The sequence below is a fragment of the Methanosphaera cuniculi genome, from assembly GCF_003149675.1.
GTDB classification, from domain to species: domain Archaea; phylum Methanobacteriota; class Methanobacteria; order Methanobacteriales; family Methanobacteriaceae; genus Methanosphaera; species Methanosphaera cuniculi.
In genome coordinates this window covers 57,672-115,342 of record NZ_LWMS01000031.1, presented here as the reverse complement: position 1 = coordinate 115,342, position 57,671 = coordinate 57,672, and the positions used below count along the sequence as shown (strand labels likewise).

Below are 57,671 nucleotides of genomic sequence, written 5' to 3'. Positions count from 1 at the left end.
AAATTTTCTTATTATAACTTATCATAATATAATCAACTTTATATATAATTTTTATACATAGAACAAAAAAAGTAGAATTTATAAACCTTAATTTATAAAATAAAACTAAAAAAAATTAATTTTTATTTTAAAAGTTCTATGAAATACATAATAATTATTTTTGTAAAAAAATAAATATAAAATTTTATAAAAAAAAAGAAAATAATTAAAAAAAAACAAGTTTTTTTTTATCTAATAAGAAAATATTATTCTTCTAATACCCCAAAAAAAAGATTACTAAAAAAAATGATATTCTAATTTTAAAAAAAAAAGTATTTGGTGGTGAAGGTTAAATTTATCAACCTATACTATCATAAGAGTAGTATTTAATGTACTTTTGTTATATAAGTTGTTTTCTCCTGAAATTATTGTTATTATATATTTTCCCTTATTTAGTTTGCTTGTGTTAATTTTTGTGTTTATTTGTCCATTTGTTATCTTTTGGTTTTCATATGTTACTCCATTGATTTTTATTGCTATTTTTGTATTTCCCATTAGTGTTTTTCCATTTGCATCTTTGATTGTTGTTTTTAGTGTTAAGTTTGTATTTTTTTGTGTTTTATATGTTTTATTTTCTATTTTTGTGTTCATCTTATTTAGTGTGAGTGTGGTTGTTTTTTCAATTCTTAGATTTTCATATGAATATACTACTGTTAGATTGTATTTTTTTGCACTTAGTGTGGCTGGTAGTTGGTAGTTTATTGTTGCTTGTCCATTTTTTAGTTGTATTTTTATTGTTTGTCCATTTTTATCTTTAATTGTTTTTCCATTGATTTTAAAGATTATTACTCCATTATTTTGTGCATTATCTATTTTTATTGTTGTTTTTAGGAGAGTTGTTGTGGTGGTTGTTATTGGTTGTAAGTTTATTTTTGGTTGTTTAACAGATAGTATGGTTTCATATCTGTATGTGTTATATTGACTGTTTTCACCTACTACTATTGTGAGTGTGTAGTTTTTTGCTCCTAGTTTTCTGGTGTCTAGTGCTGTGTCTAGTTTTCCATTTGTTATTGTTAATGTTTTATATGTTACTCCATTAATTTTTATTGATACTTTAGTATTTCCAGTTAGTGTTTTTCCTGTAGTGTCTTTTATTGTTGTGTTTATTTTAAATGTGGAGTTTTTAATAATTTCATAATTAATTTTAGGCATTGTCACATCACGTTTTTGTAGTATGAGTATGTTTGTGCTTTCTTCTCGTATCCGTCCTTTTGAATATACTACTGTTAGGTTGTATTCTGAGTTTTTGTATGTTGTTGGTAGTTGATAGTTTAATGTTACTATTCCATCTTTTGGATGTGTTTTTATTTGTACTCCATTTTTGTCTTTTAGTGTATTTCCGTTGATTTTAAATATTACTGTTGCTGTATCTTCACAATTTTGTATGATTATTTGTTCATTTAATAAATCCATATGTGTAGATATTATTGGATTTAGTATTATAGCTATATCTGGTGGTGTTATTGTTAGTGTTGTAGTTACTGTGTTTATGTTGTATTCTAGATTTTCTGCTATTATTGTTAGTGTGTGTTGTGTTGGTGTTAGGTTGTATGTATCAAGGATTATGGATTTAGTTGTAATGTTTTGTTGGTAGATTTTATCATCTATTTTAATTGTAACTGTGAAGTTTTCATTTACTGTTTTATTATCAGATGTGTGTATGTTTAATGGTATGTTTATCTTATCATACTTTTTAGCTTCTATTGGATTTATTTGATCTACTGTTATGTTTTCTTTTTGTATTTCAACAGTTACTGTTATGTTATTATCTGAAAATTTAGGATATGTTACTGGTATTTGTTTATTTTGTGGGTATGTATTAAAGGTATGATTTATTTGTAGTTGATCATTATTTATTGTTGGTGTGTATGTTTTATTATCAATTTTTAATGTTACATTACTACTATTTTCATCCATTATTGGTAGTGTTAGTGTTTTTTCTACATCTTTTTTAATTTGTGTAATTGTTGTTATGTTATTTTCATTTAGTATTGCTATACTATCATGTGAAATGTAGAGGTTTTGTTTGTTTTGTGATATTAGTTGTGATTGAGTTAATGTTAGGTTAGTATTATTTAGTTGTATGGTGTTTGTTGTCTTATTTATTGCTATGTTTTCATTAAAGATTGATTGTATTATTGTTAGATTAGTTTTATATGCATTTATTGCACCTGCATTTGTTGCATTGTTATTTGTGAAGTTAGAGTTTGTTATGTTTATGTTTGAATTTGTTGCATTTATTACTCCACCATAATAGCCTGCTGTATTTTCTTTAAAGTTTGAATTTATAATTGTTAGATTTCCACTTTTTATACAGATTGCTCCTCCCCATGCTGGTGCTTGGTTTTGGTTAAATCTTGAATTGGTTATTGTTACATTTCCATTTTTAATGTAGCATACGCCTGCAACATCATAGAGTGCTTTGTTTTCGTTAAATGTTGAATTATTTATTATAAGTTTTGCTGTTGCATTATTACAAATTACTCCACCTGAAAATTCTGCCGTGTTTTGTGTAAATATTGAATTTTCTAGTGTAAGTGTTGCATTTTGGTTGTTATATACTGTTCCGAAGTGTTGTGCATTGTTTGATGTGAATTTGGAGTTTGTTATTTTCATATTTGCATTTTGTGTATTGTAACTTACAGCTCCTAGTACTCCCATATTTTCTGTGAAATCTGAGTTATCTATAGTAATGTTTCCTGTGTTATATATTACTCCTCCATATCCACCTTCATTTTCAATGAAGTTTGAATCTTGTATATGTATAGTTCCATTGTTATTTATTACACTTCCATTAAGATTCATACAATAACGTACGTTTATATTTTCAAGATTTAATGTGTAATTATTTGATACTGTTATAAACTGATGAGTTTCTCCTCCATCAAGTATGATATCATCACATTTAATGTTGAGTATATGTGTTTTATGTGTGGTATTTCCCCAGTTTATAGTATTTGTTATTTCATAGTTTCCTGATGTTAATGTTATTGTTTCATTAATATTTGTTGAGTTTGCCTTAATATCTTCTATTGTATTATATAGTTGTTGATAATTACTTACCTTGTATTGTTTTTTCGCATTTTTATGGGTTGTATTTATTGATGATTTAGCAGTATTGGTGGTAGGTTGTAGTGTATTTTGTGTGTTTAAATCTGAGTTTTGTGATAGAGTATCATCTATGTTTTCATTGGTAGTGTCTTGGTTTGTTGTATTTTGTGCATTAATTGTGGTTAGTGATATTATTATGGAAAAAACAGCAATTAGAATTATTATATTTTGTTTTTTCATTTTAGATCAATTTCCTAAAAAAAATAGTAGTGTTACTTATTTTTCTCCACGTTTTATTAGGTTTTTTTTATTTAAAAATCTGTGCCCTTTTTTTTATTTATTTAATAAAATTAAAATTAAAATAATTTTTAAAAATTATAAAAAATAAAAGACAAGTTTTATCAATATAGTTTATATTTTTATGAAAAATGGTATAAATAAATAATATGAAAAATTAATTAATAATTTAGGAAAAAATAAGATTGTTAAAAAAAAGAGTAATAGATTAAGGGGTGTTTATTAAGGTAAAAAAGAAAAGTATAAAATAACTTGAGTATTTAACTTATCCTTTTTTTTCTTACTTTGTTATTTCTTTATCTACTACATTTCTATGATAGTTTGGTGCACTTCCAAGAGTATATCCAAGTGTGAAGTAGAAGCTTGTTTCATCATCTGTTATATTCCAGTTTTTATCTGATTTTAGCAGACTTATTGATGCTTCCTCTTCAAGTTCTTTAAATATTGCATCATACTTTCGTATTTCATTTATCATCACAGGATAAAGTGATCTTATCTTATCATGACTTAAGTTCATCTCATAGATTTTAGTTAGAAATGGTGTTTCTTTAAGTTCTTTATACTCCATATGTGTAAGTTTACGTAATAAAAAGCCTAGTAGAAATGCTGCTTTTTTATCATCATCTACTAGTATTTCATCAAGTACATATCTGTGTTCTATTACTAGATTTTCATTCATTATATCATATCCAATGTTTTTTTTAAAATACTTTATCTATTACACTTGTTACTTTTAGTATTTCTGTATCTGTTTTTCCTAGTCTTTTCATTGCTTTTGCTGCTGCTTCTACTGGTGTATCATGTTGTTCCATCATACTTTGACTAATATATGCCATGAACATTCTAAATTCATCACGTGTTTTAAATGTTTTTCTAAGTAGTTTATCTACATCTTTTTCTTCATCAGGATCTAGTAGTTCTTCTTCAGGTAATTGTTCATCATTTAATATTGCATTAATGTAGTCTATGTCATGATATTTTAGTAGTTCATTTAGGAATGCTTCATTCATTCTTGCTCTGTTATCCTGGCTTTTTCTTAGTACTTTTGTGTTTTGTATTGTTTCAAGAAATCCATCATAGAATGCTGTGACTTCTGATTCTCTTTTAAATATTATTGGTACTATTTTTAGTAGTTTTGAATCTACATTTAATCCTATGAATTCTTCATCTTCATCTTCTTGTTCCATTTTTATTATGGCTTCAGGTTTCATAATTAGTTACCTCATCTTTTTTTCTATATTAATTTTTTTTTAATCTTTTTTTGTTGTATTTTTTGTTGTTTTATCATCAGATTTAGTATTTTGTGTTATATCAGACTTATCTTGTGCTTTGTTAGCTGTTTGTGTATTTGTATTATCATCTGATTTTACATTATCATCTGTGGTTTTATCTTCTGTTTTATTTGTGTTTTTATCAGATGTTTCTTCGTTATTTTTTAGTATTTCATCGACTATTTCTTGTTTTTTATGGTTTTTAACTATTTTATCTGCTGTTGTTATTATTTCATCAAGTTTTTTATCTTCCCATTTTTGCATGGTATTTGAGTTTTTCTTAAGTTCTTGTTGTAGTTGTTCGATTTGTTGTTGCCAGTCTTTCATTGATGTTGTGTTGTCTTCTAGTTGTTGTTTTAGTTGTTTGATTTGTTGTTTTTGTTTTTCTTCATGTTCTTTTATGATTCTATCTTGTCTGTTAATGATTGTATTTTGTTCTCCTATTAGATTTATTAGATGTTGCATGTGTTCATCTACTCGTTTTACATCAAGTTCAAGTGAGTGTATTTTTGCACGGCGAATGTGTCTGTCTTTTTTTAGTAATTGTATGTTTTTTTCTAGCATACTTTTTGTTTCTTCTTCTGATTGTCTCATGTATAATGCTGACATTGCTGCTGTGAAGATACTTATGAAAAAAACTCCAATAAGTATTGACATTATTGCTATGATTTTTCCTGATATTGTTGATGGTGTTACATCTCCATATCCTACTCCAGTTAGTGTAGCTATGTTAAACCAGAATGCTTGAAATATTGTATTTAATGCTGGATCCATGTAATTTAGTACTATTGTTGATATAACTACATAAAATATCATAATTACTGTTAATATTTTAAGTAATCTATTTTGTACAAAGTAGCTTATTGATCCTATTGTAAATATTTTTAAATCATGAATTTTTAGTAGTTGGAATATTTGTAGCAATTGTATTATTCTATATAGTCTTATTACAGCAAGATATCTTAGGAATATGAAGTTTAGTGGTATAATCGATAGTATATCTATAATATGTGATTTTAGAAATTGTTTTGGTGTTTGACGTGATTCATGATATGCTAATAATAAGTTTAAAAATAACATGAAACATACAAATAAGTCAAAATCTGCCATAAATGAGAATAATGCTGGTGATACAACATCAATACTAATTACAAAGATCATTATAAAATCTATTAGTATAAGTATTACCAGAAGTACATTTTTAAGTTCTTTTAAAACTAATTTATTTGTTTCTGATAAGAGTCTTAGTTTTCTAAAATTCATAAGTCTTCAATTTTCCTTAATTCCATTTATTTGGTTATTTAATATTTTTTTTATATTAGAATATTTAATTTTAATATTATAAAAATTATTAGCACTTAAAAAGGAGCATGAAAAAAGAAGTTTCTATTTTAAAGATGAATTTTTGGGTATAAATAAAAGTTTTTTAAAAAAAGATAATGTTATTTAGAAAAAGAATATAAAAAAAAAGTTAAAAAGGTGGTGATAAGTTAAAATAAAACATTCTATAAGTTTGATGCTATTTCTTTTACTTGTTTTATGTAATCTGCAAGTTCTTCTTTATCTCCACGATCTTGTGTTCCCATTGCAGTTACATTTCCAATTACTTCCATTCCCATGTATCCAAATGGCATTTTATCAAGTGATCTTATGTAGTCACCAAATACATCTTCAGGTTGTGCTTGTGTCATGATTGTTACTACTTTTTTACCTTCAAGTGATTTTTCAGGTCCTCTTGATATTTGGTAGAATCTGTCTATGAATGTTTTTGCTTGTGCTGATATTCCACCATAGTAAATTGGTGATGCTAGTACTAATACATCAGCTTCTAGTAGTTTTTCAATGATTTCATTTCCATCATCATCTATTACACAATCTCCGTGTTCACATGCCATACATGCATTACATCCTAGTAATTTTTTGTGGTTTAAGAAGATGTATTCTGTATCTGCTTCTGTTGCATCTAAGAATTCTTTTACTAATACATCACAGTTTCCATTTTTTCTTGGACTTCCTACTACTCCTAATACTTTCATTTTTCTTTATCCTCCTAGTTATTAATTAGATAGTTTTTTCTTTTTAAGTATGTATATATATGTTATTTATATATTATAAATATATATAAAAACTAAAACCAAGACGTAGTTTAATAGTTTAAATAATGGGTTATTTTAGTTATAAAATAAAAAAAAATAGGGGTTTTAAAAAGTGTTAAAATAAAAGGGTGGTTATTTAATTTATAGAAGAATACTTTTTTTAGATTAGATGTTATCATTTTATTTAATTTAGATATTTTTCTGGATTTTTTATGTTAAAGTTTCGTATTATTCCATCTCTTAGATCTGGTGTTACTTTTTGTAGCATGAATTTTATGTTTTCATCACTTATATGATATTCATTTTCATGTGGTTTTCCTTTTTGTATTATTTCACCATTTTTTATCATGTAGAGTGTGTTTATTGGTAGTTGTTTCCATTCTGGGTTTTTATCTAGTTTTTGTGTTGAAAATATTATTCCTTTATCTGTTTTTAGGTAGTTTAGTCCTTTAGAGCAGTTTGTATGTACATACATTATGTTTTTATTACATAGTATAATGTTTAATTTATTTCCTTTAGATAATTGTGGTATTATTGTATTTAGTATTTGGAAGTACTCATCTTCTTTATGAGTGTTTATATTATCAATTATGTAAAGTAGTATTCTTTCTGAATCTGTTACTCCTTTTTGTTGTGTTTTGTATTTGTTAAGTTTAGGATAGTTAAATATTGTTCCATTATGTATTAGTGTCCATGTTGTATTTTTCTCATCTAATGCTTTGAAGGGATGACAGTTACAATTTGATTTGTTTCCAAGTGTTGCAAGTCTTATATGTGCAGCTGCACATTTTGTTTTGATAGGATGGGACAATATTTCTTTTAGTTGTTGGCTTTCTGTTGCTTTTATTGGTTGTTTTTTGATTGTTACACTATGATCTTCATGCATTATTGCAAGTCCCCAACCGTGCGGGTGTAGTTCACAGTGTTTGTAGAATTCTTTTAGATATTGGTTTATTTGTATTTTTTTATTGCAGCTTATACTAAATAGTTCACACATTTTATTTTTTCCCTCCATTTGTATTTTTTTTATTATTTAATTGTAGATGTTATTATGTTTGTTTGTTGGTTATAATAAAAAAGGCTAAGTATAACATTGTTAAATTTCTTATTTGATATAAATTTATTCATAAAAAATTGTATAAAAAATATGTTATATTCACAAAAAAAGGATAAAAATAAAAAAAAGAAAGAATGTTTTAATCTCACTTAAAATTTGATGCAAATATGCGTGCATTTTTTAAATCATCCTCATTTGGATGATCTGCATTTATACCAGCAAATTCACCAAGTGTATGAAATTCATCAGGATACATTTTAATTCCATAACTTTCAGCAAGAGCTTTAATTTCATCATAACTAGATCGTCCCATACCTGATGTTGAAAAATTAACAATACGATTTACACGACCTCCAAGCTTAGAGAAAAAATCAACTAAACGTGGATCAATACTATTTCCATAAATACTAGAACCTAAAAATAGTGTGTCAATATCATCATTTACATCCTCATTAATACTATGAGCTTCAACATCTAATTCATCAGCTATAACATCAGCTAATTTCTTAGTATGTCCAGTTTTTGAATAGTAATAAACTGCATTTTTAACCATTAATATCACCTAAAAAAGGATTAAAAAAAAAGAAAAAATAGGTATAAAAAATTAGATATTCATTTTTTTTTTATAAACCAAAAGTTTTTTTTCTTTTTCTTTCTTTATAAAATATAAAGTTTAATATTCATTTAATATGATTGATTCTTTTTAGTAACATAATAAAAAGAACACTATCTTATTGATAACCAGTTTTCTATGACTTCATCATTTTCATCAAGTAATGTTCTTACTTTTTTAAAGTATGTATTATCTATTAAATCTGCATCATTTTTACGTTTTTGGATACATCCATATTTTACATCATCAATACGTAATGGAAGACTTATGATATTATAATCATTCATATTTGTATCTTCAGCATCAGGATCAACTTCTTTAACATAGTCATTTTCCTCTGTATCTGATGCAAGTCCTACTACAGCACAAAGATCTAGATCATATATTAATGATAATTTTCTATATATTTTTTCACCATATGGATATGCTTCACTATATACTCCATCAATTGCTTCCATTACAGGTACTATTGGTACTACAAATGGTATTTTTGATATTACAAATCTATCATCAAATACACGTGCTAGTTTATGTTTTATGAGTGATGAAACCATATCATGTGATGGGTATTGTATTAGTATGCTTGATTCAAATAATGCTGTTGCTTCATCAAGTTCTTCTTCTAATAATCCACGGTTTTTAAACTCATCAAGTACATAGAAGTATTGCATGATAAGTGAATTTTCATCAATTGTACTTGGACGATATGTTGCAAATCCTACAACTTCTCCATCTGCTACAATTTCTTTAAAAAAGAAGCATGAATCTTGTGGTATAAGATAGTATTCATCCTCTTTCATTGCACGATAAAGATATACATAGTTATCTTCTATTGTTTTTTCAATAGGTAATGTTAATATTTTCTCATTACCTTCTTCATCTACAACACTTTTATATTTATATAATCTTCCTAGTCTATCTGGTCTTTTAAGTCTTCTATTTGGTTTTGCCATATTTTCTACACTCCTTTTATTAAATAATTTATTTTTTTTATTAATCTAAATTCATCTTTTATTTGATTTCATTTTTCCTTACAATTATTATATTATATCTACTAATCTAATATAATATCTTTTATAATATTTTAATTTCATCTTAAACTTTTTACCTATACAATTAAATATCTTTTAATTTAAAAACCTTAATTTTTTTATAACCTTTTTTTAAAACTTTTATACAAAAAATGAATTCTAAAAATAAAAATAAAACTATTTAATCTGGTTTTATTTTTTAATTCAATTATTTTTTTTTAACCATCCGAATAAAATATTTTATAAAAAAAAGAATATTAAACTTACTATTTTTTAAATAAAAGAATTTGCTTTAATAATATAATTCTTAAGATATTAAAAATTTAAATTACTTATTTTTTTTTTAAATACTTGATAAAAAAAACTAGAAAATATTACTATAAAATAGTAATTTTAGATATTAATCACACCTTTTTTTTAAATTAAAAGAAAATAAAAATGCTATTTTTTAAAAAAAAGTTAAAAAAAAAGAAAAGAAGGTGGTTAGGTGTTTGTTTGTTTTTATCACTACTTTATCAATTTTTTTGCAGGAAGCTTTCTTTTTAGTCTAAGAAGTTGTATGTTTGTTCAATTTGCATCATTTTATGGAATTCTGCTGTTGCTTTGGTTATGTGGAATATTTGTGCTTCTCCAGTTTCTTCGTTCATTAATTCTTCAAGTTGTGGCATTACTTTTAATGCTTCTTTGTATAGTGTTTTATCTACATCTTCATCAAATTCTACACGTCCATAGTATCGTAAGAATTCAGGACCTACACAACATGCAATTTCAACATTACTGTTTCTTAGCATTTGAGCTGAGAAGTCTTTGTTTTTTCCTGTTACAAAGTAGATTTGTTCATCTACCATCATTTTAAATCCGATTGGTCTTACTTTTGGTTTTTTACCGTCTTCGGTTGCTATGAATAATGTTCCTGCTTCTTGCATAAAATCAAATACTTTTTGTCTGCTTGTCATTTTTAATTATCTCCCATATTTTAATATATTTTATTTTTTTCAAAATAACAATTATTTTATTAATTTTAGATACTTATTTGATATTCTTAAGTTAGTAAAATAATTACTACCTGATATAATTTAATTATATAAATTACTATTATATAAAATTTTTTGATAATATACACTTAAAAATCTTTTAATAAATGGTAAATAAACATGAAAAATATAATAAACTATTAAACAAACAATTTTTAAATAGTTATATAATAATAGAATGAAAAATATTTATATTAATATAAAAAAAATTTTTTTTTAAATATAAAAGACGAAGGGGAGAAGTTAGGATACTATGCAAAGATGCCGATATTGTGGTCAGCTAAATGATGATGATGATGTGGATCAATGTATTTATTGTGGTGAACCTTTATTTATTCAGGTTGATCATGGTAATGATTTATCACGTAGTGAAATATCTCATCAATATGCTGCTAAAGTAGCACAGGAATTACTAGAAGATGAAAGAAGAAAACAACAACAAAAACAGCCTAACTTATTTGATGAACTGGATGATTTTGCAAAAGAACTACTAAAACCAGAAGATTCATCTTCATTTAATGATAATGAAAATAAAGATGATAATATATTCTTCACAGATGATGATTATGAAAAAATAAGACAAGAACATAGAAATAATGATATATATCCTGATGCACAATATGAAGATAATAATATATATACACCACAACAACGTAGTGATGATGAGATGAGTGATATATATGATCCATATGATCAGTTTATGGATGAAGATGAGGATGAAGAAAATTATGTGGATGTATATGAAGTAGAAGAAGATACAAGACATATTATCTTTGAAGATGAAGATGAAGATATAACAGTAGAACATGATGTGCTTGATGAGCTTGAAGATTCATACTATGATGATGATGAAGAAATACAACAATATCCACAAGATTTCTATGAGGATGAAATAGAAGATGACAATATACCAGATGAAGAGAGTATAGATGAAAATGCAGATCTTGAAAAATTAAGACATATTGAAGATACTCTTAAATCTAAGATTAAAAGAAATAAAAAACTTGAAAATCATTATGGAATTAATATAAAAGATATAACATTAGATCTTGATAATCTTACAGGATCATTTCATATAACAGGTAATGTTTCACTTAATAAACGAACAAATAAGAATGCTGTTAAAATAACAGTTAAATGCTTCAATAAAGATAAAAAACAGATAGATGAAGATTCAGCAATAATGGCTGTACGTGGATTAGATCATATATTTAATGTAACACTAAAACCTAATCTTAATGATGTTGCAATAATAATTATAGTACCAGAACTCATAAATATAAGTCAAAAACAACTAAAACAACTAAAAGAAAATAGACCTATAAAAACAGTGAAATCTGTAAAATCACCTGAATCTACAAATATAAAACAACAACAGAAACGTAAATATATAAAACAACCAACAAAAGATGATATAAAAAGAGAATATCAAAAACAAAAAGATGATAATGATACAAAAAAGGAGAGTTTTAAAGATAAGATAATACCACATCGAAAAAATAAGAAGAAACAATTACAATATACTGATGAGAAACTTGTTAATAACATATATCTTGAACAAATTAAGGGTATTGAGCGTAAGGTTGGTATGAATATTGATAATACATCAATTCTTATTAAAAATGGTAAAGTTGAAGTTGTAGGTGAAATACATATTAAAAATCCTGAAAAATGTCAGGAAATTAAGATTGCAACTACATGTTATGATAAGGATAATAAGATCATTGCAACAGATACTTTAAAGATTAATACTAAGATGTTTTTAGGCTTTGATACATTACATATTGTTATTGATGATGTAGATATTAATGAAATTAAAAGAATAAGATTATATCCAACATTTCTATAAAAAAAGGAAAGAATAATCTTTTTTTTAGAAAATATTTTTAACCACCTTTTATTTTTTTTCTACTTTCTTTTTTTTTAGGATTGTTTAATTTTTTATGTTTTAAATATATTTTATGAAAATTCATATTATCATATATTGATAATTTTATCAGATAAATAAAAAGTTTTCATTAGATGTATCTTATATTAGTTACTATTTTTTCTATTTATCATGATATAATACAATATTTTAAATAATACCAAATGTATATATAATTGTAAGTTTGACATAAAAATAGGCTAACTTATGACACAAAAAAAGTGTGTGAAAAAATAAGTATATTATATTGAAATTTTTAGATTATTTTAAATAAAATATAAAAAATTCAAATAGTGGAGATATAAGAAAAGAAATTAATAAATTAAAGAATATTTTTTAAATAATTAAGAAGTTAAAGAGGTTATTCTTTTTATTATTTATAGGATAAATAAGAAAGATCTACATCTCTTTTTTAATTATTCCTAGAATCTTAATTTTATTCTTTTTTTTTAATTAATTCTTTTTTTATTTTTTTTTTAGAAGAAAAATAATAATAATAATAATAATGTTAAATCATTCTATATGTGGAATAATAAAAAAAAAATAATAATGAATAATAGAAAAGATTAGTATTCTATTTTGGTAAAATATTATTTTTTATTATAATACAAATTTAGATTCTTTTGTATTGGAGATTTTAAGATAAAAAAACAGATTTTATTTAAAATAATAAAATGACATTTGAAAGTAAAATAACCCCATTTAATATGAAAAATTTATTTTTTTTTATAAAAAATGAAGAAAAGGTAATAAGAGAAAGGAATTTTAATTGAAAGTTTAAAAAAATTAATCAAAAAAGTAAATACTCTTAAATTTTTTATAAATATCTTCTTTAATAGAAAAGGAAAAAAATAGGGATAAAAAGAATAATAACTTTGCTCTTTAAATTGAATAAAGTTTTAAAGTAATGATTTAAATTCTTTTCATAGTTTGGTTAACTAAGAATATATAATAATCCACATAATATACTTGTAAAATACATAAAATTTTAAAAAAAGGGAAACTTATTTAGGCTAAAAAAAAGAAGATGCTAAGAAAATGGTATTTTCTAAGTTATTATCTACCAAAAAAAAATAATAAAATATTTTCATGCTAATTTAAATTCTCCTTTTTTTTTACTAACATATATTTCAAAAATAAATGGTTTTTTTATCTTTTCTTATTTTTTTATTTTTTAATCTTTTTTTTAACTAATTTTCACTGATTTTAGTAATATTTTTTTTTCATTGTAATTGTTGATTATTTTTTTTTTATTGTAGTTAGTTTTATATACCTCATAGTAAAAATATAACATTGTTAATAATTATAACATTGTTAATTTTTTTAATAATCAAATAAAAAAGGAAAAAATAAAAATGAGTCAAAAACAGATATATGTAGATAATTCAGCAACATCACCACTTAACCCCCAAGTACTAGATGCAATGATACCATATCTAAAAGAAGAATATGGAAATGCATCAACACTATATTTTCTTGGAATAAAAGCAAAAAGAGCACTTCAAAAAGCACGTCATCAAGTAGCACAACTAATAAATGCAGAAGATGATGAAATAATATTCACAAGTGGAGGAACAGAATCAGATAACACAGCAATAAAATCAATAGTACTAAAACAACTAAAACACAAAACACCTGAAAATCCAAAAAATCACATAATCACAACACAAATAGAACATCCAGCAGTACTAAATACATGCAAATTCCTAGAAGAATATGGATATGAAATAACATACCTGCCAGTAGATAAAGATGGACTAATAAACTTAAAACAATTAGAAAATGCAATAAATGAACAAACCATACTAATTACCATAATGCATTCAAACAATGAAATAGGAACAATCCAGCCAACAAAACAAATAGGAGAAATAGCACATAAATACAACATACCATTCCACTCTGATGCTGTACAAAGTGTTGGAAAAATACCAGTAGATGTAAAAGAACAAAACATTGACATACTATCACTTTCAGCTCATAAAATAAATGGACCTAAAGGAATAGGAGCATTATATGTTAAAAAAGGACTAACACTACCACCACTAATACATGGAGGAGGACAAGAAAACTCTAAAAGATCAGGAACAGAAAACATACCAGCAATAGTAGGACTAGGAAAAGCAGCAGAAATAGCACATGAAAATCTTGAAAAAACAATGAAACATAACCAACAAATAAGAGATGCATTAATTGAAAAAATAACAACACAAATACCAGATTCATACATTAATGGAAGCTTAAAACATCGCTTACCAAATAATGTACATATCAGATTTTCAGGAATTGAAGGAGAATCTTTAATATTAAAACTAGCACAAAAAGGAGTATATGCAGCAACAGGATCAGCATGTTCAACACATAACCTGCAAGGATCACATGTACTAGCAGCATTACAAATAAAACCAGCATTATCACATGGATCATTAAGACTTTCAATAGGTCCTGAAAATCGTCTAGAAGATGTAGATTACATAGTAGATGCAATAGTTGAAACCGTAGAATATCTAAGAGAAATATCACCCCTATGGGATAATAAAACAAATACATACATTGGAGATAAATTTGAACAACCTGTAATAAACTCTACACACTAAAAAAAATTAGAAAGGAGATTAAACTAATGGATTATACACAAAAAGTAATAGAAAACTATACAAATCCACAAAATACTGGAGTAATTGAAGATGCAGATGGAGAAGGAACTGTGGGAAATCCTGTATGTGGAGATATAATGACAATATATATAAAAGTTGATGAAAATGAAAATATAGAAGATATTAAATTCAGTACATTTGGATGTGGAGCAGCAATAGCAACAAGTAGTATGATTACACAAATGGCAAAAGGAATAAATATTGATGAAGCTTATGAAATAACAAGAAATGACGTTGCAGAAGAACTTGGAGGACTTCCAGCTGTAAAACTTCATTGTTCAAATCTTGCTGCAGATGCATTACAAAAAGCTATTGAAAATTATAAAAAAGAGAGAAACTAATTTATAATATTTATCCTCCCTTTTTCTTATTTTAATTAAATATTCTACTTTTTATTTTTTTTTATTGGATTAAATTTCTTTTTTTCTATTTTTATTATTTTAGATAAAACTTTTTTTTCATTAAGAAATTGTATGGTGTTTCTCTAAAATTTTATATCTTATTTTTGTTAATTGATTTTTTTTCTAAAAACTATTGATTTATCATCAAATAGAATATTTAATGATTCATTAATTGCCTTGAGTTATATGATAATATGGTGTAAATTTATGAAGATATACTATAAATTGATTGCTATTATTATTTTTTTTGTAGAAAGATGTGATTAGAGTAATTAGAGTTAACTTTATATAGTATGTAATATAATTTTTACATATGTAAAAAATAATTTACATTTGTAAGTTATATATTACATATTTTAAATACAAAATTTAACAAAAAAAAAAATAAAACCTTAAAAAAAAATCAATACCCCACCTTTTATACAAAAATTATCTAAAAAGAAAAATAATGGAGGTAAAAAAAATAATGGATGACTACATACTACAAACAGAAAATCTAACAAAAAAATACGACAACAAAACAATAATAAACAACCTAAATTTAAAAATAAAAAAAGGAGAAATCTACGCACTACTAGGAAAAAACGGAGCAGGAAAAACAACAACAATGTGCATGATGACAAAACTCATAAAAAAAGACAAAGGCGAAATAAAAATCTTTAATAAAAACATAGAAAACAACAATGAAATATTCAAAAAAATAGGAACACTAATTGAATACCCGGGATTCTATGAAAACCTAACAGGACTAGAAAACCTCAAATACTTTCAAGAAATACAAACAAAACCTGATAAAAGCCAACTTGAAAAAATTCTAAAAATAGTAGGACTACATGAAAGCAAAGATAAACTAGTAAAAAAATATTCAATGGGAATGAAACAAAGATTAGCAATAGCAACCGCAATAATAAACACGCCAGATCTATTAATTCTTGATGAACCAATTAATGGGCTAGATCCAAAAGGAATAATAGACATGAGAATGTTTCTAAAAAGTTTGTCAAAAGAATATGGAATGACAATACTAATATCAAGTCATATTTTATCTGAAATAGAACAAATAGCAGATAGAATAGGAATCATAAATCATGGAGAAATAATTGAGGAAATAAAAATAGAAGATATAAAAGAAAAACTCTACAAATACACAGAAATTCAAGTAGATCAAATAGAAAAAGCACAAGAAATACTAACAGAAAACCAGAAAATAGAAATAAAAAATAACACAATATATGTAGAAGAAAAAAAAGAAGTACCAACAATAATACAAAACTTAACACTACATGGAATAAACATTTACTCAGCAATACCAATAATAGAAAACTTAGAGGAATACTTCATCAATAAAACAAACGACATAGAACAAACAACTCCAATGGAGGATGAATACATATGTTTAACTTAGTAAAAGGTGAATTTTTAAAACTAAAAAGATCATCAGTATTTAGAATATCTCTACTTGGAAGTTGTATAATACCACTTCTAATATTAATGGTTCTCATAAAATTTGCATTAGTAGACAATGTGAGTACATGGGATTTTGCCGAGTTATTTGGACAAAACATAACATATCTATGTATATTCTTCGGATTACTTCTAAATATGCTAATAGCATCATATATTTTCAACAGAGAATATAAAGAACATACAATAAAAGCAATACTAACAACACAGATAACAAAAAGTGAATATTTCACATCAAAAATCATAGTATACATAATATGGAGTTTATTATTAACTTTAATTTCATTAATACTAGTACTTCTAATAGGATTAGTATTTCATGCACCAGGTTTAAGTGCAAAATTACTAGCTCAATCATTTATGAGTGTTATGCTAGCAGATTTTATGTTATGTTTAGTATCATTACTTGCAGTATTTATAACATTACTATTTAAAAGTATAATTCCTCCTATAATTATAGGTATGGGAATTTCACTAGGAAGTATGATGATTTTAAATGATAAGTTTTCCATATATTATCCAACAACAAGTATTCTGTATTTATTTACGTCTGAAAAAGCATTAATACCAACTGGATTTAGTCCATCAATAACAGTAGCAATAGTAGGATCTATAGCAATAATAAGCATACTACTTTCATGGATATACTTCAAAAAAACAAGTGTTCCATTATAAAAAAATTTCTTAATTATCAATATATTTTTTTCCCTCCTTTGTATCGTGCTTTTATAAAAAAGATAGAAAAAGTTAAATAGGAAATTTTTATAATAATCAAAAAGAAAAAGAAGAAAAAAAAATTATTGCTAAGATAAAAAAAAAGGATATTTAATCCAAAATATAAATAAATTTAGTTAAACATAAATTAGAAATATAAATACTAAAGAAAAAATAAGACAAAGGCCATAGATAAATGAAGACAAAAATACGTTATTTAAGACAAGAGATGGGAATAAGTCAACAAGAACTAGCAAAATTAGCTGATGTAACCAGGCAAACAATAAATGCTCTTGAAAATGGGAGATATAACCCTTCCTTAGTACTTGCTTATAAAATAACAAAAATTTTAAAACAAAAATACATAGAAGATGTATTTATTTTAGATTTAGAAGGTAATTCAGAATGATTTTTGACATTTTAAAAGATGCAACAGAATATACAAATAATAATAAAAAGTCAATTATAATACTTAGTGTATTATACATAATAAGTATCCTAATACCAGTATATATGACTCATAAACTATTCATAAATGGTATCATGCTAAGTATTCCACTACTAACATGTTTATTTTGTATATTTATCATACCATTACTTTTTATTGAAGGATACTCATATCATATAATAAAAGAAAGTTTAAATGGAACAATAAATATTTCAGAGAAAATACCGCCAATAAAACTTAATCTAAAATTTCTTATAAATGGGATAAAACTATTAATTGTAACTTTCATATATTTTCTGCCAGCTATAATAGCATTAATATGTGAATTACCATTATATGAAACATTGACATTTCAACTATTCTTAATTGAGTTAATGTTACTTTTAATTGGAATATTCCTATGCAATATTGGTTCTGTAAATATGATAAAAAATAATTCAATAATTAAGGCATTTGATTTTAAAGAAATCTTTTTAATAATTAAAGAAATAGGATTAAGTATATACTTTAAGTTATTTATGGTAATATTAATAGTAATGCTTGGATCATACATGCTAATAATTTTCACTGTTGCTTTAATAACTCTGATATTTACATATGGCTTCCCAATAGAATTTTCAATTTTAACAAAAATTCTAATTTTAATAGCTCTATTTGTATTACTTGGAATATATACAATATTCAAAGACAGAGCAATAGCTTCCATATATAACCTAAAATAAAAAAAAGTAGTCCAATATAAAAAAAAATTAGAAGAAAAAAAACTAATTAAGAAAAGAAAAAAAAAGGATGAGGGGAATTCTCTTTTTTCCATATCAAAAAAAAATTTAAGAGAAAAATATTATTATACTTTTCCTTTCCCTCTCTTTTTCCCATTTTTTTTTCTTATAATTTCACATCCAACTTTTATCTGAAAACTTTTTTTTAATTAATAAATTTAGTAAATAAATCTATATTAACTATTTGAGATATTATATTAAAATATTCTCCTATTATATTAAGCTTTTTATAAGAAAAAAATAGGCTTTGTCAAAAACTTTCTGGGTTTTTTTAAACTTTATTATGAGCGTCCCAATAATTTTGTTTTAAGCTAAATCTTGTTAAAACACCTTTTATTGTCTTCATCCTTTTTTTAATTTCTTTTGGAAATATTTTTTGAAACATATTTTCAATTTTATTGTTTGTAGATACTATATTTCTATTTTCAATTGCAAATGTTAAGTTTTTAAAATAAGGAACAATGAATTTCCATATTATATCTGAAATAACACTTTTTACGCTTTCAGCGTAACTAACAAGTTCATTTAGTTTTTTTATTGCTTGTTTTATATCTTTATAATATAGTATTTCAAATATTTATTTTTTAATTTTGATAATTTCTTTTTTTTCTTCTTTATCTACTTTTTTTTGGGTTATATATGTGTGTATATCTCTATTTAGTTTTTGTTTCGTGTGAAATATGCAAAATTGGTGTTTAAATTTTAAATCTGTTATTGGTTGTCTGTAATCTATTTTTAAATCTGTTGTTATTGATATTCTTTTCTGATTTTGTGTTGATTTTGTTAAAAACTCTTTAACATTCTTTTTTGACTCATCCGAGTATATTTCCCTCGCTACAATAGTATTCATTTTAGTGTCTGATAATGCAAAAAGATAGTTCCATCCTCCTTTAATTTTCACCCAAAGACTATCAAATGAATAATACCCTGAATACGTCCATGATTCTGCTTTATTTTTATATTCGTATGATAAAATAATGTTTTCTATAATTTGGTATGAAATATCTACGTTAAAGCTTTGTTTTAAGTTATTTTTTATTTTATAGATACTAGATCCGTAAATAGAGAATAATTTTAGTATTTCATTTATTACTGGAATTGTAATATTACAATTTGGTAAAACAAGTTCAGATAAATCTGTATTAAATGTTTTTTTACAGTTTTTACATTTATATCTTAATATTTTAATTTCTACTTCCCCATCTTCTAAAACTACTAATTTTTGTATATTCGTGTTTTGTATTGTTTTTACTTCCACAATGTGGATAAATCGATTTATTATTTTCTAAATAAACTGATTTTTTATATAAATCAATATTTTCTTCATTAAATAATTCATAATTATTTTTTTGAGTCTTAAAACCTATTTGAATATTTTTTGAAACATTTTTTAATAAAATCAAAAGTTTTATATGGAATTACATCTAATATATTATTGAGGAAAGTTATTTTTTTGTTTATCATATTAAAATTTAACTTCCTCAAATTATATTAATTTTACTAACTTATTTTTTAATTTAAATCCTTTTTTTACAAATAATTATTTTTACTATAAAATAATATGATTCCAAAACCAGAAAGTTTTTGACAAAGCCAAAAAATAATAAAAAAAAACTAAAAGTATAAAATTTAAAATATAAAAAAAAGATATAGGTATTAATAAAAAAAAATATTAGGTGGAAATTAAATATGAAAGTACTACTAGTAAATGGAAGTCCAAGAGCACGGGCAAACACATACGAGGCACTAAAAATAGTAGAAAAAACACTAAATGAAGAAAATATAGAAACAGAAATATTCCAAACAGGAGCAAAACCAATATCTGGATGTATATCATGTAGAAAATGTGGTGAACTAGGACACTGTATAATCACAGATGACTGTGTAAATGAATTTGTAGAAGAAATGAAAAACTATGATGGATTTATATTTGCAACACCAGTATACTATGCATCAATGGCAGGAAATTTTAAATCATTCATGGATCGAGTATTCTTCTCAGCATCAGCAGCAGGACACCAAGATTACTTCTCATTTAAACCTGTAGCATCAATCATAACTGCAAGACGGGCAGGAACAACAGCAACATATGATGAATTAAACAAATACTATGGAATAAACCAAATGCCAATCATATCAACTAGGTACTGGAATATGATACATACTGATGCTCAAAACCCAGATAAACTATATGAAGATGAAGAAGGGGTACAAATAATAAAAATGCTGGGAAAAAACATGGCATACTACCTTAAATGCATCCAAGCAGGAAAAGAAGTAGGAATCAATCCACCAGAGTTTCCAGAACAAATCAACTTTACAAACTTCATACGATAAAAAAAAATTATATACACCATTAATCCTTTTCTTCTTCTTTTTTTTTAATCTTATTTTTAATTAACAACTAAAGTTTTATCAAATTTTATTATATAAGAATTATTTAAAAAGAAGAGGCTTTGTAGAAAATATTTTTTCTCTATCTTAAGTAAAAATTGTTATTTGAAAGAAATAATTTAATCTAGTGATTAAAAAAATTGAAAGATGAAAAAAAAGTATATTTCCCATTTAAATTATAAAATCAAAATAAAGTATATGAAAAAGAAATAGGGATTATTATAGTTATATTTTTTTTTATTATGGGTTTATTTTTTTTTAGTTTAAAATTAATGATATTTATTTTTTTAATATGTATTTCAAAAAAAAGTAATACTCTTTCTATTGTTTGATTTTTAATTGATTTTATAATAATCTGGTATAGGGGTAGTTGTTATTTTTTAAGATTTATATACATTTTGTTTATAATTGTTTAAATCATTTATTTTATAGTTAAATTAATTTTTGTTTTTTTATTTTTATTTTAAAGTTAAAATATAATCTATTTTAGTATCTTATGTGATTTAATGTATTGTTTTATTTTTTAATGTATCCTTTTATATATTATTTTTTTATTTTTTTAGTTATTATGTATTGTTTTATTTTTTATAATATATGTATAGTTATTTTGTTATTTTATTCTTTTTATTGGCTTTTTATTTTTTTTTGTTTCTAATAGAAAAATATATATGCTGTATTACTAAAGACTATTATTGTAATAAGTAATAATCTTTTTTTAAATTGTAATACTAATCTTTTTTTATTAAATAATAAAAAAAAGTATTTTTTACAACTAAAAATCCTCCTTACCATTAAAAGAAGGAACATTACTTATTATTCCACATAAAAAGAATAAAGGAGGTTAAAAAGACTATGGATAATAAGAAAATAATGGGAGTATTTATACTTATTTTCTTTATCATGATAGCAACAGTATCAGCTGCAGACAACACAACAGACACTACAACTATTTCTACAAATACAGCAGACACACAAACTACATCAACAGATGACACTACTATTAATGATGAAATAAAACAAAATATAACATCAAAAGTAAATGTTAGTGTAAAATATCAATATGAAAATGATAATGGTAAAATCACACCATCTGTATCTGCAAAAATAAACAACAAAAATATTACAACATCACAGAAATATGATAAAAATCTAAATATTTACACAATAGCTGTAAACCATAGTGATGATGTAAAAACATTTAATTTAATATTATCTGCACCAGGTTATAAAAGTCAAACAAAAACTTTCAATGTAACACAAAATGAAGGTCTAGTATATAACCTTGAAGCAACACAAAGCTATCAATACGGAGATAAAATCGCAATTATTGCAGATAGTAAACTTAATTTTTCAAAAGCAGATGATATACTTGTAATAACTTCAGCTGGAGTTCCAACATACAAAAATGAAGCATCTGAATATATAATAGAAGCAATCATGAACTATTGTAATGGAACAGTATCAAATGGTAAAGGAAACATGCTCATGTTAAGACAAACCGAAAACGATCCAATAGACACATGTTTTGTGGTAAGAAATGGTCGTAACATGAATGCAATAGTATTTTTAAACTCATCAACAAAATATTCATATCTTGGAACCATATCCGAAAATATGACCCGTAAAGAATGGAATTCATATTATAAATCAGTAGGACAAGAAGATTCATACTCTTTTGCAAGTCTTGCAAATGGATGGTATCATAATGTTTCATACCTTGTACTTCAAGAAGCAGCATTCCACGGACACATCTGTGAAGGAACTCTTGGAGGATACACAATAACAGAAGCATTACTACAATACTACCCACCAATAACAGAAACTGCAACACTAGGATCACTACCTGCTGAAAAAACATCTTACAAAGTACTAGGTATGCCAGGAGATTCAGCAAGCGATGCTGTATTATACTTCCTAGATGCAACCTCAGGAAAAAGAAGTTATGTAGGATTTAACACCACAAAAAGTGGAGCAGAACCTAATATGATGGGATTCATAAGATGGAATGAAGGAACAATTGAATATAATCCTCAAACAAACTCATATGAATTTACAACACCATCTTACGGAACAGTTATAGTAATGAAATATAACACCGATGAAAATAAAAAATTATTTACAAAAGAAACTGGAATAGAACTTACCGGTACACTAGAGGAACTAAAATACAACTCATGGTGGATTAATAAAATAAACACCAACCCAGAAAGTTTAGTTTCAATAGTACTTGAAAAAGATAATTTAACTGAAGAACAATATTATTATCTAATAGGATTAGATGCAGATCTAACAAATCCTGTAACAGTTGCAAATGCAACAAATGCAGGAAGTGTACGTGTAAAAGCTATACATGCTCATGGACTTGATTATAATTATCTTAAATCTCTCGATCTTCCAAATGCTACACGTTCAAATTCAATAGCTGATCGTACAAATCGTACATATGATGATTTTAAAAATATTGGAGTTCGTGCATCTACACTAGCTAAAAACTACTTCAAAAATGAATTAGGAGTAGATCTTATAAAAGATATGCCAAATCTTGCAGTTATGACAACAGCAGGACACGTATATATGGAACAACAAACTACAGAAGCTGTATGGGATGGATTATTCCAAGAACTTGGATCAAGATTATACAGACAAACTCTTATGCCTGATCATAATGCTATATGGAAATCACTCTGGTTTGCATTTGTATTACATCAAGATAATGGCGATTTAATGTCACTTTATATGAGATATAATCCTAGTAATGATTCATTCTTAATTACAGATTATGAAGGATCACATATTATTAATATTAATATTGAATCACTTAATAATTCAAATCAAACAGCTATAGCAGGAAAAATTTTCCCTGATGGAAATTATAATAGTATTCAAAGTATAACAAATGCATGGTCTAATGGAATTACCTTTGGACAACTTTGTTCTTTCTTATTCCACAATCATGCATGTCCGGGTGTACAACCAGGATTCTTTATGTCAGATTATATACTTAATAATTATCCATTAAATGAAAATGAAAGTTACTTCTATATAGCAAATTCAATTTATTGTAAAGATGATTCATTAGAATATTTACTTGGTATTTCTCCTGGACTTGGAAGTTACATGTCACAGAAAATACCTGGTGAAAAAATTGATCATGAAGATGGATCAACAGATGAAGGAGTTCTTGTTATTTGGGATAATGAACTTAATGTTGGTCGTGCAGTAATCATGAACTTTAAATGGGCTACAATTGATACAAGTAAATATGCAACATCTGATGCAAAACGTGCAGCTCAAATACGTGCATATAACTCTATTTATCATGGACAACCTAATGAAGATGTTCTTGAAAACTATGCAGTTACACCCATGTCTGAAAAATGGATTACAGCAGATGAATATGCAAAACTTAAAGCTGGAACAAATGATAATCTTGATTCAATGTCATTTATACGAGGTATTGAAAATAGAACAAAACAACAAGCAATAAGTCTTACAAGTGGAGATAAACTTATTAATACAAATTATAATAGTAGTGAGTATACTAATACAAATACTAATAATAATTTAGTTAATAATGGTGGATCACAAAAATTCCCAAATAGTGGATCACATTCAAATAATAATAACTTTATTTCTACAAATTCAGCTGTTGCAAGTAGAACTTCATCAAGTTCAAATAATCTTGGACAAAGTAGTGGTAGTTCTGATAATGATGCAGTAGCACCTGGAATGTCTCTTGAAGCAACTGCAGATCTTGGAGTTGCAGAAGCATCAGAAGATTCAGCTCAAGGTGAAGAAGGTAATGCTAAAGCATATGAAGTTTCAGAATCACAAAATAAATCTGATAATGTTAATACTGTTGTATATGTAATTATTGCAATTGGTATTCTTGGAGCATTAGCAGGTTATGGATATGTAAGAAGTAGAAGATAAAAAGAGTAATCTTCTTATAAATCCTCACATCCCCCCCCTTTTTCATTTGAAAATTTAGTTTACTTTATAAAAAAAGGAATATTTTTTTTAATAATATAAGGAAAAAAATTGTTTATTTTTTTTGTTATTAAAAGTTTTTATATAACATGAAGAATATTAAATCCAAAAAAAAGTTTTAGCTCTCTTTTTTTGGAGGAGGTGAAACCTTTAAAAATGAAGCCTAAAAACAAAATTCTTATTTTTCTAATTACTTTATGTGTAATTTTATCAGCATCTTTATCATTAATTTCAGCACATCCAGGTCATGGAGCTGAGTATCCTGAAGAAATTACATCAAGTAGTAGTAGTTCAGGTGGTAGTTCACATTCAAGTAGTAGTAGTTCGTCATCTAAGAAGAGTTATACATCATCTAAGAAGAGTTATACATCATCTAAGAAGGTATCATCATCACAATCATATGCAACTAGAAGTAGTAGTAGTAGTGGTAGTGGATCTAGTAGTACACCTGAAGCTAGTAGTACTCATTCAAGTAGTAGTGGATCTCAAAAAGATAATGGTAATGTAAATTCACAAAATAGTAGTTTAGATAATGCAACAACACCTGAGGAAATAAATTCATCAACAAATAATACAACAACAAATGATACAAGTAATTTTACTAATTCTCTTTTTACATTTAAAAATATTTTATTTTCAGTACTTGCATTTCTTGTAGGATTTGTTGTAATTGCAATAATTGGAACAAAATATAAAGGTGGTAAATAGATGCATCTTCCAGATGGAATTATTCCCTTAGATCAAGCAATAGTGTACTGGATTATAACAGTATTAATATTATGTTTTTTCTTTTATAAATTTCGTGATGATAAAACTCAAACAAAAGACATGATAAAAATTGCTATATTTTCAGTATGTTGCTTTATACTTTCAGCTGTACAAGTACCATCACCTCTTGGAATACCAATTCATTTCTTTTTAATACCTGTAATAACACTTATAATTGGACCTGTTAAAACATTGATGGTTTCATTTATTAGTTTGCTTGCTCAGGCATTAATTCTTTCAATGGGTGGTATAACATCTCTTGGAGCTAATTTTATTGTAATGGGATTTATTATAACAATTACTACATATGTGTTCTATAAAATATTTATAGAATTAAATGAATCTGTTGCAATATTTCTAGCAACATTAATAAGTATAATGTTTGCAACATTTACACAAGTTGCTCAACTTATAATTGCAGGAGCTATGAATTTTGAAAGTCTTCTTGCATCATTAGTACCATTTTACTTATTTATCAGTATAATTGAGGGAATATTTAATATAATAATAATACGATTACTTAAAGATATGAAGCCAGAATTACTAAAAGAAGGTGGAATAATAAAATGAAATTAAAAAGTGTAACTTTACTTTTAATGCTATTATTATTAACTACAACAATACATGCACATGGTGTGGATGTAACTGCTGATAGAATGGTAATAGCAGATGAAAATAATGGAGTTGAAGTAAAAGATATAGCAGATAGTCTTGGTATAAATATATCAGTATATAAGTTTACCTCAGAAGGTGAAGTTGAACATCAACTAGAACATATGATAAATAATACAAATAAAACAATACTAATAACAGCATATCAAACTACTGCTGAAAACTTCATAAAACAACACCCAGAATGTGAAAATAGACTATTAATAGTAAATGATGTTAATAATCAGACAATAACAGATGCATTAGAACAACTAGAATCAATAAATACAACACAACTTAATGATGAAACAAATAATACAAATGATTCAAATTTTAGTATACCATTAATCGCAGGACTTATAATAGGATTTATAATAGGACTAGGTTGTGGTGTTGTATTAATGAAACGACGAGGATAAAAAACAATGAATATAATAAATATTCTATGTCAATTTAATCTTATTATATCCATACTTATATTTGGAGTAAATATAGCATTAGTATGTGCACTTGCAAAATTATCTAAAAAAATAACATTAACAATTGCACTATTATATGCACTTGGTGTATTTATAATATCAGTACTTACAACAACATTCACACAACAATTACTGCCAATAATAGGTGAAAATAATCAGATAATACTATTAATAGTTTCAGTATTTCTATTAGTTGTAGGTGTTGATACAATACATGAATGGAGAACACACTCAAAAAATACTATAAAGTCAATAAAACAGTCAATAATAGCACCAGCACCATGTTTTTTACTAATAATTATAGAAACAACATTAAGTATGAACACAACATTAAATGATGAAATTACAAAGTTCTACCTAGCTTGTAGCATAACACTACTTATCATAATAATAGTTGGATATTTTATAGTAAAACATACAAAAGCAAAACATAATCCATACCAGATAACACTAGGAAACTATATGACATATGCAGGAATATACTTTTTAATTGAAGCACTACTAATACCAGAACTTACAAACATAGGATCAAAACAATACCAGCAAATAACCATAATACCAGAATCACTAACAATAATGTGTATATTTACACTAATACTACTCATAATAGGAATAATAATAGGAAAAAAGAACAACATCCAAAAATAATAAAAAAAAATAAAAATTTTAGCAGGAGATGAAAAATATAATGGCAATAGATGTAGTTGGAGGAAGTATACTAACCGGAGCATTAGATGTAATTGCACAAAGTCTAACAATACCAGTACTAATAATACTACTTATAATCTTCATCCTCGCCGTAATAGATCTAGGATCACTAATAGCAGAGTATGGATCACGAAAAAAAATCACACTACCTGAAATTAAAAAACTAATATATCAGATAAATCAATCACAAACACCAACACAAATAAAAAATACAATAAATTCAAACACACAACTACCAGACTCAGATAAAAAAATACTAAACGAAATAGCAGATATAAAAGATCTAACACCAAAAACACGCGAAGCACTAGCATGTAAAATGATAGATAATGAAGAAGAAAAAATAGATAATAAACTCAGAAAAACAGATATAATCACAAAAATAGGACCAACACTAGGACTTATGGGAACACTCATACCACTAGGACCAGGACTAGCAGCACTAGGAACCGGAGATATAAATACACTAGCAAACTCATTAACTGTAGCATTTAACACAACAATAGTTGGAATAGGAGCAGGAGCACTAGCATACTTTGAAGGAAGAATAAGAAAAAATTGGTATATGAAATATATATCAGATCTAGACATACTATCTGATGCAATCCTAGATACACTAAATCATACAAAACAGGAGGAATATTAAAAATGGTAAGAAGTAAAAGACGACGAGCAATAAACACAGATGCAGATCCAATGTCTGGAACTTCAAACCTAGTAGATGCAATGCTAGTTTTAGCAGTAGGATTTCTAATATTTGTTGTGATGAGCTGGAATATGCAAAGTATCATATTCTCAGATGCATCACAAGATGAAAAAAACAACATGATGGAAAAAATGAAAAGTGCAACAAATCTAGATCAAGGAGAAGAACTAGCAGACACGCCAAATGTTACAGAAAGTTCAGGAAAAGGATATACAGAAATGGGAAAAGTATATAAAGACCCGAATACAGGAAAACTAATCATGGTTGAAGGATAAAAAAAATAATAGCTTTGTAGAAAAAAAATCTTTTCTATTTTTTTATAATAAAAAAATAAAATATTCATTATATTTTAAAAAAAAGTAGAGATTTCTACAAAGCCAAAAAAAAAGTAATATTTAATTTTACATAAAAGTACTTTAATTTTAACACTCACCCCCCCCCCACAATCCCCTCCTTTTTTTTATAACTATTATTTTAAAGAATATTTAGAAAAAAAATCAAAAAAAAAACATTTCTCTTTTTTTTATAACTAATATTTTATATTACTAAAAAACAAAAACAATAAATAATGAAACAAAAACTATACATCTTCGACTATGATGGAATGCTACAAGATACAATAGTAGATTCAATACATTGTGTAAATTTAGCATTGAAAAAACACAACAAAAAACCATACACAAAAAACCCAAAAAACATGATATACAGAGAATTTCGAGAATATCTCTATGAAAATGGTGGAGGAAAAGACTCACCACTATATAATACATACCTACAAATATATGAAAAATGCGAAAAACCCAACACAAAACCATACTCTGGAATAATCAAAGTACTAAAACAACTACAAAACCAAGAAAACACAACACTAGCAATATGCTCAAATAAAGACCAAAAAGAACTAGAAAGAAGTATAAAAAAACACTACTCTACAATAAACTTCAAATACATATCAGGACACATTAAAGGAATACCAGACAAACCAGATCCAACAAGACTTAATGAAATAATACAAAAAACCCAAACAAAACGTGAAAACGTAGTATACCTAGGAGATAAAGATAACGATATAAAAGTAGCACAAAATGCAAAAATTAAAATGATACTAAATACGTGGGGAGAAGGAAATCCTGAAGACTACAAACATCCATACCCAACACAAATAATAAACAAACCTGAAGAAATACTAAAAATAAAAATATAAAAAAAAAGAAGGAGAGAAAAAACACCATGCGAAAACTATACATATTCGACTTTGATGGAACATTAGCAAATACATTTTACCAATCAGCCCTAGCATACAACCAAGCACTAAAACAACACAACCAACCAATAAAACATGAAAACATAGAAGAAATAAACTTCGAAGAATTCATAGAAAACATGACACATGATGAAGAAATACTACAAACATACGCAGACATATACCAAAACCAAAACATGAAAAACACAAAAGCATACCCCAAAATACACCAAACACTAAAAAAACTACAAAACCAGGAAAACACAACACTAACCATATGTTCTAACAGACAACAACAACAACTAGAAGCACTAACACAACAAATATTTCCAGATATAAACTTCACACAAATAATAGGATACCAAGAAAACCAGCTATATAAACCAGACCCACAAATGATACAAAAAATACTAGACAAATACCCACAATACAATAAAAACGAGATAATCTACATAGGAGACCGCAACACAGACATACAAACCGCAAAAAATGCAAACCTAGATCTAGTATTAGTAATATGGGGACAAGGAAACACAGAAGCATACAATGATAAGTACCCCATAAAAATAGTAGAAAAACCAGAACAACTACTAGAACTATAAAAAAAAGAGTAATAAAAAAAGATAAATTCTTTTTTTTATTTTAAAGTATTTTACTTTTTTTCTAAAATTATATAATTCTATTTTTCATCCTCCTTTTTTTTAGAGTTTAATAGATATAATTAAATTTGAAGTTTCTAATTTAAGTTCATCTAATTTTTCTGAATAATCAGTAAGAGCATATTCTCTATATAATACATCATCACAAAGAAAAATATGAACACCTTCTGCTGGTAATAGTTTTGCTCTTTCCATAAGATCATTAATTGTTATTATGTTTATATAATATTTGAGATTTACTCCCTTTTTATTCTTATTAAATTATACTGATCTAATACCTGTAGTTATTATGTAAAACTTGAAGATATAAATATTTCAAAAAAAAAGATATCATAAAAAAAAAATATTCAAAATATGAGAACAACAAAAAAAAGATAGGAACAGGCAATTTAGGATGTCATCGAAATCTCGATTTTGATACTGATCTAAAAAAAAAATATTCTTTGAATTTCGTTTTCTAAAATTAAGATAAAAAATATTTAAAGATTTAAACTTTTTCCTAATAATTTTTATATTTATTTTTAGTCTTTTTCTAATTTATTTTCTTCTGTTTCTAAATAACTTGTTAATTCTCTCTTTATCTTCAATTTCTTTATTACCTTTATAATAAATTTCTGTAAAATAAAAAACCTCAGAATCAAGTAGTAAAAATACTATTCTGAATCCTGATTTCTTTCCCCGTTTAATTCCATGACAACGAAAATCTTTCACAATAAATGCAGGTACAGTAACACAAGAATCTAATCCTGCAATTCTATGATATTTTTTAGGTAATTTTCCTTCATCAAAATCATCTATTATATCTTTTTTAAATAATTCAAAATCTTCTTTTAATGATGGACATTTACGTTTTTTGATAATTTTATTAAATTCCTTACAAAATTGCTCATCATATCTAAATGAATAATTTTCAGTATTCTTCACCATAATCCCTCACTGAATAATTTTCGTTCCGGTAGAATACTGCTTCATAATTTATTTCTTCTTGATCATCACTAAGTCTCCATGGTTTATCCCCATGACTATATGCACTAATCTTTCTACTACTCATATTTGATAATTTTAATATATTTTCTTCAATTACATTAATCTCTTTATTGTTAAAATTAGTTTTTGGTTCTTTTAGAGGATTATAAATATACTTATTATAATTTATGATCTTTGTTTTTTTTTCTTGAATTCTTCCTTCAGCATTTAGTTCTTCTATAGCTTCATTAAATTTTATTGTATCTGGTATAGGTCCATTCTGTTTATGATAATATTTCATTCCTGTCATTGATATTTCATATAGTTCATAATAATTAAAATCACTGAAATATAATAATTTGTATAATACTGTTCTTCCTATTTCTTTATCTTTACATTTATAAACTATGTAATGTATTAAATCTTTGAATTTTTCTTTATCATATTTTTTTCCTTCGTTCATATTTTTTTTCTCCCTTAGAAAATATTTTTTTCAGCATTTCTTATGCAATTTAATTTTTATATTTCTTTTATAACTTATAAATAAATTTTGTTGAATATACTATTTTTTTTTCTAAAAGCGTTACACATAAGAATAAAGACAACCCCTTTTTTTTCATTATATAAAATGAAGATAATACAAAAGAAGGAACTACTAAAAAAAGAAGATGGTGGATCAAAAAAATATGCAACAAAAGATGATATAATAAAAATAAACAACCACATTAGATGAACTAGCAACAAAAAATAGATAAAATACAAAAAGAAAATAAAAAAAGATAAAATTGGGGGGGGGGATAAGTATAGGAAAGTTCATATTTTTTCCTATGCTTTTACTATGCTTAATGTTGTGTTTGACTCTGTTCTATCATATGTTTTTCCAGATGTTACTACTGTTATATTATATTTCTTATTTTGCATGTTTGCTGGTACTTGGTATTTAATTGTTGTTACACCGTTTGTTATGTTTATTCTTTCTACTGTTTTTCCATTAATTTTAAGTACTGCTTTACCACTTGTTTGAATGAGGTTTCCTTCATCATCACATAGTTTTACATCAAATACTGCAGTAGAGTTACGTTTAGTGCTAACTTCAGATACATCTACATTTACATTGTATTTATTTAGTGTAAGTATACTTTGTGCTGTTGATTTACTACATACATCATTACCACCATATACTGCTGTTATATTATAGTCTTTTAGTGCATATTTGGTTGTATCAACTGTTAGTGATGCAATACCATTATGTATTTTTACAACACCAATTGTTTTACCATTTAATTTATATGCAACTTTACCAGAGTATACAATGTTTCCTTTTTCATCAACTACCATAGAGGTGAATGTAGTTTTGGTATTGGTGTTTGTAGTGTTTGGAAGTAATACTTTTGTATCTAATTTTTCTACTGTAATATTTACGTTTTTGTAGATGTTACATAATTCATGGTCAAAATTAGCATATATTACTTCTACTACTAATTTATCTCCATCTTCTGGTTGTACTTGGTATGTTATTTCAGGAACAGTTCTATTTTCAACATCAAATAGTCCTACTTCCTTATTATTTATTTTAACTTGTACTTTTCCAGACTCTATTAGAACATATGGTGCATTCCAGCTTGTTCCATTATGATGTTCTAATGTTAAATTAATTTTTATATTATCAAATACTTTAACACTGCTAGGTAGTGTCATGTTTATTCGTCCAGTAAATCCTTCTTGTTTTCCTCTATTATAGTTTATTATATTATTTATTGAGTCGTTTGTGTTTTCTTGTATTACACAATCATCTCCTTCAAGATTTAAACTATATATACAGTTAAACTCTACTTTATTTCCTACTGATTCTGTGATATTTATCACATATCCTACTAGTGAGCTATAACTATATTCTCCATTATAGAATGTGTTATTATGTGAGTTTATCACATATATAGGGGTTGTGCTTGACCCACCTATAGTTATGTCTTTGATTTGGTTGAAGTTTGAATTATTTTGTAGTTTTAGCATTGAGGATGTGTAATTTTCATTACCACTTATTCTTCCTGATATTATATTTTGGGATGAATTTGTTAGTATTATTCCCTCATTTTCTTCTTGACCATAGAAGTCTAGTTGGTTTGTGTTAAATATATTTTTATTTGAGTTTATTAGCTCTACAGGTATTGTATGTTTTCCCTTTAACCATAATGTTTGTACATATATATTATTACTGTTTGCATTGTTAAGTTGTATTGCTGTGATATTATTAAACTCAGGGGTTGTTCCTAACATTGCTGTTTTTAATTTGTTTTGATTTCCTGTTATTTTAATTAGTACTAGGTTGCTTATGTTTTCATTTTTACATGTGATATATGTAGTACTTGTTATTTTTATAGTGTTATTGTTTCCATTTACTACTAGAAGTGGTGTGTCATTTATTGCATCATTATATATTGATCCTAGTTCTATGTTTGTGTTGTTTGTATCTATTATTATTTGTGTTTTTTCTTCAAAGCTTATTCCTGTTATGTTTGAATTTTTTGCATCATCTGATACTATAAGTGTTGTATTATAGAATGTGATTCCACCACCTATTAGTGTGATTGGTCTTGTTATGTTTAGTATTTTATTGTAAAGGTTTCCTGTTAGTAGTATTGTACTTCCTGCTTTGATTTTGTTTGTCATTTGTCCTTTTTCATTAAAGTAGTCTTTGTATGTTTTCTCATTTAGATAGAAGTATGTTATTTCAGATGGTGTGTTATATTGTACAGCGTTTCCTATTTTATTTAGGTTTAGTACTGTTTTATCTCCTAATTCTTGGTTTGAGCATAATGTGTTATTTTCTATTCTGTTGTTTTTTGATGTGCTATTTAGTAATATTGTGTAGTTATTAAATGTTTTCATTGAATTTCCTTTAATTGTTACTCCTGTTGCATTATTAAGTATTACAAATGCTTCATTTTTATTATTTAATGCTGTTGATGATATATCATTTCCATATAATCTTGATTGTTTTACATTTTCAAGTACTATTGCATTACTATCATCTCTTAGACTTATTGTGTTACTTGTTATGTTTACGTTATTTGTTTTATCTAGTGTTATTGCTGTTGAATTATTTTTATATAAAATAATGTTATTGTCTTCTATTCGGTAGTCATGTGTGTCTTTGATTATTATTGCATTTGAATTTTCTTTTTCTAATATGATAGCATTATATTCAAAAGAATATGTTGCAGCATAGTATAGTCTGTATGTTGATATATTTTTTGCTTTTATTGCTGTTGCATCTTTTTGTGTTAGTGTTATTGTATTACTTCTTATATATGCATTTTGATTTTCTAGTTCTATTGGACTTGTTGTTGTTATTGTGTTATATTGCATTAGTGTGCTTGTTTTTTGTTGTTCTCCTACTATTTTTATTGCTGGTATTTTATTGTTTGTTGATTGTACTTTTATATCATTTTCATTTATTGTTGTATTTGTTGCATCTATAACATCTAGTATTGTTGTGTTTGATGTTAGGTTGTTTTCTTCTATTGTTATTAGTGTTATGTTTGTTACTTTTATTTGTGTGTTGTTTGTTGTTATATTGTTATTGTTTATTAGAATATTTTGTGAGTTTAGATCAAGTGTTGTTTTATTGTTACTATTTTCAATTACAAGTCCTTTTATGATTATTTCTGGTGTGTTTTCTGTTTTTATTGTTGTGTTTAGTAGTTTTGAATTTATGTAGTTTGATATTGTTACAGATTTATTAGTGTTTATGATTATGTCTTTGTTTTGTATTGTTCCATTAATTAATAGGTGGATTTCTTCTACATCTAATGGTTTTATTGTTCCATCGTTATTGAAGTATGTGTTGAAGTTTTCTTGTGATAATACGAAGTTTTTATAGGTTGGTGTGTTTTTAGTTATTATGTTGTTTGTATTTTCTTGTTTTACTGATTCATTTCCTACTAATATGTCTGCAAGTAGTGTGCTGTTTTCTACTATGTTATTTTCACCTTTTAGGATGATTGTATTTTCATTGTTTGTTTTGAAGTTTACCTGGTTTACTACACCATCATTTTGCATTACTAATGCTGGTTGTTGGTTTGTATTTTCAATTGTAACTCCTATTATTTGAAGTTTTGAGTTTGTGGTTATTGTTACATTGTATGATGTGAAACTTCCTGTTTGTGTTATTATTAACTCTTTTGGTAAATTTATATTTTTATTGTTTAATGCTCCAATTATTTGTATTTGTTCTATGGAATTGTATGTTTTAAGTAGGTTTCCATCATCATCAAAGAATTTGTAGAATGTTTCATCATCTATTTTTAATTCTTGAACATCTGGTTTATTGTTTTCTACTTTATTTGTGATTGATGTATAATTTACTGCTGAGTTTCCAAGGTATGCGAGAGCTTGAAGATAGTTTTCTGTGATTGTATTGTTTTTTGAATTACTACCTAGTAGTATTGCATAGTTGTTTTTTGTTGTTGTTATATTGTTATTTTTTATTATATTATCTGATCCTATTACACTAATTTCACATGTAAACTTGTTATTTGTTAGTGTTGCATTGTTTGCTGTTAACTCTAATGCTTTTGAGTTTGTTCCTCTTATATTTAAAACAGTGTTTGAGTCAATAATATACTTGTGACTTCCCTCTAATTTAATAATCATTAGGTATGGATCTTTATTTGAAAGACTTGTATATATACTTGATGGTATTGGTGTGTCAAATGTATTGTTTGTAATGTTTAGTTGTGTTGTTTTATTTCCTGATGATAAAAATCCTGTTGATTTGTTAAATACATTATTTATAACTGTGTTTTCTCCGTTTAGTATGTAAAGATCTAGTTCTTCATTGTTTTCGAAGTAACATCCATCTACTATTGTTACTAGATTTTCTACATCATATGGGTTAAAGTAGTCTGCATCTCCTGTGTTTACTGTTATTCCACTTCCTGTTCTATATGCACTTCCTCCATCGTATGCTATATTATCTTTTATTGTTGAGTTTATGATTGTTAAGTTTTTATCGTTTGTAACTGTTCCCCATCTTGCATAGTTTTTCTGGAATGTTGAATTTATTACTATTGCTATTCCATTGTTATATAATCCTGCACCAAAGTTTCCTGTACTACTTGATTTACGGTTTGCTTCAAAAAGACTGTCTACTACTTTAAGTGTTGCATTATTGTTATTACGTATACCTGCACCTACTCCTCCATGGTTGAAGATGAAACTTACATTGTTTACTTCAAGGTTACCATAGTTATCTATTGTTGCTGTTTTATAAGCTGAAATACTTGATCCACCTTCATTCCAACAGTTTTTAATTGTTAAGTTAGATACTGTTATAAGACCATTTCCACGTGTTATGTTCATTGCCCAGTTACCTTTACCATTCATGTATGGTCTCCATATTGGTGATGATCCCCAATAGTATTCATCTGAATCTAATTCGATTTTTAGTGTGTAGTTTACTTCTCCATCTATACTTGAGTTTCCTACTCCAATAAAGTTTATTCGTAGATCTCCTGGTACTGTTAAGTTAGTATTTCCAGCACCTTTGAAGTTACCATCAAGGTAGATATTTGCTGTTTGTTTATTGTTTTGTACTGTTGTTATTGCTTTTTGTATTGTTTTAAATGGACTTGTTTGTGATCCAGTGTTGGTGTCTAATCCATTTTCTGCTGATACATAGTAGTTATTTACTACTTCTTCTTTTTTAGCTGTCTTGTTTGTTGGTAGTGTTATTTTTGTTGTGGTTTCTATTCTGCTTGATTTGTAGTTGTTGTTTTCCCCATATATTACAAGTACTTTTACCTCACGGTTGTTCCATGTTTTTGGTATTGTGAAGTTGTAGGTTGTTTTTCCTGTGATACTATATGTTTTTTGTGTTTTTCCATTGATTTTCACACATACTTTTCCACGATTTACAGTGTTATTATTTTCATCTGTTGGGTTTATGTTGATTTTAAGGGTGTTGTTAACTATTTCTGTTTTAACATCTGTTTTTGTTTCTAGTTTTTCAAGTTTTAGGTTTGCATCTGATCTTACTGGTATAAATTTACTGCTTCCACCATATACTATAGTTAGTTTATAGTTTTTTGGTGCGTAATTTGATGGTACTATGTAGTTTAGTGTTGCTCCACCAAATTCTATGTTTGCATATCCTATTGTTTTATCATTAAGTTTAAATGCTACTTTTCCATTTGGTATATATTTATCATCTGATGTTTTGAAGGTTGCATTTATTTGTATTGTTTTTCCTGGTTTTGCTGTTATATTATTGAAATCTTCTATTTTTGAGTAGTCACATACTATTTTTGCAACTTCACACCCAGCAACGCTAAGGTTTATATCATCAAATTTATCAGGAAGATTTGTTATATTAACAACTACTGTATAATTATTTTCTGGTGTGAATACTAAATCTTTTGTGTTAACTAGAGGACTTGATGATTCTAAAGATAAAGTATGATTAATTCCTAAACTAGAAATTCCTCCTCTGTAGTAATCATTATCACATATACATGAGATTGTAAGTTGTTTAACTCTTTGATTAAATACTTTATCTACAACACCAGTATTACTTACAGCTATGGTAGGTATATTAGTTACACCTGAATTATCATTATAGTAGTTAGCACTTTGATCAAAACTTCCATCGATATTTGGAGATCTTTTTGTTGCTGTATTATTATCAAAGAAGCATGAAATAACATTAGGTGAACGTTTTCCATAAGTTGAATGAATTATTATTGCTCCACCGTAATAGTCTGCATGGTTGTTTGTAAAATCACAACTTGTAATATTTAAAAAAGAAACTCCATCATGATATATTGCTCCTCCATTTGCTTTATTACGACACTGGAGTGTTGATTTTGCACTGTTATTATTAAATGTACATAAACTTAGAGTACATAAATCATAATTAGTTCTTACTGATGGATAATAATATATTGCCCCACCAACTCCTCCTACATTAAAGGATTTATCACCATTATCTATTGCTTGGTTATTTATGAAGGTTGTATTGTGGATGTATGAATAATTATAATTATATATTGCTCCTCCATATCCTCCATTGAATCCTATTGCCTGGTTATTAATGAAGTTTGAGTTATAAATACTATTATTTCCTCTATTATCTATAGCACCACCAGCAGTAGATTTACTATCTGAAAATGCCATGTTATTTTTAAAGTCAGAATTATTAATGACTAAAGTTGCTTTTGAGTATATTGATCCACCTTGAATACTATTACCACCAATAAAAGTAATATTGTTAATATTTAACTTTAGTGTGGTTGTGTCAAGGTTAAAGTGTCTACTCTTATTTTGTGCGTTGAAGATTGTTTTTGTTTTATCTTCACCATTTAATGTAATATAACGTGTGTTTGTTATGTTACTTTTTAGTTCGTCTTCAAAGTCGTATTGACCATTTTTTACATTTATTGTGTAGTGTGTATTTTCATCACCATCTGCTTGTATTTCATCCCAAGCAGCTTTTAGTGTGTTGTAATCTGTTACGTCTTTGTTTGTTGGAATTGTTTTTTTAATATTTTTAGTTTCTGTATTTGTGCTGGTTTTAACACTTCCAGCTTTTTTATCTTCAAGCTTAGCATCTACTTTAACAACATTATCCTTTACAGGTTTGTCTTTTATAATTTTTTCTTGTTGTATCATAGATTCACTAATACTATTATCTTCAGATACAATACTATTATCTGTATTATTTGTATCTGCTGCACTTACAGCTCCAACTGCTGTGAGTAGTAGTACTAGTGTGAAGCTTAAAAATAAAATTTTTGAATTTTTACTCATAAAAAATCATTTTTTTCCTTCAAAGAATATTTATAAAATATTTTCATACTAATCAAATAAAATTAAATAATCATTAAAATTAAATGAATAGTTAATATAACATATGAAAAAAGGAAAATATAAATATAATCCAAATAAAAACAAATAGAAACCACTAATAAAAACAATATGAATTCCCCCCCCCCCTTATATTATAAAATAAGAAATAAGTAAAAAATATGAAATTAAAACATGAAATAATAATAATAATAAATAAGATGTAATTTTAAAAAATATTTATTAATAAAAAAAAATAAATGAACAAGTTATAAACTATATGGGAGATGACTATAGACTCCTAACAAATTTACTTTCTAGGAAAACCAATGAAGGAAGAAGAAACTAGGGTAGCAATAGAAATGAAAAAGAAATTGTATTTAATTAATAATAAATTTGAATTTAATGGTGTTTTACATAGGGGAGATCTTGGACTTGAATATCTTAATTATATAAAATGAAGAAATAGGTTCAATAAGTACAATGGAAAAATTTCAAAGTACATCATTTTCAAAAGAAATGGCAACTTATTATATTAAAAAGGGATAAGAAAGAAAATCAATGGGGAGTACAATGGATAATATTAACCTCAAAGGATACAAGATGTATTCCTATATTAGATAAGTCTCAAGCTCCCGAAGAACAAGAAATTCTTTTTTATCCAGGTCAACAACTCCAAAAATTAGCAGAAACAGAAAATACAAAAAATAAGACGAAATATAATTGTAATTAAATTAATAAATGATAAAAAAAGATATAATACCACAAGAACAAATACAAAAAAACTATTTAATAATTAATAAAATTGGAAGGGAGGAATAGACTTATGAGTGAATATAGTACGAAAAAAAATCGTCTTGAAAGACATATGCGGGAACGTCTTAATCCTGATTATCCTATACTTTTTAATCGTATCAATTGGGATGAAGTTGATAATAGTATTGATGAATTATGCGAATTTCAACGAGAAAATGATTATCTTATCCCAATGATATTGTTGTATTATCCACCATTACATGATAAAATTTATCCAATACTACAAGAAGAAAACAAAACACTATACTTTATTGGAAAAAAACGTGCAAAAGATGCAGTTACATATGATTCAATGTATGAATTTATTCAATTATTCCCTCAATTTGAAAAACTTGTATTTTATGATGAAGATCCAAATTATATTTATGATGAATTATTAACAATACATAGAAAGGATTATCCAATACTATTTAATAGAATCAATTGGAAATATGTAGATCAAATAATAGATAAATTATATGAATTACACCTATTAGAGAAAAAACCAATAATTCCAGATAACCTTTTCATGTTTGAACCTGAAGGTATGAGTGAAAATTACCAAAGAAAGACACATAAAATTGCAAACTATTATCTTTCTGAAGCTGAAAATGGAAATAAACTTTTTGAAGACTGGTGTTATAAAGATGATAATAAGTTATGTAATTATGATTCTATGTATGAGTTTATAATGGAGTATCCTGAGTTTAAAGATATTGTTTATTTTGATCCCGATAAAGAATAATTTTTATTTTTTCATTGTTTTTTTCTACATTGTTTATTTTATTTTTTTAAAGTACTGTGTTTTTTTCTTTGTTGTGTTATACATTGTTTATTTTTCATAAGAACAATTTGAAAAAGAATATAAAGATCTCCAAAAAGAAGTAACGAGAAAACATAGAAATCGATGGAGATACATACAGAATACCAGTATTCAGAGTTAAATGTGAAAAATAACCACAAAAAAAGAGAGAAGGAGGATAAAAAAATGGTTAAAAAAGAAAATTATTGGGAAGAATATGAAAAATTTTATACGAAACTACGAAATGAAATATTTAATTATGATATTTTAAAGAAAATAAATAATTTTTGGATGGATTGGCAACTACGGCATCTTACATCATATTTACCAGAAATTATTTATTATAATCTTCCTGAAAAAATTAGAACTGAACAAATAGAACCATTATATCTGATATGGGACTTGAAAGAAAAAAAACAACCAAAATGGGATAAAATACTTACTGAAATAGATATAGAAGAATGGATATGTAATTTATACAATGAATTAGATGATGATCTTAAAGAAGCTATTCGAGAAATAAATGAAAATGATTCAAATTTATATCTGGATGATGAAATCAAAGAAGTAAATGTAGGTTCAATAATGCCATTTATTGAAAGGAAATATTATAAAGAAGAGGATCCAGATAAGCTATTTGATTATAATCCATATGAATTATACCTATTATTTTATAAATTCTATCCTAATAAATGGAGAGAAATTGTCAAAAAAGACAATGAAGAAGGATTATATTCATTTATGCCTGAGGATTGGGAACCTGTAGAAAATGAAGACTTGGGCGGTTTTTCTGATATTCATATAGATTATGGGATTCATGACCCTGATATACGCCAGATGATAATATATTTAGTGAGAAGAAAATAAATTAATAGGTGAATATATAACTTTAATAAAACATCATATACAAGAACATCACCAGGTATAACCACACTACTTAATCCAAAATATGCTTCTTAAAGATAGTATACAGAATTTTAGAACCAAAACAAGCTGAAATAATACTAGACAGAGGACAAGAAATACAAATCTTAGATATTAGAAACAAATAAAAATCAGACATATCAGCAAAAAATAATAAACAATAAAAAAAAAGATATAATGAATAACTAAATAATAAACAAGACGAAAAAAATAAGGGGAGGGGAATAAAATGGTTGATTATAGCAAAAAAAATATATGAAAGAGATTCAAATGAGAAAAAAAATAAATAAAAATTATCCCATTCTTTTCAATCGTATAAATTGGCAAATACTTGAAGAAAATATGGAAGAACTCTTTGAATTTCAAAAACAACATGATGATATACTAATCCCTGAAAATTTCAGACCATTCAACGTTGAAAATGATCCTGAAGGAATATATGAAAAATACGTGAAAAAAATAATAAAAACAATAATGCAAACATGTCGAAAAAAATGGGGACCATACAGGAGAGATCCAAAATCAAATACATATGATGATGTATATGAATTCCTTCAGAAATATCCAGAATGGGAAAAACTTGTATACTATGATGAAAACCTGAATGATATTTATGATGAATATCTAACAATACGAATTGACAAAACACTTCCAGTGAAATTTAATAGGATAAATTGGAAGAAAGTAGATGAAAAAATAGACAGAATATATGAAATATTTATCAATCAAAAAGAAAAAATAACAGTTCCCGACATTTTATTTATTGATTATAGAGAACTTAAAGAAGTAAGCAATCATTACAAAACTATATCACAGGAAATATGGGAATATTATTTTAATGAACGTTTTGAAAAGAAAAATCCAGTACTTCATGAATACGGATGGAATAATAGTGGATTTAGGAATTATGATGGTTTTTATTATTTTATAAAGGATTATCCTGAACTTGGTGATATTGTCTATTTTGATCCTGATAAAGAATAATTTTTATTTTTTCTTTGTTTTTTTTTGTACATTGTTTATTTTCCTTTCCACCCTTATTATTTTTTTTCAGAGTATTATTTTATGGTGTGATTTTTCTTTACAGGTTTAAGTCCTGTCCATACCCTCAACTATTACATTAACCATCCTTTTTTATAATTTTTTTATTTTTTTAATTTACTTTTTAATGGAGGTTTTTTTTAAGTAACAATAACTATGCCTTCCTCCTCTACTATATAGTTACAGCTCCTGTACTCATACCAGATGTACCGGACTATGATTATTAAAATGGTGAAACATCCCTTAACTGATGATCAAACATAACACCTCCTCCATAAATTCAACAAAAATAAGGATATAAAGCACAAAGAACAGAAATAAATGCAGCAAATAACAAGGTAGCATTTAATGAGATATTTAATGATGAAACAGTAGATTATAAACAATGGATAACATGCGGAGATGACAGAGTAAGAACAAGCCACATAGAACTAGATGAACAAATAACAAGAGTAGGAGACACATTTAGTAATGGACTTCAATACCCAGGAGACCACAACGGGAAAGCAAGTGAAGTAATAAATTGTAGATGTACACTAATACCATACTTCCTTGACTGGAATAAAATACCACCAAATGATAAAACATATTTTTATGAAAAAGACCTAATAGAACTTGATGCAGAATATGAAAAACAAGTAGAACTACAATATAATGAAGATATAAAAATAGCAGAAGTAAAACAAGGATATGTAGAATTAAATAAAGAGCTTGATATTAAAGTAACTCCAATACAAAAAATAGTAGAAAAAATCAAAAAACCAATAGCAACAATAGAAAACAAGACACATAATGCAACAACTAAGGTACAACAAGTATTTAATAAAACAGGAAAAACAATACAAAACACAACAAAAATAGAAAAAGATAAAATAAAAGAAAAATTCACATCAAAACTAATAGAAAGAACACATAAAAACAACAAAAAACTAATAAAAGAAAATCATCACATACCAGTATCAAAAGAAATACATGAAGTACTAAAAAATGATTACTTAAAATTAATAAAGCGATGGGATGAATATTATATAAGACTATTACATGGAGTTAAACCAGAGATTACAGATGAACTAGATAATTTAATAATGGAAATACATAATTTTACAAAAAAACATTTTAAAGAACTTCCGGAAGATATCCAAAAAGGATTTCAAATGTGGACTGGTGATGAATATAAGCTAATAAGGAAATATTTTGATTCAAAAGAAACATTAACTAAAAAAGAGAATAGAATTGTTCAAAATATGCTTAAAGCAGTTGATGGAAGTTTTACCAAGCTCAAAATACCTTTAGAACTTATACGGGGAGATAGAGAACTCTGGTTATATGAAAAAGGAAATGTAATTAAAAATATTAAAAATCTTAAAATAGGTGAAGTATATCATTTTGGTGATAATTCATATATAAGCACATCATTAGGTTTAACTACACCTCTTGATCCCAAATATTCTCCTAAGGGAGGAATAATATTTAAACTTCTAGCACCACCAGGAACAGAAACTGTACCGATACTACAAAATTCAAATGCACCAGAAGAAGCGGAAATAATACTAAAAAGAGGACAAGAAATACAAATACTAGATATTGATGAAAGCAATGAGAACAAGAAATATATAACAGCAAAAATAATAAATAATAAAAAAGATATTATAAATAAAAAAAAAACTAATAAAATAACAAATAAGTAGGAGGGAAAGAAACATGGTTGGATATAGTGATATGAAATTGGATATGGAATTATATTTACGAAGAAGGATAAATAAAGAATATCCTATCCTATTTAATCGTGTGAATTGGCAGGTACTTGAAGAAAATATGGATAATCTAGTTGAATTTCAAAAACAACATGAAAGAATATTACCTTTAAATTTTAGACCAAATCTTGTTGAAAATGATCCTAAAGGAATTTATGAATTATTTTCAAAAAAAATAATTGAAGCTATATTTAGTAGAAAGTCCAATTATTGGCAAGTATACAGACATGATCCTAACTCAGGTTACTATGATGATGTGTATGAATTTATACAAGAATTTCCAGAGTGGAGTAAACTTGTATATTATGATGAAGATCCATATAATCCTTATGATGATATTTTAACAATACAATATAAAGACTATCCAATACTTTTTAATAGATTTAATTGGCAATACATATCTCAAAATATTAGGAAATTATATCAATTAACACTAAATGAAAAAAAACCAGTAATTCCTCCTATTTTATTCATGTATGATATATGTATTAAAAATATGAGTGAAAATTATAAAAATATTTCAGATAAAATTTATGAATATTACGAATCTGAAGAAGAGAAAGGAAATGAATATTTTAAAAATTGGGATAAAAAGTATGATTATGATTCAGTTTATGAATTTATAATGACTTATCCTGAGTTTAAAGATATTGTTTATTTTGATCCTGATAAATAGTATTTTTTTATTTTTTTCATGTTTTTTTGTGCATTGTTTATTTTGTTTTTTGAAAGTCCCGTGTTTTTCTTTCTTGTGTTAAACATTGTTTATTTTCACCACCCTTTTTTTTTATTCACGATTTTATTATGGTATGATTTCCTTACAGGTTTAAGTCCTGTTCATACCCTCAACTATTACATTTTTTCACCACCCTTTTTTCTACAATTTTAATTTAAATTTTTAATGGAGGTCTTTTTATTACGTGACAATACATAACCATACCCCCTACCGTATAGTCACTGCTCCCGTACTCCTACCTGATGTACCCGACTGTGACTACAATAATGGTGAAACACCATTAACAACTAAACAAATACAACATTTACAGACAAGTTATAAAAATTATCAAATCATAGACTACGATCATCAATTCTGCATGAATGGTGACTGGTATATGAAAAAAATAGGAACTCCTCTAGAATTCTGGATAAGTTCCAAAAATACAACATATACCGATATTACAGGTACAACCCGTGATATTCCTGCCGGTTCTTGGTGGCTTAAATCAAAGATAACTGATCCTACTGCTATTCGTATGATTGATGAAGGTAAATTAACTGCCTATAGTCTTACTACTGCTAATCAAATTTACGCAGATAAGATAATAGACTTATTAAATAATGGACATAGTCAATCAAATAAATCACAAGATGCAGAATTAAATGAACTTGCAGTTAAAAGCCGTACTCTTATAAAAGATATTGATAATCCTGTAGGTTTTACAGTTTCTCTTACAGCTTTTCCTTGTGTAAGTAATGCTGTATTTTCTAAACAATGCTTATTCCAAAGCCAAAAGAATAGTAATACAAATAAAGAAGATGATATAATGACAGAAAATGAAAAAATAACAAAATATACAATAGACGATATTAAATCAATATTTAATCTTTTCTCTAAAAAAGCAGATAATACAAATAAAGAAGAAGAAACCAATAAAAAAGAAGAAACTACAAATAAAGAAGAAAATAATGAATCAAAATATGCAACAAAAGAAGATATAACAAAAATAAACAACCGTCTTGATGAGTTAGCAACAAAAATAGATAAACTCCAAAAAGGCAATAAAGAAGAAACCACTAAAAAAGATGAAACCAAAAAAGAAGAAGATACATCAAAAACTTCAGAAAAAAGTGAAACTACATCTAATAAAAATATAAAATCAAAAGAAATTCCACACACTCACGACGGAATAAACAACCAATCCTACAAACACACTAATCCCGAAGCAAGTCTCATGACTTCACTAGGACGTGACCAATACGGAATTTCAAAATTCAAACAAAATAACATATTCAAAGGAGATGAATAAATATGAACAATCTTGAAGCACTAGATAACATCACACAAACAAGTAATAAAGATTCATGGGAAAAAATGGTAACAGGAAAAGCACTTCTAAATCCTGAACAACAAACCACATTCCTAAGAGAATTCCAAGTAGCAGATCCTGCACTTACAATGGCTAGAATGGTTTACATGCAAAACCCAAGCCGTGAAACAAGTCTATTCAAAATCAACGGAAGAGTAAGTCAAGCAGGATATGTAAATGGTGACCTTTCACAACATAAAACACAAGCTAATCTCACCGGAGCGGATCTAGACTTCACCGGTCAAGTAATAAATACTACAAAAATTAAAGCAAAAGTATCACTTACTGATGATGAACTTGAAGAAAACATTGAAAGACAAACACTTCAACAAACAGTACTAAGTGAAATGGGATACAAGATGGGACTTGATAATGCTTACTGGAATTTCTTCGGAGATACAACAATAAAAGCAACAACAGACAGCCTACTTTGTGCTGGTGATGGTTGGATAAAACGTGCTACAAATAAAATTAAATCCAAAGGACTTGACAGCAGTAAAGGTGCATTTGATGTAGATAATGGAGTAGACTCCATATTTGATGCTATGAAAAATACACTACCAAGTGAATTTAAAAATACTCAACAACTCGTTTGTTTTGTTCCTTATGAAGTTGAAGATGCTTACCGCAACTATGTAATAAAACGTGAAACACCTCTTGGTGACAGTACACTTCCAACATGGAACGGACTTACCTACAAAAATATTCCTATCATTCACAGTCCAGCTCTTGATGATACAGATGCTCAAAGTATAGATAATACTGCTACTTGTCTTCTATCTTCTACAACTAACCTTGAATACAACATCTTCAAAGATATCACTGTTGAACTTGACCGTGATGCTCCTAATGAACGTAACGATTTCATATTCAGATACAAAGCACTTCCAGCCTACAAAGAAACGATGGAGTTGTAGTTGCTAAAATTAGTCTTGATGAACTAGCAGATATTCAAGAAAGTTCAAAGAAAAAACCAGTTTATGTTGAACAAGTAAAAACTGAAACTGAATCAGATTCAAGTTCTAGTACAACTACTGGTGGTTCAGGTTCTCCCTGATTCTACTCGTACTGTAAATATTCTTCTTTCTCCTAGTGTTCAAGATATTACTGTTAATTTAAATGGAAGTACTAATTATTCTGGTACTTCTGATATCAATGGACAAGTTAATTTTAAAGATATTACTTTTGGTACATACACCATAGAAATTAATGATTATAACTATAATGTATATACCCAAAAAGTAGTTATTAACAATACAAATAATAATCCTCGTATAATTCCAATAACATTAACACCTAAGGAGTAAGAATATGACTAATAATATGTACTGTACAATTGATGAAGTTAAAAGAATAACAGGTATCAAACCTAAACACTTCAAAATAGAAAATGACACCGAACTAGACACAATAATAGAAACATGGATAATACAATCCATGTCTATTATTGATGAATACTGCCAACAATCATTTACTACTGAAAATATACCAGGTGGAGTAAGTATAGCCTGTGTTCAAATAGTAGCAAATATCATTACAAATGCTGAAAGTAGAAAAAATAGTCCTCTAGTCAAAGTAAATGACTGGACTGTTACAACTGTTCCTACTGAAATATTCACAAAACCCATAAAAGAACTACTTAAACCTTATACAAAAACTGATGAACGATATGAAAAAGCACAAATTGAATTCCTAACCATTACCGGTGATTCTAAATGATAATAAAAGTAAATTCAACTGACATAAATTTCAATGGTGACATTGATAAATTCAAAGACCTTTTCTTCCATATAGGAGGACTTGAATTTCTAGGTATTCTTAAAAAAAATACTCCTAAAGATACAGGACACCTTCACAGTGCATGGCATATGGAACAAAAAGGATTTAAAATAAGATATACTAACAGTGCAAAATATGCAGGCTGGGTAAATGAAGGAACAGGTATCTATGGAACCAAAAGAAAAAGAATAACACCAAAAAGTGGAAAAGTCTTAGTATTTCGTCCCGGAAAAAAATTCAATGGAAAATATGGAAAAACAAGTAATGGCAAATATTTCTTTAGAAGTGTAAACGGACAAAAAGGACAACACTACGTAGAAAAAAGCACTGAAAAAATAAAACAAAGAATTCCAACTATAATGCAAAATGTAACACAACTAACATTCAAAAAATAATAGGAGTAAATAATAATGGGATATTCAACAAGCATACTAACTGCAATAAGTCAAATTCCGCTTACTATAGAAGAATGGATTCAAAAAGAAATTGATAATGGAATTCTAAATGATGTTGAAACATTTATCACTTCATATCAAAATGAAATGGAACTTGAAACTCCTACAATATGGATGAATCAACATGAATGGGCAGGATATAAAGATGAAGCACTTACAAATAAATATAAAGTTATCGTACCTATAGAATTCGCATGTATTGAATATGATAATGACCTGAAAGAAGGAGAAATAAAAGCTATGAATCTTACAGGAAGACTTATAGCAAGTATCCTCAAACATTTCAGACGTTATAAAAAGAAAAATGAATTTTTTCAAATGATTAAAATCAATTTCAAAACACTTTATCCAAATGGAACATTAGGAATTGAAAATAAACAAGAAATAGTATCAGTTGCTGGAGTTCTTCTTGAATTTGTTATCCTTATTGATTGGATGCAATGTTTATCAATCAATGAAGATACTAATACTGAAGATATTTTTAATTTAGATAATCCTGACATAACCTATACCGAAATAATAAAGAATAATACAAATAATGGAGATGATACATAATGACTCAAGTAGTATCATTCAGCCCTGAACAAAAATGGGCAACAGAAGCAAAAGATGATGAAAAACATATAAGAGCAGATAAAGCAAATGCAAGCCTAAACGCAGAACCGGTAACACTAACCGGAGGAAGTAAAACAATACAAAAAGTAAGAGTAGGATATCCAGAACCAAGTAGTGAAATGGATACTGCAATAGATACAAAAATATTTCATAGATACATGTATTACACACTCGGAAATTATCAATTTACACAACTAGGAGAATCCGACGCAAATAAAAGCTGTCATGAATTCTACGGAGGAGACAGCACAAGACTTCCAAGTTCAACAGTAAGACTTACATATGATGTAGGAAATGATGTTCTTGAAAAAACACTCCTCGGCTGTGTTGTTGATGAATTCAACCTTGAAACAAGCGATGAACTCAGTACAGCTTCACTTTCAATGATATATCGAACTGAAAAATCAAGAAAAATATCACAAACAGAACAAGAAATAAGAGAAGTTGATGCAGTACCATTCATAGGTTATGATTACCAAATAGAACTTGGCGGAGTTGAAAGTGCAGTATTCAATGATCTTAAACTTTCAATCAAAAATAACCACAAAACAGATGGAGCAAGAGGACTTGGAAACAGATTCTACGGCAGACAACCAAACGTAGGAGAACGTGAAATATCAATGGAACTTACCACCGTATTTGATCCTGAAAACCTTGAAACAGTAATAAAAACAGAATATGGAGATAAAGATCTTCCAGTAGATGATGAAGGATACTGGATTCCTAGTAAATGTAAACTCTTCACATTACCTCTAAAACTTAAAATTATGACTTGTGAAGATGCAACTGAATATGTTATCCTAATCATTCCAAACTGTATTATAAGCATAGATCCTCTTGAATTCAGCGGTAGTGACGATGTAGAAGTGAAACTCACACTTCAAGCAACAGGAACAAAAACAGTTGAAATGAAAGATAGTACAACAAAAAGAACTGATATATACTGTCAAGTTGTAAATGATCAACCTGAAATAGTACCTTCAATTAAGGAAACTACACCAACTACTCCTGAGGGAAATTAATTCTTAATTTTCCCTTTTCTTCACCCATTCACCACCAACTTTTATAATTATTTACCGGAGATGAAAAAATATGGCATTCGAAGACCTATTATGCGGAACAAATGAACAAGTACCAATTTACATAGAAGCAACTGGTACAACTGAAAATGTAAGAAAAATAAATGTAGCAGAAACAAAAAATTATAGAAGAATAATAAATAAAGCACTTGGAACAATTAATACGACAGAGAGAACACAAGGAAGAAGATCAAGAGGAACAGAAGCAGTAGCAAAACTGAACCTTGCTGATACAAGTGAAGCAGAATATGATGCTAATGTTTATCTTATCAAATGTAGTTTCAATATTGATGGTCAAAAAATTAATGAAAAAGATATAACAGAAAGACTACCAAATGATGTATTTGATGAACTTGTAACAAAATTAAAGAAACTAAATTCACTTGATGATGATGTAAATCTTGAAGATGAAGTAAAAAAGCTGTAAAATCAAATGAAGGACAGCATCTTATTAGATTAGATTTCTTTGGTTATCATTTAGCACCATCTTATAATGAACTTACTCCTGCACAAGCAATGTTTCTTGATATTGGTAGAACTGAACTTGAAAATCAAAGAAATAATCCTGATGCTTAATTTCTTATTCTTTTCTCCCTCCTCCTATAAATTTTAACCTTTCCTCTCCCTCCCTTTTTTTAATTAAATTCTTTTTTTTTATAAAAATTAGCTTATTCTTTTTTTTTAAAATAAAAAATAGTAATGGTATGAATAATAATGGTATCAAGTCAAATAGTAGAAATAATAATAAAAGTAAAAGATGAAATGAGTAAAAACCTTGAAAAAATAGATAAACAACTTGACAAGTTATGAGATACAACAAAACAAGTAAATAACAATACAAAAACGGGTAGTACACAAGTAACACAAGCTCTATCACTACAAGAAAGAGCAATACAAAAAGTCAGCAGAACTTATAATAAATTAAAAAATACAGTAAAAAATGTTTGTAACAATATTAAAACATCAATAAATAACTCTAGCAAGTTCAACATAAATGAAAGTAATCTTGCAAAACCTTTCCTAAATGCTGCAGAAAAAATAAAACAAAAATGGCAAACAACAATGCAACATATCAAGAGTGAAGCAGATAAACTTGCTAATACAAAAAGGACTATGAATATGGACATAAGTGGAAACAATATCACTATTACTGAAACTACTTCACTTATGGATAAATTAAAAATCAAAATGGGAGAAACGATAAATAAATGTTTTGACCTGAAAAATACAATATCAACTACTTTTCAAAATATATCAAAACAAGGTTCAATAGCAACAAGAACATTTAACTCTTTATCTTCTTCTATTTCTAGACTTACAACACCTATTACTACAATAAGAACATCTTTTATTAATTTTGGAACAACGATATCAACAACTGTAAATAATATCCGAACAAGTATATCTCAAATGTTTTCAAATACAATTATTGGACAAAAATTATCAGAAACTGCTACAACATTTCAAAACAGTTTTAGCAACGCAATAACAAATGTACAAAATCGTTTCAGCATGTTTGGAACAAGTGTAGGAACTGTTGCAACAAATATAAGGACAAGACTTTCAACAGCATTTTCAAATATTAATCCCTTTTCAAATCTGACAAGTAGTATAACAGGATTCCAAACAAGAGTAGGAAGTGCAATAACAAGTGTAGCTTCAAAGTTTTCAAGTATTCAAAGTAAAGCATCACAAGTATTTAGTAGTATTCGATCAATAGGAGGTAGTGCTATTGATTCACTAAAACCAAAAATACAAAGTCTTAGCGGGGCATTTGATGGACTAGGTGGTCAAATAGCACAAGCAGTAGGAGTAATAGGTGTAGGTTCATTCACTCAACTTACAGTGGGTCTTTCTCTTTCTCGTGAAAAAATGAGTTCACTTAACACCGCGATAATGGGAAGTAAAGAAGCAAGTGATTCACTCCTAAATAGTATAGATGGGATGACTAACAATAGTGTAGTAAGTATGGATCAAATGGTAAACGCTATGAATAAAATCAAGCTTTCAACTGGACTAAGCAATGACCAACTTGATAAATGTAAAGGATCAGTAATGAAACTTGGAGAAGCCGCACTACTCATGGGAGAAGATTCAGAGCTTGCAGGATTCCACATGAGTGAAGCATTCAGTGGGCTAAATGGTGATTTCGCTGTATTGAAAGAAAGTTTCGGAATTACTCGTGAAAAAATGATTGCTATGGGTTGGAGTGGAGAAGCAAGTGATGTAGATGGATATACTCAAGCTCTAGAGAAATGTGTAGAACAGAATGGAGATCTAAGTGCTGTAATGCAAACAACAAGTGGAAAACTTGCAAAAATTCAAAAAGATTTTAGAACAGCCGGGAGAGGTATAGGAGATGCACTCAAACCTGTAATTGATGCTCTTGCAACTGCATTTATAAAACTTGAAGAACAATTCCCGGGACTTGCTCAAGGAATTCTTGTTGTTGCGGGTCTTATATCTTCATTTGCAGCACTTGCACCAACACTTGCTCCAATTATTCAAATGTATACTTCACTAAGAAGTATAATGTCTATAACAAATATGGTAACGCGGTTGAATACAGTTGCTACAACACTTCTTGGTATGGCGAATCTTGTATCGGGAGGTTCTGCAGAAGTAAATGCCGTAGCACAAACTACTCTAAGCGGTGCTCTCCGTGCAACTGCAAGTAGTGCCAGAGCCCTTACTGTAGCTCTTCTTACAAATCCTTTTACTTGGATTGCTGTTGCTGTCATTGCTCTTGTTGCAATTCTTGTACATTTGTATAGAACAAATGAGAATGTAAAAAATTCAATTGATAATCTTGGTAATGCCATAAAAGGAGGATTACTTCAAGCATGGGAAGTACTGAAAGGTGCTTTGACTGCTGTATGGAATGGACTTGTTCAAGTAGGACAAGTAATATATTCTGCATTACTTCCGGCTTGGGATCAATTGAATCAAATGCTTCTTCCTTTAAGTCATATTCTTGCTCAAGTATGGGCTCAAATTAAGAATTTTTTCAACGCATTTAAACAAGGTACTGATTCGACCAATGAATGGTCTGAAACTGTTAAATCATTAAATACTGTTTGGGAAGCATTTAAAACTGTGATAGGTGTTGTTACCAGTATTATCAGTGTTCTTGCACAGACTATAGGTGCTATTCTAATTCCTGCCCTAACTTTAATCATTCGTGTTGTTGGTGAAGTAATTAAACATATTCTCCGCGTTATTGATGCTTTTGTAAAATTATGTACAGGTCAAATTAGTTTTTCAGAATTTATTAATACTGTTATGAATTCTCTTATGACTTTGTTTTCAAAGCTAGGTGATATTATAGGGCAATTTATTTCTAATGTATGGTCAAATCTTCAGTCTGTCTGGGGAGATATTCTCGCCGGATTAGGTGAATGGATTAGTTCAATCATTAACGCTGCATGGGAAATGGGATCTGGATTTGTTAATGGAATTGTAAATTGGTTTATAAATCTTCCAGGTACTATTTATTCTTATCTTGAACAACTTTTAACTACTATCGGTGAATGGTTTAGTAGTCTTATTACAAATCTCCTAACATGGGGAGCTAATATTCTTAGTAGTATTGGTGAATGGTTTATTAATCTTCCTACTACTCTAGCTGAATACCTTAATCAAATCCTATTATATATTGGTGAATGGTTCAATGGACTTATTACAAATCTATTACTATGGGGTTCACAAATACTTACGGGAATAGCAAATTGGCTTATGATGTTACCACAACAATTTATGATGTATCTTCAAGGACTCTGGACATATCTTTCTACTTTCGCATTACAACTTTACACGCAATTTACAACTGCTGCATGGAATGCTGTTACAGGTTTTATTAGTTGGATATGTCAACTCCCCGGTCAAGTCTGGAATTGGCTTATACAAACTATATCCACTGTTGTTGGGTGGATTCCTGGATTTACACAAAAAGCAATTACTGCAGGTACTGATTTCTTAAAAGGTATTATTGACAGAATCCGAAAAATACCTACTGATATTTGGACGTGGCTTCAAAATACAAGTAACAAAGTAAAAACCTGGATACCTAGCTTTATTCAAAAAGCTCAGGAAAGTGCAAGAAAATTTGTAGAAAAATTTAAAGAAAAAGTAAAACAACTTCCTCAGGTAATGTGGGACGAACTCATGAGGATAGGAGATAAAATAAAAAATAGTGTTGGTGATCTAGTAGGAAAAATAAAAGACCTTGGACGTCAAATGCTAGATGGATTTAAGGACGCTCTTGGTATTCACAGTCCAGGATATATGTATCATGCAATAGAAGGAGAAATGGGATATTTAGATAAAGAAATTCTTGGAAATAGAATGAAACTTGGAACTGCAACAAAAAAATTAGGTTCTTCAATGATTCGGGAATTTGAAAGAAATGACTATAATAAAATGGCAGATGTCTATAATAAAGCTATTTCAAATATGAATACAACAACACCTACACTTGAAACTCCTACTATGGAAACTGATGGACTTAATGAAATGATGCAGACACAAGATGCAGAAATGACACAAAACAATACACTACTTCAAGGACTTACAATTCCATCAGAACAAATAATGACCGATACACAATTAGTTATGAATTCAGTAAATACTATGGTAACTACTATCAATCCTCTTATAAGTTCAGTGACTGGAAATCTTAATACACTTTCAGCAACAAGTATTCAAGGAGCAGGAATACTTGAACAATCAAATCAAAGAGTTATTGCAAGCTATACACAATTAAATACGATGATTAATCAACTTCTTACAAATATAATAAATAAGAATAAATCCGCATGGAATAGCGTTAAAACAACAACACAGAACCAACTTAAAAGTATGCTTAATAGTACTAAATCAGTAACTGCACAAATGGTACAAGCATGGAATTCAATGAAAGATAGTATAATAAGTGCTGCAAATCAAATCAAATCACAAAGTGAACAAAGATTCAACAGCCTCTGGAATACGATAAAAACATTCTATAACAGAATACGAAATCCTGGAGGTGCAGGTTCACCAGGAGCAGGAGGTAGACGTGGAAGAACTTCAAATAGAAGTATCGGATCAGTTGTAAGAAGAAGTGTAAAACCTTTAACACATCAACAAACAACAAGAAGAATTAATCCTATTAATTTAAAACCTTTACTTAGCGGTGCAGAAATAGAATACATGAGTAAATCAGGAAGTAAAATGATAGCTACAAATGATATTCTAAGATATTTCAACGAAAAAGGTAAAGGTGCAGGTTGGAGTGATATTGTAAAACCTAACGTGAATTGGATAAGAAACAAATCTAATGAATGGAAAGTTAACGGTCCTAAGGTATTTGGTAAGTATTCAACAGGAAATGACCTATTTAAAGTTAAAGAATTTGAAAATGGAACTCCTACAATAAGTTATGATACTTTCCGTCGTATGGCTGAAAATGTATTCAGTCAATGTCACTATGAATTTTATTGGGATAGTGAAAGATATGGTAATTGGGTTGCTGCAGCCCATAATGGAGGTATGAACTGCAGTGACAGTACAGACTTCCTCATAGCTCTTGCTCATGCTTGCGGTCTTCCAGCAAGTAAAGTCCATGGACATTGGAATCAATTCGGGCATTACTGGGCAAATGTTGCAGGTCATAAAATGGATACTACGGGATGGATGAATCGTCGAACTTGGACACCTGCTCAGAGTCACGCGGGTTCTCCGTCAAAACTTGAATTAGATTCTCCTACAAGTACTTCTGATTCTGTTAAACATAGTGGAGAAATTACATTAAATTTGAATCTTGATATTCAAGGTGCAGATAATCTTGATAAAGATGCTATAACTAGTATTGTTCAAGAAACCTTAGGTAGTAAAGATGTATTGAAACAAATTGCTAGAAGTAACACATTCCAAGAAGCAGATGCTAATATGAAATTAAAAATTAATAAAAGTAGACTTAGAAATGGATAAATATATTATTCCTCCCTCTCTCTATTTTTGGAGAGTATTACTAATGATAGGAGTTGACTAGATGAAAAAACCTGAAATAATACGTCCTCTTGATATTCGAGTATTTGGAAATGTGATGCCACATACAACGAATAATAAAGGCTTTGAATCATTCTATTCAAAGGTTGATTATAAAAATAAGACAAAAGTAAAATCACTTGAAAAAAATACATTTACATTATCTCCCCTTGGAAAAGATGTATTTATGACAGCTTCAATAACAAATCCAAGCGGAATAACAGAAAATAATTGTAGAGTTGAACTTGGTGATACTGTTGCAATGATGATTACGCTTACAACAAAAGACGATGATGGAAATAATATTCCAGTAGTAAATCATCAAATATATATTGCAGTTGATACAGTGATAACAGATCAACAATTAACAAACAAAAATGGAATAATAACATATAACTATACATGTGAAAAATCCGGAGAACATGAAATAAAATTCTATACAAAATTTGAAGATGGATATAATGGAACTGAAAAAAGTATCAAAGTTACAGGACTTTATGATACAATACTCACGCTTGAATCAAAAGAAACAAGAACAAGTCATACACAACCTGTAGATATTACTGTAAAACTCACAACAACTGAAGGAACTCCAATTAAGAATGCACAACTTCATCTATACGAAAATAATTATGAGATGGTAAAATGTTTTAATAATTATAAAACAGATACATCTGGAATTATCAAATTTCCCTATAAAGAACTGCATAATTATAATCAGGATGTTCTTTTCAAAGATGCAAAATATCCTGAAAAAATAATTCAAAATAAAGTACATCAAGTAACAGGAAAATTAGTGAAAAAAGGAACTGATGAACCTGTTGCAAATCAATTAGTATCTCTTTATCTTGATTACCAGATTCCACCAATTGGAGAAGCTAGAACAGATGATGAAGGATATTTCAGTATAGATTTCAAGATAGAAGATAATGACCCTCATATGATGTTTATTGCAAATAATCGTGATTCTTCACTTGATACTACTGCTTCAAGAATTCCTTTTGGTGTAGATTTGTACAAAAGAA

48 protein-coding genes (2 of these 48 cut by a window edge) are annotated in these 57,671 nt (G+C 27.3%); 33 read left to right on the top strand and 15 right to left on the bottom strand.

Going from position 1 to position 57,671, the window contains the following annotated elements; translation table 11 throughout:
• The 10 genes from MSCUN_RS05180 to MSCUN_RS05135 form a co-directional block, all read right to left on the bottom strand.
• Nucleotides 1-25: the beginning of a hypothetical protein gene (locus MSCUN_RS05180; RefSeq protein ID WP_095608459.1), read on the bottom strand. The gene continues 2,036 nt to the left of window position 1, outside the view; the window shows 25 of its 2,061 coding nt (coding positions 1-25); the start codon lies at nt 23-25; its stop codon lies off the left edge, out of view.
• A gap of 317 nt (nt 26-342) precedes the next feature.
• Nucleotides 343-3,330 carry a hypothetical protein gene (locus MSCUN_RS05175; RefSeq protein ID WP_095608460.1) on the bottom strand — a complete coding sequence of 996 codons (2,988 nt, stop codon included), beginning with the start codon at nt 3,328-3,330 and terminating at the stop codon, nt 343-345.
• Nucleotides 3,331-3,667: 337 nt separating this feature from the next.
• A complete protein-coding gene (locus tag MSCUN_RS05170) occupies nt 3,668-4,066 on the bottom strand; it encodes a TM1802 family CRISPR-associated protein (RefSeq protein ID WP_095608462.1) in 399 nt (132 codons plus the stop codon).
• 22 nt (nt 4,067-4,088) lie between these two features.
• Entirely contained in the window at nt 4,089-4,598 is a 510-nt protein-coding gene (locus MSCUN_RS05165) for a hypothetical protein (protein WP_095608463.1), read from the bottom strand.
• A gap of 39 nt (nt 4,599-4,637) precedes the next feature.
• Nucleotides 4,638-5,921 (bottom strand): potassium channel family protein, encoded by a 1,284-nt coding sequence (locus tag MSCUN_RS05160; RefSeq protein WP_095608464.1) that lies wholly within the window; start codon nt 5,919-5,921, stop codon nt 4,638-4,640.
• A 242-nt stretch (nt 5,922-6,163) separates the two neighbouring features.
• Nucleotides 6,164-6,694 carry a flavodoxin family protein gene (locus tag MSCUN_RS05155; protein ID WP_095608465.1) on the bottom strand — a complete coding sequence of 177 codons (531 nt, stop codon included), beginning with the start codon at nt 6,692-6,694 and terminating at the stop codon, nt 6,164-6,166.
• Between the two features lie 244 nt (nt 6,695-6,938).
• On the bottom strand, nt 6,939-7,751 hold the full coding sequence (locus tag MSCUN_RS05150) for a class II glutamine amidotransferase (RefSeq protein WP_170104055.1): 813 nt from the start codon (nt 7,749-7,751) through the stop codon (nt 6,939-6,941).
• A 205-nt stretch (nt 7,752-7,956) separates the two neighbouring features.
• Complete coding sequence (locus MSCUN_RS05145; protein WP_095608467.1) at nt 7,957-8,364, bottom strand: flavodoxin family protein; 408 nt, start codon at nt 8,362-8,364, stop codon at nt 7,957-7,959.
• A gap of 173 nt (nt 8,365-8,537) precedes the next feature.
• Nucleotides 8,538-9,377 carry a GNAT family N-acetyltransferase gene (locus tag MSCUN_RS05140; protein WP_095608468.1) on the bottom strand — a complete coding sequence of 280 codons (840 nt, stop codon included), beginning with the start codon at nt 9,375-9,377 and terminating at the stop codon, nt 8,538-8,540.
• A 620-nt stretch (nt 9,378-9,997) separates the two neighbouring features.
• The gene (locus tag MSCUN_RS05135) at nt 9,998-10,411 is read right to left on the bottom strand and encodes a pyridoxamine 5'-phosphate oxidase family protein (RefSeq protein ID WP_095608469.1); all 414 of its coding nucleotides are present in this window, start codon (nt 10,409-10,411) and stop codon (nt 9,998-10,000) included.
• Nucleotides 10,412-10,742: 331 nt separating this feature from the next.
• Here MSCUN_RS05135 and MSCUN_RS05130 point away from each other — a divergent pair, with 331 nt between their 5' ends.
• The 7 genes from MSCUN_RS05130 (at nt 10,743) to MSCUN_RS05100 (ending at nt 18,822) form a co-directional block, all read left to right on the top strand.
• Nucleotides 10,743-12,338 (top strand): midas domain-containing protein, encoded by a 1,596-nt coding sequence (locus MSCUN_RS05130; protein WP_095608470.1) that lies wholly within the window; start codon nt 10,743-10,745, stop codon nt 12,336-12,338.
• Nucleotides 12,339-13,786: 1,448 nt separating this feature from the next.
• A complete protein-coding gene (locus tag MSCUN_RS05125; protein ID WP_095608553.1) occupies nt 13,787-15,013 on the top strand; it encodes a cysteine desulfurase family protein in 1,227 nt (408 codons plus the stop codon).
• A gap of 26 nt (nt 15,014-15,039) precedes the next feature.
• The gene (gene nifU, locus MSCUN_RS05120; protein ID WP_095608471.1) at nt 15,040-15,414 is read left to right on the top strand and encodes a Fe-S cluster assembly scaffold protein NifU; all 375 of its coding nucleotides are present in this window, start codon (nt 15,040-15,042) and stop codon (nt 15,412-15,414) included.
• 526 nt (nt 15,415-15,940) lie between these two features.
• Nucleotides 15,941-16,879: an ATP-binding cassette domain-containing protein gene (locus MSCUN_RS05115; RefSeq protein ID WP_095608472.1), complete on the top strand. Its 939-nt coding sequence runs from the start codon at nt 15,941-15,943 to the stop codon at nt 16,877-16,879.
• Nucleotides 16,867-17,613, top strand: coding sequence for an ABC transporter permease (locus tag MSCUN_RS05110; protein ID WP_095608473.1), 747 nt, complete (start codon nt 16,867-16,869; stop codon nt 17,611-17,613). Before MSCUN_RS05115 ends, MSCUN_RS05110 begins: the two co-directional genes overlap by 13 nt.
• 235 nt (nt 17,614-17,848) lie before the next feature.
• Complete coding sequence (locus MSCUN_RS05105; protein ID WP_095608474.1) at nt 17,849-18,061, top strand: helix-turn-helix transcriptional regulator; 213 nt, start codon at nt 17,849-17,851, stop codon at nt 18,059-18,061.
• Nucleotides 18,058-18,822, top strand: coding sequence for a DUF4013 domain-containing protein (locus MSCUN_RS05100; RefSeq protein ID WP_095608475.1), 765 nt, complete (start codon nt 18,058-18,060; stop codon nt 18,820-18,822). The genes MSCUN_RS05105 and MSCUN_RS05100 overlap by 4 nt, the downstream gene beginning before the upstream one ends.
• Nucleotides 18,823-19,456: 634 nt before the next feature.
• Here the strand turns inward: MSCUN_RS05100 and MSCUN_RS05095 are convergent.
• Entirely contained in the window at nt 19,457-20,137 is a 681-nt protein-coding gene (locus MSCUN_RS05095) for a hypothetical protein (protein WP_095608476.1), read from the bottom strand.
• A 431-nt stretch (nt 20,138-20,568) separates the two neighbouring features.
• Between MSCUN_RS05095 and MSCUN_RS05090 the strand changes: the two genes are divergently transcribed.
• The 10 genes from MSCUN_RS05090 to MSCUN_RS05045 all read left to right on the top strand — a co-directional run bounded on the left by MSCUN_RS05090 (nt 20,569) and on the right by MSCUN_RS05045 (nt 30,420).
• Nucleotides 20,569-21,216, top strand: coding sequence for a flavodoxin family protein (locus MSCUN_RS05090; RefSeq protein ID WP_095608477.1), 648 nt, complete (start codon nt 20,569-20,571; stop codon nt 21,214-21,216).
• Between the two features lie 909 nt (nt 21,217-22,125).
• The gene (locus tag MSCUN_RS05085; protein ID WP_095608478.1) at nt 22,126-25,206 is read left to right on the top strand and encodes an FmdE family protein; all 3,081 of its coding nucleotides are present in this window, start codon (nt 22,126-22,128) and stop codon (nt 25,204-25,206) included.
• A gap of 213 nt (nt 25,207-25,419) precedes the next feature.
• A complete protein-coding gene (locus MSCUN_RS05080; protein ID WP_095608479.1) occupies nt 25,420-25,971 on the top strand; it encodes a hypothetical protein in 552 nt (183 codons plus the stop codon).
• A complete protein-coding gene (locus MSCUN_RS05075; protein WP_095608480.1) occupies nt 25,972-26,601 on the top strand; it encodes an energy-coupling factor ABC transporter permease in 630 nt (209 codons plus the stop codon).
• Nucleotides 26,598-27,101: a hypothetical protein gene (locus tag MSCUN_RS05070; RefSeq protein WP_095608481.1), complete on the top strand. Its 504-nt coding sequence runs from the start codon at nt 26,598-26,600 to the stop codon at nt 27,099-27,101. The genes MSCUN_RS05075 and MSCUN_RS05070 overlap by 4 nt, the downstream gene beginning before the upstream one ends.
• A gap of 6 nt (nt 27,102-27,107) precedes the next feature.
• Entirely contained in the window at nt 27,108-27,809 is a 702-nt protein-coding gene (locus tag MSCUN_RS05065) for a DUF2162 family putative transporter (RefSeq protein WP_095608482.1), read from the top strand.
• Between the two features lie 40 nt (nt 27,810-27,849).
• On the top strand, nt 27,850-28,515 hold the full coding sequence (locus MSCUN_RS05060) for a MotA/TolQ/ExbB proton channel family protein (protein WP_095608483.1): 666 nt from the start codon (nt 27,850-27,852) through the stop codon (nt 28,513-28,515).
• Nucleotides 28,516-28,517: 2 nt separating this feature from the next.
• Entirely contained in the window at nt 28,518-28,850 is a 333-nt protein-coding gene (locus MSCUN_RS05055; protein ID WP_095608484.1) for a DUF2149 domain-containing protein, read from the top strand.
• A 293-nt stretch (nt 28,851-29,143) separates the two neighbouring features.
• Nucleotides 29,144-29,779, top strand: coding sequence for an HAD family hydrolase (locus tag MSCUN_RS05050; protein ID WP_095608485.1), 636 nt, complete (start codon nt 29,144-29,146; stop codon nt 29,777-29,779).
• 26 nt (nt 29,780-29,805) lie between these two features.
• Complete coding sequence (locus MSCUN_RS05045; RefSeq protein WP_095608486.1) at nt 29,806-30,420, top strand: HAD family hydrolase; 615 nt, start codon at nt 29,806-29,808, stop codon at nt 30,418-30,420.
• A 99-nt stretch (nt 30,421-30,519) separates the two neighbouring features.
• Here the strand turns inward: MSCUN_RS05045 and MSCUN_RS08300 are convergent, their stop codons facing one another.
• The 4 genes from MSCUN_RS08300 to MSCUN_RS05030 all read right to left on the bottom strand — a co-directional run bounded on the left by MSCUN_RS08300 (nt 30,520) and on the right by MSCUN_RS05030 (nt 39,252).
• The gene (locus MSCUN_RS08300; protein ID WP_170104053.1) at nt 30,520-30,672 is read right to left on the bottom strand and encodes a hypothetical protein; all 153 of its coding nucleotides are present in this window, start codon (nt 30,670-30,672) and stop codon (nt 30,520-30,522) included.
• 342 nt (nt 30,673-31,014) lie between these two features.
• Nucleotides 31,015-31,404, bottom strand: coding sequence for a hypothetical protein (locus tag MSCUN_RS05040; protein ID WP_095608487.1), 390 nt, complete (start codon nt 31,402-31,404; stop codon nt 31,015-31,017).
• Nucleotides 31,388-31,906 (bottom strand): Panacea domain-containing protein, encoded by a 519-nt coding sequence (locus tag MSCUN_RS05035; protein ID WP_095608488.1) that lies wholly within the window; start codon nt 31,904-31,906, stop codon nt 31,388-31,390. The genes MSCUN_RS05040 and MSCUN_RS05035 overlap by 17 nt, the downstream gene beginning before the upstream one ends.
• A 362-nt stretch (nt 31,907-32,268) precedes the next feature.
• Nucleotides 32,269-39,252: a hypothetical protein gene (locus MSCUN_RS05030; protein WP_095608489.1), complete on the bottom strand. Its 6,984-nt coding sequence runs from the start codon at nt 39,250-39,252 to the stop codon at nt 32,269-32,271.
• 365 nt (nt 39,253-39,617) lie between these two features.
• On the opposite strand from MSCUN_RS05030, the gene MSCUN_RS08440 reads away from it, so the two are divergent.
• The 16 genes from MSCUN_RS08440 to MSCUN_RS04950 form a co-directional block, all read left to right on the top strand.
• Nucleotides 39,618-39,749, top strand: coding sequence for a hypothetical protein (locus MSCUN_RS08440; protein WP_275542261.1), 132 nt, complete (start codon nt 39,618-39,620; stop codon nt 39,747-39,749).
• Between the two features lie 365 nt (nt 39,750-40,114).
• On the top strand, nt 40,115-40,828 hold the full coding sequence (locus MSCUN_RS05025; RefSeq protein ID WP_095608490.1) for a hypothetical protein: 714 nt from the start codon (nt 40,115-40,117) through the stop codon (nt 40,826-40,828).
• A gap of 348 nt (nt 40,829-41,176) precedes the next feature.
• A complete protein-coding gene (locus MSCUN_RS05020; RefSeq protein WP_143744852.1) occupies nt 41,177-41,752 on the top strand; it encodes a hypothetical protein in 576 nt (191 codons plus the stop codon).
• 327 nt (nt 41,753-42,079) lie between these two features.
• Nucleotides 42,080-42,793 (top strand): hypothetical protein, encoded by a 714-nt coding sequence (locus tag MSCUN_RS05015; RefSeq protein ID WP_143744853.1) that lies wholly within the window; start codon nt 42,080-42,082, stop codon nt 42,791-42,793.
• A gap of 1,142 nt (nt 42,794-43,935) precedes the next feature.
• A complete protein-coding gene (locus tag MSCUN_RS05005; protein ID WP_095608493.1) occupies nt 43,936-44,538 on the top strand; it encodes an ADP-ribosyltransferase in 603 nt (200 codons plus the stop codon).
• Nucleotides 44,539-44,551: 13 nt separating this feature from the next.
• Nucleotides 44,552-45,280, top strand: coding sequence for a hypothetical protein (locus MSCUN_RS05000; RefSeq protein WP_095608494.1), 729 nt, complete (start codon nt 44,552-44,554; stop codon nt 45,278-45,280).
• A 244-nt stretch (nt 45,281-45,524) separates the two neighbouring features.
• Nucleotides 45,525-46,631 carry an XkdF-like putative serine protease domain-containing protein gene (locus tag MSCUN_RS04995; RefSeq protein ID WP_095608495.1) on the top strand — a complete coding sequence of 369 codons (1,107 nt, stop codon included), beginning with the start codon at nt 45,525-45,527 and terminating at the stop codon, nt 46,629-46,631.
• A gap of 2 nt (nt 46,632-46,633) precedes the next feature.
• Entirely contained in the window at nt 46,634-47,608 is a 975-nt protein-coding gene (locus tag MSCUN_RS04990) for a phage major capsid protein (protein WP_095608496.1), read from the top strand.
• Between the two features lie 120 nt (nt 47,609-47,728).
• Nucleotides 47,729-47,998: a prealbumin-like fold domain-containing protein gene (locus MSCUN_RS04985; RefSeq protein WP_095608497.1), complete on the top strand. Its 270-nt coding sequence runs from the start codon at nt 47,729-47,731 to the stop codon at nt 47,996-47,998.
• A gap of 4 nt (nt 47,999-48,002) precedes the next feature.
• The gene (locus MSCUN_RS04980; RefSeq protein ID WP_095608498.1) at nt 48,003-48,410 is read left to right on the top strand and encodes a hypothetical protein; all 408 of its coding nucleotides are present in this window, start codon (nt 48,003-48,005) and stop codon (nt 48,408-48,410) included.
• Nucleotides 48,407-48,865: an HK97 gp10 family phage protein gene (locus tag MSCUN_RS04975; RefSeq protein WP_095608499.1), complete on the top strand. Its 459-nt coding sequence runs from the start codon at nt 48,407-48,409 to the stop codon at nt 48,863-48,865. The genes MSCUN_RS04980 and MSCUN_RS04975 overlap by 4 nt, the downstream gene beginning before the upstream one ends.
• Before the next feature lie 15 nt (nt 48,866-48,880).
• Nucleotides 48,881-49,480, top strand: coding sequence for a hypothetical protein (locus tag MSCUN_RS04970; RefSeq protein ID WP_095608500.1), 600 nt, complete (start codon nt 48,881-48,883; stop codon nt 49,478-49,480).
• Nucleotides 49,480-50,562: a phage tail tube protein gene (locus tag MSCUN_RS04965; protein ID WP_095608501.1), complete on the top strand. Its 1,083-nt coding sequence runs from the start codon at nt 49,480-49,482 to the stop codon at nt 50,560-50,562. The genes MSCUN_RS04970 and MSCUN_RS04965 overlap by 1 nt, the downstream gene beginning before the upstream one ends.
• A gap of 70 nt (nt 50,563-50,632) precedes the next feature.
• The gene (locus tag MSCUN_RS04960) at nt 50,633-51,046 is read left to right on the top strand and encodes a hypothetical protein (RefSeq protein ID WP_095608502.1); all 414 of its coding nucleotides are present in this window, start codon (nt 50,633-50,635) and stop codon (nt 51,044-51,046) included.
• 635 nt (nt 51,047-51,681) lie between these two features.
• Nucleotides 51,682-56,589 (top strand): phage tail protein, encoded by a 4,908-nt coding sequence (locus tag MSCUN_RS04955; RefSeq protein ID WP_095608503.1) that lies wholly within the window; start codon nt 51,682-51,684, stop codon nt 56,587-56,589.
• Between the two features lie 61 nt (nt 56,590-56,650).
• A protein-coding gene (locus MSCUN_RS04950) for an Ig-like domain repeat protein (protein WP_095608504.1) crosses the window boundary here: on the top strand, nt 56,651-57,671 show its start. 2,162 nt of this gene lie beyond the right edge of the window; only the first 1,021 of its 3,183 coding nucleotides appear in the window; the start codon lies at nt 56,651-56,653; the stop codon falls past the right edge of the window.

Coding starts and splice junctions, on each gene's coding strand:
- MSCUN_RS05100 (WP_095608475.1), top strand. CDS start 18,058: ATGATTTTTGACATTTTAAAAGATGCAACAGAATATACAAATAATAAT.
- MSCUN_RS08440 (WP_275542261.1), top strand. CDS start 39,618: ATGAAGGAAGAAGAAACTAGGGTAGCAATAGAAATGAAAAAGAAATTG.
- MSCUN_RS04990 (WP_095608496.1), top strand. CDS start 46,634: ATGAACAATCTTGAAGCACTAGATAACATCACACAAACAAGTAATAAA.
- MSCUN_RS05060 (WP_095608483.1), top strand. CDS start 27,850: ATGGCAATAGATGTAGTTGGAGGAAGTATACTAACCGGAGCATTAGAT.
- MSCUN_RS05160 (WP_095608464.1), bottom strand. CDS start 5,921: ATGAATTTTAGAAAACTAAGACTCTTATCAGAAACAAATAAATTAGTT.
- MSCUN_RS05025 (WP_095608490.1), top strand. CDS start 40,115: ATGAGTGAATATAGTACGAAAAAAAATCGTCTTGAAAGACATATGCGG.
- MSCUN_RS05020 (WP_143744852.1), top strand. CDS start 41,177: ATGGATTGGCAACTACGGCATCTTACATCATATTTACCAGAAATTATT.
- MSCUN_RS05015 (WP_143744853.1), top strand. CDS start 42,080: ATGAGAAAAAAAATAAATAAAAATTATCCCATTCTTTTCAATCGTATA.
- MSCUN_RS05170 (WP_095608462.1), bottom strand. CDS start 4,066: ATGAATGAAAATCTAGTAATAGAACACAGATATGTACTTGATGAAATA.
- MSCUN_RS05035 (WP_095608488.1), bottom strand. CDS start 31,906: ATGAACGAAGGAAAAAAATATGATAAAGAAAAATTCAAAGATTTAATA.
- MSCUN_RS05130 (WP_095608470.1), top strand. CDS start 10,743: ATGCAAAGATGCCGATATTGTGGTCAGCTAAATGATGATGATGATGTG.
- MSCUN_RS05145 (WP_095608467.1), bottom strand. CDS start 8,364: ATGGTTAAAAATGCAGTTTATTACTATTCAAAAACTGGACATACTAAG.
- MSCUN_RS05045 (WP_095608486.1), top strand. CDS start 29,806: ATGCGAAAACTATACATATTCGACTTTGATGGAACATTAGCAAATACA.
- MSCUN_RS04970 (WP_095608500.1), top strand. CDS start 48,881: ATGGGATATTCAACAAGCATACTAACTGCAATAAGTCAAATTCCGCTT.
- MSCUN_RS05105 (WP_095608474.1), top strand. CDS start 17,849: ATGAAGACAAAAATACGTTATTTAAGACAAGAGATGGGAATAAGTCAA.
- MSCUN_RS05165 (WP_095608463.1), bottom strand. CDS start 4,598: ATGAAACCTGAAGCCATAATAAAAATGGAACAAGAAGATGAAGATGAA.
- MSCUN_RS05075 (WP_095608480.1), top strand. CDS start 25,972: ATGCATCTTCCAGATGGAATTATTCCCTTAGATCAAGCAATAGTGTAC.
- MSCUN_RS04960 (WP_095608502.1), top strand. CDS start 50,633: ATGGCATTCGAAGACCTATTATGCGGAACAAATGAACAAGTACCAATT.
- MSCUN_RS05005 (WP_095608493.1), top strand. CDS start 43,936: ATGGAAATACATAATTTTACAAAAAAACATTTTAAAGAACTTCCGGAA.
- MSCUN_RS05090 (WP_095608477.1), top strand. CDS start 20,569: ATGAAAGTACTACTAGTAAATGGAAGTCCAAGAGCACGGGCAAACACA.
- MSCUN_RS05065 (WP_095608482.1), top strand. CDS start 27,108: ATGAATATAATAAATATTCTATGTCAATTTAATCTTATTATATCCATA.
- MSCUN_RS08300 (WP_170104053.1), bottom strand. CDS start 30,672: ATGGAAAGAGCAAAACTATTACCAGCAGAAGGTGTTCATATTTTTCTT.
- MSCUN_RS05175 (WP_095608460.1), bottom strand. CDS start 3,330: ATGAAAAAACAAAATATAATAATTCTAATTGCTGTTTTTTCCATAATA.
- MSCUN_RS05030 (WP_095608489.1), bottom strand. CDS start 39,252: ATGAGTAAAAATTCAAAAATTTTATTTTTAAGCTTCACACTAGTACTA.
- MSCUN_RS05080 (WP_095608479.1), top strand. CDS start 25,420: ATGAAGCCTAAAAACAAAATTCTTATTTTTCTAATTACTTTATGTGTA.
- MSCUN_RS05135 (WP_095608469.1), bottom strand. CDS start 10,411: ATGACAAGCAGACAAAAAGTATTTGATTTTATGCAAGAAGCAGGAACA.
- MSCUN_RS05110 (WP_095608473.1), top strand. CDS start 16,867: ATGTTTAACTTAGTAAAAGGTGAATTTTTAAAACTAAAAAGATCATCA.
- MSCUN_RS05050 (WP_095608485.1), top strand. CDS start 29,144: ATGAAACAAAAACTATACATCTTCGACTATGATGGAATGCTACAAGAT.
- nifU (WP_095608471.1), top strand. CDS start 15,040: ATGGATTATACACAAAAAGTAATAGAAAACTATACAAATCCACAAAAT.
- MSCUN_RS05115 (WP_095608472.1), top strand. CDS start 15,941: ATGGATGACTACATACTACAAACAGAAAATCTAACAAAAAAATACGAC.
- MSCUN_RS05000 (WP_095608494.1), top strand. CDS start 44,552: ATGGTTGGATATAGTGATATGAAATTGGATATGGAATTATATTTACGA.
- MSCUN_RS04955 (WP_095608503.1), top strand. CDS start 51,682: ATGCAACATATCAAGAGTGAAGCAGATAAACTTGCTAATACAAAAAGG.
- MSCUN_RS05150 (WP_170104055.1), bottom strand. CDS start 7,751: ATGTGTGAACTATTTAGTATAAGCTGCAATAAAAAAATACAAATAAAC.
- MSCUN_RS05155 (WP_095608465.1), bottom strand. CDS start 6,694: ATGAAAGTATTAGGAGTAGTAGGAAGTCCAAGAAAAAATGGAAACTGT.
- MSCUN_RS05070 (WP_095608481.1), top strand. CDS start 26,598: ATGAAATTAAAAAGTGTAACTTTACTTTTAATGCTATTATTATTAACT.
- MSCUN_RS05140 (WP_095608468.1), bottom strand. CDS start 9,377: ATGGCAAAACCAAATAGAAGACTTAAAAGACCAGATAGACTAGGAAGA.
- MSCUN_RS04975 (WP_095608499.1), top strand. CDS start 48,407: ATGATAATAAAAGTAAATTCAACTGACATAAATTTCAATGGTGACATT.
- MSCUN_RS05055 (WP_095608484.1), top strand. CDS start 28,518: ATGGTAAGAAGTAAAAGACGACGAGCAATAAACACAGATGCAGATCCA.
- MSCUN_RS05085 (WP_095608478.1), top strand. CDS start 22,126: ATGGATAATAAGAAAATAATGGGAGTATTTATACTTATTTTCTTTATC.
- MSCUN_RS05040 (WP_095608487.1), bottom strand. CDS start 31,404: ATGGTGAAGAATACTGAAAATTATTCATTTAGATATGATGAGCAATTT.
- MSCUN_RS04965 (WP_095608501.1), top strand. CDS start 49,480: ATGACTCAAGTAGTATCATTCAGCCCTGAACAAAAATGGGCAACAGAA.
- MSCUN_RS04980 (WP_095608498.1), top strand. CDS start 48,003: ATGACTAATAATATGTACTGTACAATTGATGAAGTTAAAAGAATAACA.